The 54,450-nt window shown below is 60.9% G+C and carries 63 protein-coding genes (2 of these 63 running past the window's edge); 39 read left to right on the top strand and 24 right to left on the bottom strand.

The annotated features are described in order from the left end of the window. The 3 genes from ASE94_RS19175 to ASE94_RS19165 all read right to left on the bottom strand — a co-directional run. Positions 1–82: the beginning of a peptidase inhibitor family I36 protein gene (locus ASE94_RS19175; protein ID WP_156352228.1), read on the bottom strand. Its footprint begins 515 nt before the window's first position; only the first 82 of its 597 coding nucleotides appear in the window; the start codon lies at positions 80–82; its stop codon lies beyond the left edge, outside the window. Positions 83–161: 79 nt separating this feature from the next. Next, positions 162–539, bottom strand: coding sequence for an acyl-CoA thioesterase (locus ASE94_RS19170; protein WP_244484205.1), 378 nt, complete (start codon positions 537–539; stop codon positions 162–164). An 11-nt stretch (positions 540–550) separates the two neighbouring features. Next, positions 551–1,147: a thymidine kinase gene (locus ASE94_RS19165; RefSeq protein WP_062631659.1), complete on the bottom strand. Its 597-nt coding sequence runs from the start codon at positions 1,145–1,147 to the stop codon at positions 551–553. Positions 1,148–1,497: 350 nt separating this feature from the next. On the opposite strand from ASE94_RS19165, the gene ASE94_RS19160 reads away from it, so the two are divergent. Beyond that, positions 1,498–1,884 carry a DUF2147 domain-containing protein gene (locus tag ASE94_RS19160; protein ID WP_061910629.1) on the top strand — a complete coding sequence of 129 codons (387 nt, stop codon included), beginning with the start codon at positions 1,498–1,500 and terminating at the stop codon, positions 1,882–1,884. 35 nt (positions 1,885–1,919) lie between these two features. Here ASE94_RS19160 and ASE94_RS19155 read toward each other — a convergent pair whose 3' ends face one another. From ASE94_RS19155 to ASE94_RS19145, 3 genes are all read right to left on the bottom strand, one after another. Next, the gene (locus tag ASE94_RS19155) at positions 1,920–2,825 is read right to left on the bottom strand and encodes a DMT family transporter (RefSeq protein ID WP_082461325.1); all 906 of its coding nucleotides are present in this window, start codon (positions 2,823–2,825) and stop codon (positions 1,920–1,922) included. A 150-nt stretch (positions 2,826–2,975) separates the two neighbouring features. Next, positions 2,976–4,196 carry an aminotransferase class V-fold PLP-dependent enzyme gene (locus ASE94_RS19150; RefSeq protein WP_200913712.1) on the bottom strand — a complete coding sequence of 407 codons (1,221 nt, stop codon included), beginning with the start codon at positions 4,194–4,196 and terminating at the stop codon, positions 2,976–2,978. Between the two features lie 172 nt (positions 4,197–4,368). Then, positions 4,369–5,076, bottom strand: a complete 708-nt coding sequence (locus ASE94_RS19145) for a Spy/CpxP family protein refolding chaperone (protein ID WP_062631657.1) — start codon at positions 5,074–5,076, stop codon at positions 4,369–4,371. A 189-nt stretch (positions 5,077–5,265) separates the two neighbouring features. Here ASE94_RS19145 and ASE94_RS19140 point away from each other — a divergent pair, with 189 nt between their 5' ends. The 8 genes from ASE94_RS19140 to ASE94_RS19105 all read left to right on the top strand — a co-directional run bounded on the left by ASE94_RS19140 (position 5,266) and on the right by ASE94_RS19105 (position 13,290). Next, positions 5,266–5,937 (top strand): YoaK family protein, encoded by a 672-nt coding sequence (locus ASE94_RS19140; RefSeq protein WP_062631656.1) that lies wholly within the window; start codon positions 5,266–5,268, stop codon positions 5,935–5,937. A gap of 62 nt (positions 5,938–5,999) precedes the next feature. Continuing rightward, positions 6,000–6,380 carry a VanZ family protein gene (locus tag ASE94_RS19135; protein ID WP_062631655.1) on the top strand — a complete coding sequence of 127 codons (381 nt, stop codon included), beginning with the start codon at positions 6,000–6,002 and terminating at the stop codon, positions 6,378–6,380. Between the two features lie 93 nt (positions 6,381–6,473). After that, a complete protein-coding gene (locus ASE94_RS19130; protein WP_061910622.1) occupies positions 6,474–6,875 on the top strand; it encodes a hypothetical protein in 402 nt (133 codons plus the stop codon). A gap of 162 nt (positions 6,876–7,037) precedes the next feature. After that, positions 7,038–8,405 (top strand): HD-GYP domain-containing protein, encoded by a 1,368-nt coding sequence (locus ASE94_RS19125; RefSeq protein ID WP_062631654.1) that lies wholly within the window; start codon positions 7,038–7,040, stop codon positions 8,403–8,405. Positions 8,406–8,478: 73 nt separating this feature from the next. Continuing rightward, a complete protein-coding gene (locus tag ASE94_RS19120; protein WP_061910618.1) occupies positions 8,479–8,721 on the top strand; it encodes a DUF2188 domain-containing protein in 243 nt (80 codons plus the stop codon). 125 nt (positions 8,722–8,846) lie between these two features. Then, entirely contained in the window at positions 8,847–11,453 is a 2,607-nt protein-coding gene (gene uvrB, locus ASE94_RS19115) for an excinuclease ABC subunit UvrB (RefSeq protein ID WP_062631653.1), read from the top strand. 84 nt (positions 11,454–11,537) lie between these two features. Further along, complete coding sequence (locus ASE94_RS19110) at positions 11,538–12,185, top strand: hypothetical protein (protein WP_062631652.1); 648 nt, start codon at positions 11,538–11,540, stop codon at positions 12,183–12,185. Then, positions 12,178–13,290: an XRE family transcriptional regulator gene (locus ASE94_RS19105; RefSeq protein WP_082461324.1), complete on the top strand. Its 1,113-nt coding sequence runs from the start codon at positions 12,178–12,180 to the stop codon at positions 13,288–13,290. The genes ASE94_RS19110 and ASE94_RS19105 overlap by 8 nt, the downstream gene beginning before the upstream one ends. A gap of 106 nt (positions 13,291–13,396) precedes the next feature. Here the strand turns inward: ASE94_RS19105 and ASE94_RS19100 are convergent, their stop codons facing one another. Next, positions 13,397–13,801 (bottom strand): endonuclease domain-containing protein, encoded by a 405-nt coding sequence (locus tag ASE94_RS19100; RefSeq protein ID WP_082461323.1) that lies wholly within the window; start codon positions 13,799–13,801, stop codon positions 13,397–13,399. A 282-nt stretch (positions 13,802–14,083) separates the two neighbouring features. Here ASE94_RS19100 and ASE94_RS19095 point away from each other — a divergent pair, with 282 nt between their 5' ends. The 4 genes from ASE94_RS19095 to ASE94_RS19080 all read left to right on the top strand — a co-directional run bounded on the left by ASE94_RS19095 (position 14,084) and on the right by ASE94_RS19080 (position 16,186). After that, on the top strand, positions 14,084–14,368 hold the full coding sequence (locus ASE94_RS19095) for a hypothetical protein (protein ID WP_062631651.1): 285 nt from the start codon (positions 14,084–14,086) through the stop codon (positions 14,366–14,368). Between the two features lie 63 nt (positions 14,369–14,431). Next, complete coding sequence (locus tag ASE94_RS19090) at positions 14,432–14,818, top strand: hypothetical protein (RefSeq protein ID WP_061910605.1); 387 nt, start codon at positions 14,432–14,434, stop codon at positions 14,816–14,818. Between the two features lie 492 nt (positions 14,819–15,310). Beyond that, positions 15,311–15,760 carry a DUF1236 domain-containing protein gene (locus ASE94_RS19085; RefSeq protein ID WP_061910603.1) on the top strand — a complete coding sequence of 150 codons (450 nt, stop codon included), beginning with the start codon at positions 15,311–15,313 and terminating at the stop codon, positions 15,758–15,760. Between the two features lie 135 nt (positions 15,761–15,895). Next, a complete protein-coding gene (locus tag ASE94_RS19080) occupies positions 15,896–16,186 on the top strand; it encodes an SH3 domain-containing protein (RefSeq protein WP_062631650.1) in 291 nt (96 codons plus the stop codon). Positions 16,187–16,189: 3 nt separating this feature from the next. On the opposite strand, the gene hemH is transcribed toward ASE94_RS19080, so the two are convergent. The 3 genes from hemH to ASE94_RS19065 all read right to left on the bottom strand — a co-directional run bounded on the left by hemH (position 16,190) and on the right by ASE94_RS19065 (position 19,914). Next, a complete protein-coding gene (hemH, locus tag ASE94_RS19075) occupies positions 16,190–17,212 on the bottom strand; it encodes a ferrochelatase (protein ID WP_062631649.1) in 1,023 nt (340 codons plus the stop codon). 87 nt (positions 17,213–17,299) lie between these two features. Continuing rightward, entirely contained in the window at positions 17,300–19,003 is a 1,704-nt protein-coding gene (locus ASE94_RS19070; RefSeq protein ID WP_082461322.1) for a DUF1007 family protein, read from the bottom strand. Between the two features lie 14 nt (positions 19,004–19,017). Beyond that, the gene (locus tag ASE94_RS19065; protein WP_062631647.1) at positions 19,018–19,914 is read right to left on the bottom strand and encodes a LysR family transcriptional regulator; all 897 of its coding nucleotides are present in this window, start codon (positions 19,912–19,914) and stop codon (positions 19,018–19,020) included. A 198-nt stretch (positions 19,915–20,112) separates the two neighbouring features. On the opposite strand from ASE94_RS19065, the gene ASE94_RS19060 reads away from it, so the two are divergent. Continuing rightward, entirely contained in the window at positions 20,113–20,535 is a 423-nt protein-coding gene (locus tag ASE94_RS19060; RefSeq protein WP_156352226.1) for a MarR family winged helix-turn-helix transcriptional regulator, read from the top strand. A gap of 176 nt (positions 20,536–20,711) precedes the next feature. Beyond that, entirely contained in the window at positions 20,712–21,197 is a 486-nt protein-coding gene (locus ASE94_RS19055) for an SH3 domain-containing protein (RefSeq protein ID WP_061910591.1), read from the top strand. A gap of 47 nt (positions 21,198–21,244) precedes the next feature. Here the strand turns inward: ASE94_RS19055 and ASE94_RS19050 are convergent, their stop codons facing one another. Continuing rightward, positions 21,245–21,682 carry a hypothetical protein gene (locus tag ASE94_RS19050; RefSeq protein ID WP_061910589.1) on the bottom strand — a complete coding sequence of 146 codons (438 nt, stop codon included), beginning with the start codon at positions 21,680–21,682 and terminating at the stop codon, positions 21,245–21,247. 117 nt (positions 21,683–21,799) lie between these two features. Here ASE94_RS19050 and ASE94_RS19045 point away from each other — a divergent pair, with 117 nt between their 5' ends. Beyond that, complete coding sequence (locus tag ASE94_RS19045; protein ID WP_062631646.1) at positions 21,800–22,195, top strand: DUF2177 family protein; 396 nt, start codon at positions 21,800–21,802, stop codon at positions 22,193–22,195. Between the two features lie 82 nt (positions 22,196–22,277). On the opposite strand, the gene ASE94_RS19040 is transcribed toward ASE94_RS19045, so the two are convergent. Together ASE94_RS19040 and ASE94_RS19035 are read right to left on the bottom strand one after the other, a co-directional pair. After that, the gene (locus ASE94_RS19040; protein WP_062631645.1) at positions 22,278–23,195 is read right to left on the bottom strand and encodes a DMT family transporter; all 918 of its coding nucleotides are present in this window, start codon (positions 23,193–23,195) and stop codon (positions 22,278–22,280) included. Positions 23,196–23,257: 62 nt separating this feature from the next. Next, positions 23,258–23,578, bottom strand: coding sequence for a hypothetical protein (locus tag ASE94_RS19035; RefSeq protein WP_062631831.1), 321 nt, complete (start codon positions 23,576–23,578; stop codon positions 23,258–23,260). 184 nt (positions 23,579–23,762) lie between these two features. Between ASE94_RS19035 and ASE94_RS19030 the strand changes: the two genes are divergently transcribed. From ASE94_RS19030 to ASE94_RS18975, 12 genes are all read left to right on the top strand, one after another. Further along, positions 23,763–24,548, top strand: a complete 786-nt coding sequence (locus ASE94_RS19030) for an SDR family oxidoreductase (RefSeq protein ID WP_062631644.1) — start codon at positions 23,763–23,765, stop codon at positions 24,546–24,548. Between the two features lie 59 nt (positions 24,549–24,607). Continuing rightward, a complete protein-coding gene (uvrC, locus tag ASE94_RS19025; RefSeq protein WP_062631643.1) occupies positions 24,608–26,491 on the top strand; it encodes an excinuclease ABC subunit UvrC in 1,884 nt (627 codons plus the stop codon). 68 nt (positions 26,492–26,559) lie between these two features. Then, positions 26,560–27,090, top strand: a complete 531-nt coding sequence (locus ASE94_RS19020; RefSeq protein ID WP_062631642.1) for a DUF3060 domain-containing protein — start codon at positions 26,560–26,562, stop codon at positions 27,088–27,090. Between the two features lie 108 nt (positions 27,091–27,198). Further along, entirely contained in the window at positions 27,199–27,552 is a 354-nt protein-coding gene (locus ASE94_RS19015) for a YciI family protein (RefSeq protein ID WP_061910575.1), read from the top strand. Between the two features lie 96 nt (positions 27,553–27,648). Then, the gene (locus tag ASE94_RS19010) at positions 27,649–28,152 is read left to right on the top strand and encodes a pyridoxamine 5'-phosphate oxidase family protein (protein WP_061910573.1); all 504 of its coding nucleotides are present in this window, start codon (positions 27,649–27,651) and stop codon (positions 28,150–28,152) included. Positions 28,153–28,266: 114 nt separating this feature from the next. Continuing rightward, positions 28,267–29,268: an ATP-binding cassette domain-containing protein gene (locus tag ASE94_RS19005; RefSeq protein ID WP_062631641.1), complete on the top strand. Its 1,002-nt coding sequence runs from the start codon at positions 28,267–28,269 to the stop codon at positions 29,266–29,268. Further along, entirely contained in the window at positions 29,265–30,062 is a 798-nt protein-coding gene (locus ASE94_RS19000; protein ID WP_062631640.1) for an ABC-2 family transporter protein, read from the top strand. The genes ASE94_RS19005 and ASE94_RS19000 overlap by 4 nt, the downstream gene beginning before the upstream one ends. Positions 30,063–30,066: 4 nt before the next feature. Next, positions 30,067–30,867, top strand: a complete 801-nt coding sequence (locus ASE94_RS18995) for an ABC-2 family transporter protein (RefSeq protein ID WP_062631639.1) — start codon at positions 30,067–30,069, stop codon at positions 30,865–30,867. A 354-nt stretch (positions 30,868–31,221) separates the two neighbouring features. Beyond that, positions 31,222–32,295: a 3-deoxy-7-phosphoheptulonate synthase gene (locus ASE94_RS18990; protein WP_062631638.1), complete on the top strand. Its 1,074-nt coding sequence runs from the start codon at positions 31,222–31,224 to the stop codon at positions 32,293–32,295. 118 nt (positions 32,296–32,413) lie between these two features. Continuing rightward, positions 32,414–32,983, top strand: coding sequence for a CDP-diacylglycerol--glycerol-3-phosphate 3-phosphatidyltransferase (gene pgsA, locus ASE94_RS18985; RefSeq protein WP_062631637.1), 570 nt, complete (start codon positions 32,414–32,416; stop codon positions 32,981–32,983). Further along, a complete protein-coding gene (locus tag ASE94_RS18980; RefSeq protein WP_062631636.1) occupies positions 32,980–33,231 on the top strand; it encodes a MoaD/ThiS family protein in 252 nt (83 codons plus the stop codon). The genes pgsA and ASE94_RS18980 overlap by 4 nt, the downstream gene beginning before the upstream one ends. Position 33,232: 1 nt before the next feature. After that, on the top strand, positions 33,233–33,679 hold the full coding sequence (locus ASE94_RS18975) for a molybdenum cofactor biosynthesis protein MoaE (RefSeq protein ID WP_062631635.1): 447 nt from the start codon (positions 33,233–33,235) through the stop codon (positions 33,677–33,679). A 220-nt stretch (positions 33,680–33,899) separates the two neighbouring features. Here the strand turns inward: ASE94_RS18975 and ASE94_RS18970 are convergent, their stop codons facing one another. Then, positions 33,900–34,790, bottom strand: coding sequence for a branched-chain amino acid aminotransferase (locus ASE94_RS18970; RefSeq protein ID WP_062631634.1), 891 nt, complete (start codon positions 34,788–34,790; stop codon positions 33,900–33,902). A gap of 216 nt (positions 34,791–35,006) precedes the next feature. Between ASE94_RS18970 and ASE94_RS18965 the strand changes: the two genes are divergently transcribed. Next, entirely contained in the window at positions 35,007–35,444 is a 438-nt protein-coding gene (locus ASE94_RS18965; RefSeq protein ID WP_062631830.1) for a MarR family transcriptional regulator, read from the top strand. A gap of 52 nt (positions 35,445–35,496) precedes the next feature. Continuing rightward, on the top strand, positions 35,497–35,970 hold the full coding sequence (locus ASE94_RS18960; protein ID WP_062631633.1) for a hypothetical protein: 474 nt from the start codon (positions 35,497–35,499) through the stop codon (positions 35,968–35,970). A 13-nt stretch (positions 35,971–35,983) separates the two neighbouring features. Here the strand turns inward: ASE94_RS18960 and proC are convergent, their stop codons facing one another. From proC to ASE94_RS18945, 3 genes are all read right to left on the bottom strand, one after another. Beyond that, positions 35,984–36,805, bottom strand: a complete 822-nt coding sequence (proC, locus tag ASE94_RS18955) for a pyrroline-5-carboxylate reductase (protein ID WP_062631632.1) — start codon at positions 36,803–36,805, stop codon at positions 35,984–35,986. Then, positions 36,805–37,305, bottom strand: coding sequence for a YbjN domain-containing protein (locus tag ASE94_RS18950; protein ID WP_061910550.1), 501 nt, complete (start codon positions 37,303–37,305; stop codon positions 36,805–36,807). The genes proC and ASE94_RS18950 overlap by 1 nt, the downstream gene beginning before the upstream one ends. Before the next feature lie 265 nt (positions 37,306–37,570). Continuing rightward, positions 37,571–37,822 carry an accessory factor UbiK family protein gene (locus ASE94_RS18945; protein WP_061910547.1) on the bottom strand — a complete coding sequence of 84 codons (252 nt, stop codon included), beginning with the start codon at positions 37,820–37,822 and terminating at the stop codon, positions 37,571–37,573. A gap of 142 nt (positions 37,823–37,964) precedes the next feature. Between ASE94_RS18945 and ASE94_RS18940 the strand changes: the two genes are divergently transcribed. Continuing rightward, a complete protein-coding gene (locus ASE94_RS18940; RefSeq protein WP_062631829.1) occupies positions 37,965–38,693 on the top strand; it encodes an SDR family oxidoreductase in 729 nt (242 codons plus the stop codon). Here ASE94_RS18940 and ASE94_RS18935 read toward each other — a convergent pair. Next, positions 38,690–39,625, bottom strand: a complete 936-nt coding sequence (locus tag ASE94_RS18935) for a tetratricopeptide repeat protein (RefSeq protein ID WP_156352225.1) — start codon at positions 39,623–39,625, stop codon at positions 38,690–38,692. The genes ASE94_RS18940 and ASE94_RS18935 overlap by 4 nt on opposite strands. Between ASE94_RS18935 and ASE94_RS18930 the strand changes: the two genes are divergently transcribed. The 5 genes from ASE94_RS18930 to ASE94_RS18910 all read left to right on the top strand — a co-directional run bounded on the left by ASE94_RS18930 (position 39,612) and on the right by ASE94_RS18910 (position 43,979). After that, positions 39,612–40,073, top strand: coding sequence for a GNAT family N-acetyltransferase (locus tag ASE94_RS18930; RefSeq protein WP_062631630.1), 462 nt, complete (start codon positions 39,612–39,614; stop codon positions 40,071–40,073). The genes ASE94_RS18935 and ASE94_RS18930 overlap by 14 nt on opposite strands. A 140-nt stretch (positions 40,074–40,213) precedes the next feature. Beyond that, entirely contained in the window at positions 40,214–41,038 is an 825-nt protein-coding gene (gene lgt, locus ASE94_RS18925) for a prolipoprotein diacylglyceryl transferase (RefSeq protein ID WP_062631629.1), read from the top strand. An 11-nt stretch (positions 41,039–41,049) separates the two neighbouring features. Next, positions 41,050–42,129 (top strand): SAM-dependent methyltransferase, encoded by a 1,080-nt coding sequence (locus ASE94_RS18920; protein WP_062631628.1) that lies wholly within the window; start codon positions 41,050–41,052, stop codon positions 42,127–42,129. Continuing rightward, on the top strand, positions 42,126–42,887 hold the full coding sequence (gene pgeF, locus ASE94_RS18915; protein ID WP_062631627.1) for a peptidoglycan editing factor PgeF: 762 nt from the start codon (positions 42,126–42,128) through the stop codon (positions 42,885–42,887). Before ASE94_RS18920 ends, pgeF begins: the two co-directional genes overlap by 4 nt. Positions 42,888–43,046: 159 nt before the next feature. Continuing rightward, positions 43,047–43,979, top strand: coding sequence for a ribose-phosphate pyrophosphokinase (locus tag ASE94_RS18910; RefSeq protein ID WP_062631626.1), 933 nt, complete (start codon positions 43,047–43,049; stop codon positions 43,977–43,979). A 141-nt stretch (positions 43,980–44,120) separates the two neighbouring features. Here ASE94_RS18910 and ASE94_RS18905 read toward each other — a convergent pair whose 3' ends face one another. After that, a complete protein-coding gene (locus ASE94_RS18905) occupies positions 44,121–44,552 on the bottom strand; it encodes a hypothetical protein (RefSeq protein ID WP_062631625.1) in 432 nt (143 codons plus the stop codon). A gap of 244 nt (positions 44,553–44,796) precedes the next feature. Here ASE94_RS18905 and ASE94_RS18900 point away from each other — a divergent pair, with 244 nt between their 5' ends. Then, on the top strand, positions 44,797–45,429 hold the full coding sequence (locus tag ASE94_RS18900) for a 50S ribosomal protein L25/general stress protein Ctc (RefSeq protein WP_062631624.1): 633 nt from the start codon (positions 44,797–44,799) through the stop codon (positions 45,427–45,429). A 164-nt stretch (positions 45,430–45,593) separates the two neighbouring features. Next, a complete protein-coding gene (gene pth / locus ASE94_RS18895) occupies positions 45,594–46,292 on the top strand; it encodes an aminoacyl-tRNA hydrolase (protein ID WP_062631828.1) in 699 nt (232 codons plus the stop codon). 408 nt (positions 46,293–46,700) lie between these two features. Here pth and ASE94_RS18890 read toward each other — a convergent pair whose 3' ends face one another. The 5 genes from ASE94_RS18890 to ASE94_RS18870 all read right to left on the bottom strand — a co-directional run bounded on the left by ASE94_RS18890 (position 46,701) and on the right by ASE94_RS18870 (position 54,079). Continuing rightward, entirely contained in the window at positions 46,701–48,071 is a 1,371-nt protein-coding gene (locus tag ASE94_RS18890; protein ID WP_156352224.1) for an alpha-glucosidase/alpha-galactosidase, read from the bottom strand. A gap of 12 nt (positions 48,072–48,083) precedes the next feature. Beyond that, positions 48,084–49,748 (bottom strand): ABC transporter ATP-binding protein, encoded by a 1,665-nt coding sequence (locus ASE94_RS18885; protein WP_061910525.1) that lies wholly within the window; start codon positions 49,746–49,748, stop codon positions 48,084–48,086. Between the two features lie 10 nt (positions 49,749–49,758). Next, positions 49,759–50,892: an ABC transporter permease gene (locus ASE94_RS18880; RefSeq protein WP_062631622.1), complete on the bottom strand. Its 1,134-nt coding sequence runs from the start codon at positions 50,890–50,892 to the stop codon at positions 49,759–49,761. 62 nt (positions 50,893–50,954) lie between these two features. Then, positions 50,955–51,968: an ABC transporter permease gene (locus ASE94_RS18875; protein WP_062631621.1), complete on the bottom strand. Its 1,014-nt coding sequence runs from the start codon at positions 51,966–51,968 to the stop codon at positions 50,955–50,957. 80 nt (positions 51,969–52,048) lie between these two features. Further along, complete coding sequence (locus ASE94_RS18870) at positions 52,049–54,079, bottom strand: ABC transporter substrate-binding protein (RefSeq protein WP_062631620.1); 2,031 nt, start codon at positions 54,077–54,079, stop codon at positions 52,049–52,051. A gap of 215 nt (positions 54,080–54,294) precedes the next feature. On the opposite strand from ASE94_RS18870, the gene ASE94_RS18865 reads away from it, so the two are divergent. After that, positions 54,295–54,450, top strand: partial view of a helix-turn-helix domain-containing protein gene (locus ASE94_RS18865; protein WP_162236121.1) — the start only. 759 nt of this gene lie beyond the right edge of the window; only the first 156 of its 915 coding nucleotides appear in the window; the start codon lies at positions 54,295–54,297; its stop codon lies off the right edge, out of view.

Below are 54,450 nucleotides of genomic sequence, written 5' to 3'. Positions count from 1 at the left end.
CGAAGGCAGGTTCGGCCTGAGCGCTGGAAACGCTGGCAAAAAGACCGAGTGCAGCAGCGGCAGCGAGAAGAATGGCTTTCATGGTGTGGCTCCCCACGAGCAAGGCGATGTCGTGCTGCCTTTTTGGCGCGGCGTGGCTGAACGGAGGCTGAATGCAGAATTCAGGCGGGCGGGATCGGACGCTTTTGCCCATTGTCGTCGAGCGACACATAAACAAACCGACCCTCGGTCACCTTCTTGCGGTCGTCGAGCCTGTTGCGCCGCACCCAGGCTTCGAGCGCTATGGTGATCGACGTATTCCCGATCCGCTCTATGCTCGTATAGACGCAGAGCACGTCGCCGACCTTCACGGGCGCGATGAAGGTCATCGCCTCGACCGCCACGGTCACGACGCGCCCCTTGACCCGCTCGACCGCCGCAATAGCGCCAGCGATGTCCATCTGGCTCATCACCCAGCCGCCGAAAATATCGCCTGCCGCATTGGTGTCGGCCGGCATCGCCATAGTGCGAATGGTCAATTGGCCCAGCGGTTCGTTCATTGCGTCATCCATCATCGCGGTCCTTTCACCGGCCAGCGTCCCACGGCTTCTTCCCAATGCTTGCGGCAGAGCGAGAGATAGACCGATTTTTCGATCGATACCTGATCGCCATCGGTCAGCACCCGTCCATCCATGCTTTGCCGCACGACCATAGTCGCCTTGGCGCCGCATGTGCAGATGGTGCGGATTTCCCGCATCACGTCGGCGACGGCAAGCAGCTCCATCGAGCCGGGAAAGAGTTTGCCCTGGAAATCGGTCCGCAGCCCAAAACACATCACCGGAATGCGTAACCGGTCGGCAACGCGCGCCAATTGCCAGACCTGGTCGCGCTCGAGAAACTGCGACTCATCGACGAAAACGCAATCGACCTTCGACTCTTCGTGGAGGTCCTTGATCGATTGGTAGAGATCGTCTCCCGCCGAATAGAGTTCGGCCGGCTCGCTGATGCCGATGCGCGACGAAATCAGCCCGACCCCGTCCTCGACATAAAGCGCCGAGGTAAAAAGCAGCGGCCGCATGCCGCGCTCGCGATAATTGTAGGCAGCCTGCAGCAGCAAGGTGGATTTGCCGGCATTCATCGCGGCATAGGAAAAATAGAGTTTGGCCATCGTCCGCCCCAAAAAGCTGCGAACCACTCTGGCAATCCGCCGAGGCGCGTTCGAGCCCTTTTTGGCGCAGCCTGCAGGCCGGCGCGAGGACTATTCCCAATGGTCCACAAAAAAGGGCCGCCCGAAGGCGGCCAAAGCAACGATGCGGTGAGGTCGAAGACCTCGGGGGAACGCCCGCCGGGCTATGGGAAGGCGGGCGGCGCATCCGGCGATGCATGGGATGCCTCCGGAGCATGTTCACCGTAGGCCTTCTGCGTGACATCCCGATGAACCGCTTTCGGTGTTGCGAACCGTTCAGCCGCCATTCACCTCTGCGCCCGCAAACTCTGCCTCAGTTGCCGGAGAACATCATGCCCCGCTTGTCTGCCCTTTTGCCACTCGCCCTCGCCGCCTTCGTCGCCACCCCGGCCCTTGCCTCACCCAATGGCGTTTGGGAATTGGATAGCAAGGACACTCGCTTCAAGTTCGAACTCTGCGGCGACGGCAACCAGCTCTGCGGCCAGCTCGTCTGGCTCAGCGACGTCGACTACAACGAGCAGTATAAGCCCTATCTCAACAAGCCCATGGCCAACCGCCTGCGCCCGTCCGGCAGCAATGCCTGGAAGGGCAATCTCAAACTCTTCGGCTTCAACATGTCTGGCACCATCACCCAGCACAGCGAAGACCACATGACCCTTCAGGGTTGCGCAGTCCTCGTGGTCTGCAAGAGCTACGAGATGTATCGCGTTAGCCAGTAACTAAGGGTGTGTAGGGATTTAGGTCAGGGCGGAGCCTAGTTGGTGGCCAGGACCTCGGGCAATTGCCGGCGCGCCAACAGCGCCGGCACGGCTTCTACCAGAACAATTGCTGCAAACAGCAGCGCCGCCCCGGCATAGCCCACAGCCGGCAATCGATCGCCGAGCACCACTGCCCCACCCAGCGCGGCAAACAGACTTTCCGCCGAAAGAATGATCGCCGCATTGGCCGGCGGCACATATTGCTGCCCCACCGCCTGCAGCGTAAATCCCACAGCCGTCGACAGCACCGCAGCATAGGCGAGCTGCACCCACACACCCGAAATCTGCGCCAGCGTCGGCGCCTCGGTCGGCACGGCAATGGCCAGCGCCACGACACCCGCCACGAGGAAACTGATCGCCGAAACGAAGATCGGCAGCCCCGTCTCCTTGGCGATATGCCCCAGCGAGAGCACATGCATCGCCCAGAACACGGCACTGAGCACGATCAGCCAGTCGCCCTGGTTGAAGGCCGAAATCCCACCGCCATTGAGGAAATAAATCCCCACAAGCGCCATCGGCACCCCGACATAAACAATCGGATGCGGCCGCACCCGCAGAAACACCAGGCCGATCAGCGGCACGAAGAACACATAAAGCCCGGTCAGAAACCCGGCATTGGTCGCCGTCGTCGAGGCCAGCCCCGCCTGCTGCAGGCACGAGCCCATGAAAAACGCAAAGCACAGCACGCCGATCAGCAGCCAGTTGTTCCGCGTCAACGTCACCTTCCGCCGCTTCCACTCTCCCAGCGCCAACGGCAGCACCAATAGCCCACCGAGAATATAGCGCACCCCGGCAAAACTCAGCGGCCCCATCGTCCCCATGGCCGACTTCTGCGCCACAAAGGCAAAACCCCAAAACATGGTGCAAAGCAGCAAAAGCAAAGCTGCAAGTGGACGCGACATTTTTTGTAACTCGTTTTTTAGTTTAGGCCCGGAGCCCGTCACGAACTCGATTGTCACCCCGGCGAAAGCCGGGGCCTAACCCAAGATCTCAAGATGGATCCCGGCTCAAGGCCGGGATGACATCCGACGTTGTGAGAAGTGAATCAGTCTCTACAATTCCGCGTCTAGTGCCTTGATGAGACTCTGGATTTCCTCTTCGCTCGTGTAGTGCACGAACGACAATCGCAGCACCCCATGGTGCGGATCGATCCCCAGCGCCTCCATAAGCCGCCAAGCATAAAAATTCCCGCCCGAGGCCATCACGCCATGCTTGGCGAGGCGCTTCGCCACCTCGATCCCCGGCTCGCGATGCCGCAGCGCAACCGTCGGCGCCCGCAGCTCCGCATCATCTGGCCCCACCAGCGAAACATCGTTCCGCCCCTTGAGATAATCGAGCAGCGGCCGCGCCAGTTCGATCTCCTGCGCCCGCATCGCCTTATGCGCCCGCCGGAATGGATTGCCCTCGCCCCCGGCAATCTCGGCAACCTGCTCGAGATAATCCGGGATCCCCGCGCAAGCCGCGATCTGTGCATGATCCGGCCCGGCCGGCGTCAACCGATAGCGCGGCTTGGCATCGTTGAAAAAGTGCCCCTGGTTCGGCAGCGCCATCGCCAGTTCCGGCCGCACCGCCATCACCCCCTGATGCGGCCCATAGGTCTTGTAGGCCGAGAACAAATAGATATCCGCGCCCAACTCAGCCAGATCCGGCAGGCCATGCGGCGCATAGCTGACGCCATCGATCGCCACCACAGCCCCAACCGCATGCGCGCGCTTGGCGACTTCCCTCACCGGATTGATCTCACCCACCACATTGGAACAATGCGGCGCCGCGACGAGCTTCACCTTCTCATCGAGCACGGCGTCGAGCGCGCCGAGCGCCAGCCGCCCGGTCCGCGGATCGACGCTCCACTCGCGCACCTCGATGCCCTTCTGCGCCAACCGCCGCCATGCGCCGGTATTGGCCTCGTGATCCTGATTGGTCACGACAACAGCATCACCCGGCTTTAGCCAGCCCCCAAAAGCATTGCCCAGCACATAGCTGTTCGCCGAGCTCGATGGACCAAAGTGGATCCAGTCCGCCGTCACATTCAGCGCCGCCGCGATCCGCTCGTAGCTCAGGTTCATCGCCTCGCCCGCCTCGATCGAAGCGGGATAAACGCCATAGGGCTGCACCTTGGTCGCCCGATAAAAATGCTCCAGCCGATCGAGCACTACCTTGGCCGTATAGGACCCACCGGCATTCTCGAAAAACGCCTGCCCCTTTAGGCTCGGCTCGGCAAAGGCGGGAAAAAGCGCACGAATGCGGGCGGTGTCGAGTGGCAGCTGAATCATGGTCAATCCATCAAAGGCTGATCGATTGGTAGTCGAGCCGCACTCAACCAGCAACGAAAAACCCCGGCCGTTGAGGGCCGGGGTCCGCGGACGCGATGGACTTCGGGGGCAAATCGCGCCGCTCATCGGCTCCGCACCGAAGGATGCGCGGAGCCGGAAAAGCGTTTGCTGCTTAGGTCTGCGGCAGAGCTTCTGTCGGTGCTTCGGCAGGAGCGGCAGGCTGATCAGGCGCACCCATCTGGCCCGGACGACCATGCTGACCCTTGCCGTTCGGCCCGCCATGCTGGCCAGGGCGGCCCTGCGGACCAAAGCCGGGTTCGCCACGCTGCGGCGTAAGCTGGGCCTGCTGCTCGGCGGTCAGGCTATCGAAGAAAGCCTTCGCCGACGGCTGCACGGCTTCGAGCGCTGCAAGCTGCGCCTTTTCCATCGCAATGCGATTGTCGAGCCGTTCGGTGAACGTCGGCGGCGTCGGTGCAGTCGCAGTCGTGCCTTCGGCAGGCGGGGTCGGACGCAGACCCTCGGTAGCCGTCGTAAAGGTCTCAGCCGCCGCCAGCGCGTCGGTCTTGAAGGTCTCGAGCAGCGTCTTCTGCTCAGCGGTCAGGTCGATACGGTGGCTGAGGCGCACGATGGCAATTTCGATGCCTTCGCCGCCACGGCCAAAGTCGAGAAACCCTTCGCCACCACCACGGCGCGGTCCGCCGTCATGCGGACGATGGCCGGGGCCACCCATCGGACCATTGGCATCGGGCGGCATCGGTGCATCGGCCGTCGGCGGCTGCGGAGCGGCTGGAGCCGTCTGCGCCATGGCTGGTGCAATGGCACCCAGGCCGATCACTGCGGTCACGGCAGCAACGATGGCTTTTTTAGAAATCGAGGTCATGGTTTTTTCCTTGCATGGGAAACCGGTCGAACCGGAATGACACCAACCTACAGGCACCGGGCTGGCCCTGAGGTTGCGAGGGCATGAACTCTTGGCAAGGTCGGTAATGTTAGCCGCGCTCGCCGCTTGCAAAGCCCGGAAATCCTCGTAATTTCAGCGATCACAAATTGAACCGGCGGCCAAATTTCCGTGCTTATCCATGAAGGCGATCAGCGAACGCCTGCAATCGACGTCAAGCTGGCGGTGCTTCTGGCCGGTATCGCCGGCGCGCTCAACGCCTCAGGTTTTCAAGCCGCCGGCTTCTTCTCCGCCAACATGACCGGCAATGTCTCCGCCCTCTCCGATCAGATCGGCCTCGGCCGCTTCGGCCTGACGGGCATCTTCCTTGCCCTCATCGTCGCCTTTATTACCGGCGCCTTCTGCTCCGGCCTTCTCATCGAAACCGGCCGCCGCCACGCCATTCGCGGCATCTATGCCTATTCCATCCTTCTCGAAGCCGCCCTGCTCGCCGTCCTCGCCGTCGCCGATCTCACTATCCCGAGCTTCGGCCCCGGCCTCCTCACCGGCCTCAGCTTCATCATGGGCCTCCAAAACGCCGCGACGACGCGGATCAGCGATGCCCGCGTCCGCACCACTCATGTCTCCGGCATGGCCACCGATATCGGCCTCGCCCTCGCCTCGCTCACCTATGGCAACGGTCCCCAGCGCCTTAAACTCCATCTCAGCACCCTCGCCGCTTTTCTCTTGGGCGGCATTGCCGGCGTCGTCATCTATCTCGCCATAGGCGGCTGGCTTTTCCTCCTTACGGCGCTCCTTCTCCTGGTCATCGTCCTCCCCGAGGTCCGCCGCGCCCGCGCATGACGGGCACCTGCCATGCCGCCCCGCCACTGGCCAGCTCCGCCTCCGGCGCGTATGACAGTTTTATGACCAGAACCATTCTGCAGGCCCTCGCCTGGCTCGCCCTCATCGGTATCGCCATTGCCACGCTCTCGCCCATCGGCCTGCGCCCGCGCCTGCCCATGCTCCCGGTCGATATCGAGCGCTCCGCAGCCTTTGTGGTTGTCGGCCTGCTCTTCGCACTCGCCTATCCGCGCAAGATCTGGCTCGCTTTGCTGATCGTCATCGTCGGCGTTTTCGGTCTCGAATGGCTGCAGGAGCTTCGCCCAGATCGCCACGGCCGCTTCGCCGATGCCATGGTCAAATCCGTGGGCGCGCTGATTGGTCTCTCCGCCGGTTGGGTCCTTTTCCGCATCGCTGAAACCATCTTCCCATCCCTGTCCTCGGACACGCCTCGCACGCGTTAACAATCTGGTAAGACGCCCGGAAAACCGGTATTCTCAGGCCGCCTGCGGACATTGGGGACTAGCATGCTCCGCCGGCTTTCAGGGGGAACATCAATGCCAAAAATCTCGCATCTCTTCTTTCGGGCCGGAATTCTCTTTTTGATCACGGGCATAGGCCTCGGCCTCGCCATGTCGATCAGCCAGAACCATGACGTCATCGGCGCCCACGCCCATATCAATCTGCTCGGCTGGGTCACGAGCGCCATCTTCGGCGGCTATTACGCGCTCAATCCTGCCAAGGCCGAAGGCCGCCTGCCGCAGATCCATTTCTGGGTCTATACGGCCGGCGTCGCCATGATGAGCGTTGCGCTCTATCTGCTCCTCAAAGGCAATACCGGCGTCGAAGCCTTCGTCGCCATCGGCTCGCTGCTGACGGCCGCCGGCGTCCTCATCGGCGCCTATGTCTTTTTCACGCCCGCGCCAAACGCCGCCACCCGCATGCAGCCTGCCGAATAACACCACCGCGCAAACGCCGTCGCCACCCGGCTTGTCCGGGTGGTCCATCCAGCGTCAAATGGATCGCGCCCGCGAAGCACTTGCTTGCAATTGCGCAATCATACTCGGCGTTTGCCTTAAGGATTATCCCTTATCCTGCCTCCGTCAGACAGGCGGGGCAGCATGCAGGACGTCGTTTATCTATCCGAAGTCGTCGGCGCGCTCAGCTATGCGCTCGATATTACCGAGGGCCAGCCGGTCGGTCACAGTCTTCGCTGCTGCTGGATCGGCATGCATATCGGCATGCGGCTTGATCTCTCCGAAGAAGAGCTCTCCGACCTCTATTATACCCTTCTGCTCAAGGATATCGGCTGCAGTTCCAACGCTGCCCGCATCTGCAAGCTCTATCTGGCCGACGATCTTAACTTCAAGAATTCTTACAAGAGCGTCGACACCAAGCTCCCGGAAATCCTGCGGTTTCTGATCTCCAACACCGCCCGCAAATCCGGTTTCGTCGAACGCCTGCAAACCATGATCAATGTTGCCCGTAACGGTGGCGAGATCGCCCGCGAGCTCATCGAAACCCGCTGCCAGCGCGGCGCCGATATCGCGCGAAGCATGCGCTTCTCCGAAACCGTCTGCCAGGGCATCCTCGATCTCGACGAGCATTGGGATGGCACGGGCCAACCTTTGCGCCGCACCGGCAACGAAATCTCCCTTTTCGCCCGCATCGCCCTGTTATCGCAGGTGGTCGATGTGTTCTTCATGCGCGGTGGCGCCGAAGCCGCCGTCGCCGAGGTCAGCAATCGCGCCGGCCGCTGGTTCGAGCCAGGCCTTGTGGCCATCATCCAGGACCTCGCATCCGACGCCAAATTCTGGCAGGTCCTCCTCGCCAACGATCTCGATCATTGTGTCGCCTCGCTCGAGCCGCGCGCGCGCATGCGCGAAGTCGACGAAGACTATCTCGACGACATCGCTGCTGGCTTCGCCCAGGTCGTCGACGCCAAAAGCCCCTTCACTGCCGGCCATTCCGATCGCGTCTCGATCTTCGCCGATCTTATCGCCGAAGAACTCGGCTACGCCCCCGACCGCCGCCGCTGGCTCAAGCGCGCCGCGCTTCTCCACGATATCGGTAAGCTCGGCGTTTCCAATTCCGTCCTCGACAAAAATGGACGTCCCGACGAAGACGAGTGGGTCCAGATCCGCCAGCACCCCGAACTCGGCCGCGTCATCCTCTCCAAAATCTCCGCCTTCCGCACCATGGCCCGCATCGCCGGGGACCACCACGAACGCCTCGACGGCAAAGGCTATCCTCACGGCATTTCCGAGGCCTCGATCGACCTCGACACCCGCATCGTCACCGTCGCCGACATCTTCGACGCCCTGACCGCCGACCGCCCCTACCGCAAAGCCATGTCCGTCACCGACGCCTTCGCCATCATGCAAAAAGACCTCGGCACCGCCATAGACCCCACCATCTTCGCCGCCCTCCAACGCGGCTTCGTCCACATCGAAGACATCACCAACCCAGAGGAAAATCGCGCGGCCTGATAAGCGCGATGATCTTGTGTGGCAAACGGAGCCCTCCGCGCCCTCTCCGCGTTATCTGGGTACGGAGGACCCCATGACCCAAAACCACTACATCGTCTGCGAACGCGACGGCGCCTGGCAGCATACCAATCGCGGCAGCATTTCTGCACCATTCAAGACCCGCGAAGCGGCGATCGAGTCCGCCATCGACGAGGCGCGCGAATCCGGACAATTCGACGCCGAAGTCATCGTGCAGGATCCCGAGACCCAATCGCGTACCGTCTGGCGCCACGGCGAGGCCGGCCAGGCTTCCTCGCCCGCCCCCGATCCACAATAGCGCGTTTGCTTGCCTTTGGCCGCGTGCTAGAAGTCGTGATCATCTCCCCTGCTGACATTGCCTGACAGGACACCCATCTAGTGGTTTCCCTGCCCGTCCCGTCCTGCTGAAGAAGAGCCCGCGCCATGGCCCCCAAATCCACTCGCCCCGGCAAAGCCGAATTTTCCATCGACGAGTTCTTCGCCGAGATCGAAAAGGCCGAGGACATCCAGGCCAGCAAGCCGCTCTATGCCGAGCGGATGAAGAACAAGCGTGCGCTCGACCGCGCCGAGGCGGCCGAAAGAGAGTCCGCAACGCCCAAAACGCCGCTCGAAAAGCGCCGCACCACCAAGTCGAGCCACGACACCGCCACGGGCATGGCGAAGAAGTCGGGGAAGACCAAGATCAATTCCGTCGATCGCGTCGATTTCGACGGCATGGGCGAAGCGCCGCAAGCCGGCTTCAACCACATGCCCAGCAAAGCCGTCACCGCGCGCGAAATCTCCCGCGCCGCCGCTGCCGATCCCGAAGCGCAAGCCAAACTCCGGGAAGCCCTCGACGCCTCGGTCAAAAAGAACAAGGCGAAAAAAGGCGAGTCCCTCGAAAACGCCACCACCGTAGGCATCACCGCCACGGTGAAAGCCCTCGAGCAGATCATTCTCCATGGCCGCAAGGAAGTGGAAGGCTCCTCACCCTGGGTGCCCCATCGCCCCGAGCGCCCGGCAAAACTCGAAGGCGGCAAGGCCTTCAAGCTCGTCACCGACTACGTCCCCGCCGGCGACCAGCCCACCGCCATTGCCGACATCGTCGAAGGCATTTCCAACGGCGAGACCGATCAGGTCCTCCTCGGCGTCACCGGCTCGGGCAAGACGTTTACCGTCGCCCAGACCATCCAGCGCACCCAGCGCCCCGCGCTGATCCTCGCGCCAAACAAAACCCTCGCCGCCCAGCTCTATGGCGAGTTCAAGCACTTCTTCCCGGAAAACGCCGTCGAATATTTCGTGTCCTATTACGACTACTACCAGCCGGAAGCCTACGTTCCGCGCACGGACACCTATATCGAGAAGGAATCCACCATCAACGAGCAGATCGACCGCATGCGCCACTCGGCGACGCGGGCGCTGATGGAGCGCGACGACGTCATCATCGTCGCCTCGGTCTCGTGCATTTACGGCATCGGCTCGGTGGAAGGCTATTCCGCCATGATCATCGACGTGCACCAGGGCGAGAGCATCGACCAGCGCGAAATGCTGCAAAAGCTCGTCGCCCTGCAATACAAGCGCAACGAGCAGAGCTTTACCCGCGGCTCCTTCCGCGTCCGCGGCGACACCGTCGAAATTTTTCCGTCCCACTATGAAGACGCCGCCTGGCGCGTCTCCCTCTTCGGCAACCAGATCGAGAGGATTGTCGAATTCGATCCGCTGACCGGCAAGACCATTGGCGAGCGCAAGTTCATCCGCATCTATGCGAACTCGCACCACGTCACCCCCCGCGCCACCACCACCGGCGCGATCAAGCTGATCCGTTCCGAACTCGCCGCGCGCCTGCAGGAACTCAACGGCGCCGGCCGCTTCCTCGAAGCCCAGCGCCTCGAACAGCGCACCCTCTTCGATCTTGAAATGATGGAAGCCACCGGTTCCTGCGCCGGCATCGAAAACTATTCGCGCTACTTCTCCGGCCGCCGCCCCGGCGAGCCGCCGCCGACGCTGTTCGAATACCTGCCCGACAACGCCCTCGTTTTCGTCGACGAATCCCACGTCACCATCGGCCAGCTCGGCGCCATGTATCGCGGCGACCTTCGCCGCAAGGCGACCCTCGCCGAATACGGCTTCCGCCTGCCAAGCTGCATGGACAACCGCCCCCTCCGCTTCGAGGAGTGGAACGCCATGCGCCCGCAATCGGTCTATGTCTCGGCCACCCCCGGCTCATGGGAAATGGAGCAGGCCGGCGGCGTCTTTGCCGAACAGGTCATCCGCCCCACCGGCCTCATCGATCCCCCGGTCGAAATCCGCCCCGCCACCCATCAGGTGGACGACGTCATCGACGAGATCCGCCAGACCATCAAGCGCGGCTATCGCACCCTCTGCACGGTCCTCACCAAGAAGATGGCCGAAGACCTCACCGAATATATGCACGAGCAGGGCATTCGTGTCCGCTACATGCATTCCGACGTCGACACCATCGAGCGCATAGAGATCATCAGGGATCTCCGCCTCGGCGCCTTCGACGTGCTGATCGGCATCAACCTCCTCCGCGAAGGCCTCGACATCCCCGAATGCGGCCTCGTCGCCATTCTCGACGCCGACAAGGAAGGTTTCCTCCGCTCCGAAACCTCCCTCATCCAGACCATCGGCCGCGCCGCCCGCAACGTCGATGGCCGCGTCGTCCTCTATGCCGATAAAGAAACCGGCTCCATGGAACGCGCCCTCGCCGAAACCAACCGGCGTCGTGAGAAACAGATCGCCTACAACCTCGAACACGGCATCACGCCACAAAGTGTGAAGGCCCGCATCAACGACATCGTCGACAGCGTCTACGAACAAGACCACGTCACTGTCAGCATCGGCAAAGGCAAGGACGGCAAAGAAAAGGTCGTCACCGGCGACAATCTCGCGACAGTCATCAAAGACATTGAACGCGAAATGCGCGAAGCCGCAACGAACCTTGAGTTCGAAAAGGCGGCGAGATTGCGCGACGAGGTCAAGCGACTGCGGGAAATGGAGTTGGACACGTTGTCGGGCGAGGTGGATTAGTCCGACAAGAGCCCTCAGCCGAATTGCTCACTTCCGCTTTTTGTGCCACAAATGCGGAAGGAAAAACGGAAGTGAGCGATTCGCATGGCCAGCCCTTGCACAGTAGTGATCGACCCAATTAGTGTTGAGCAACGTCTTGGTGAGCTGGGCCTAACACCAGCTATCCTTGCGGATGTAGCGAAGCACTACGCCAGGACAGTACTTGGTATGTCGCCTGACCATCCCTCATGGTGCACCGGTATTGCCCCGGCTGGTGAAGCCGTTTACGCACTCCGTCAGCTAACTCGTCCCCTCGGATGGACGCGCGAGGAGTTAAGAGGCTTCGCGTTAACCATTCATCCTAAGGGTCTGTTAGCGGTAAATGTCGCAAAGGGTGATCTTAATACTGGTAATCCAGAGCATGAGCCGACCAGTCACTCTGAAAAGGGTGTTTGCACGGTTGAAGCTCTCGCCGAAAACCAGATCCCGTTCGATTTTCTTGAAGATGCAATTTTGGAAAGTGACCCGGATTCAAGAGCGACTTGGTACTTGCTGATGCGGGTGACAGAGAAAACCGTAAAGTATGAATTCTCGCTTCCGGTTGGCCTATCTGCCGACAGACACATATCCAAATGGGCGGAGAGGCTCATCTTTTCGGACATTAGCATTGAAGATATTGGGAAATTCTCTTCTGACGATCAAGCGGACAACGCAGTAGATATTAGGCCAATTATTACAAGAAAAAATGGATAAAAAGAAATTTAGCCCCGACAGACTGATTTGGGCAAGAAAAAGAAAAGGCCTAAATCAGTCATCTCTGGCTAAAATTCTTGAGGTTGATAGCCGGGCTGTCCGTGCATGGGAGGCCGGGGAGTACGAGCCAACTGGTGCAAATTTCGTAGCATTGTGCTCCGCGCTAGATGTACCAGAGCAGTTTTTTACGCTTCCTGCGATGACGGGTCCTGAACCAGAGCAGGCCAGTTTCAGGTCTCTTTCAAAAATGTCAGCAACTAAGCGAGATATTGCGCTCGCCAAAGGCGCTTTCGCTTTTGAATTCGCATCTTGGTTGGAACGCAGGTTCAATCTCCCTGAGCAAGATATTCCTGATCTTGGGCGCGGTATTGACCCAGAAACCGCAGCTATCGCCTTGAGGGAGTATTGGGGACTTGGCCAACGCCCCATAACAAATATGGTGCATCTCCTTGAAGCAAAGGGAGTGCGGGTCTTTTCACTCTCCATTGATGCAAAGGAGGTTGATGCATTCAACGTATGGGATGGCGCTATCCCATTTGTTTTTCTAAATACAAAAAAGACGGCGGCGCACAGCCGCTTTGACGCTGCTCATGAACTAGGTCATCTAGTGTTGCACCGGCACGGAGAATATAGCGGCCAGATCAGTGAAAAAGAGGCAAACGACTTCGCCTCTGCATTCTTGATGCCCAAAAGTGACATCCTGGCCTTGGCTCCCAAATTTCCTACGGTTGCATCGCTGATAAGTTCAAAAAAGCGATGGGGCGTCTCGGTTGCCGCCTTAACAGTGAGGCTTCATCGAGTGGGAATGCTGTCAGACTGGCAGTACAGGACCCTTTTCAAACAAATCTCTCAGGTGGGGCTACGCACGAAGGAGATAGATGATGAGGTACGAGAAAAGTCCAGTATATTAGAATACTGCCTACAAGATCTAATGCGAGATGGAAAAACAGTTTCGCATATTTCTCAAGAATTAAACTTCTCTGAGACAATTATAAAAGATCTTATTTTTGATCTCGCGATAGTTTCTATAGAAGGTAGCGCGACAAATCCAACCCCAAACAGATCAGGTTCTCCCCGACTTGTAGTAGACAACACAAGACGTTGAAGATTTCTGTTCGAGCGATCGAATTTGTTTTAGATTCGAATTCTCCAAAAACTCGATACCGCCCTCCCCCTCCAGGGGGAGGCTAGGTGGGGGTCCTGAACCCAGCCTAAGAAAAAGACCCCCCACCCGGCCTCCCCCTGTCAGGGGGAGGAGAAGCAAGGGCGGCGTCCGGCTCGCCCAAAACCCCACGCAGCACTTCAAACACCCCGTCGTCGCTGCCCAGCACATCCTCATTGGTAAAGCGCAGCACCGAATAACCGAGCCGGCGCAGATACGCCGTCCGAACGCTATCGCGCGCCATGCCCTCTTCGGAATAGTGGCTGTCGCCGTCGATCTCGACGACCAGCTTCTCCCGCTTGCAGACGAAATCAACCACAAATGGCCCGATCGGCGCCTGCCGCCGAAAGTGCCAACCGGCATCGCGCCATGGCTCCAGCAAGACCCAAAACCGCCGCTCGGCCGGCGTTTGGTCCCGGCGCAGTTTTCGCGCGAAGGTGGTTTGGTCGTCCATGTGTGTCCCCGGCAGAGAGGATAGCGGCGAGGTCGGATTGGAGAGATTGGGAGTTTTACTGAGGCTACCCCCACCTAACCTCCCCCTGGCAGGGGGAGGACGCAGCGGTTCTTGCCGCAATATCCGGGCCACCACCGGCCGATCCCTCCCCTTCCTAAGGGGAGGCTAGGTGGGGATCAAAAATGCCGAGACAATCGGAATCACCCGGTTCCATTACGCCCTTACACCACCTACGCCAAACAACGCATTGCCTCCCGCCCGGCCCTGCGCCACCCTGTCCTCATGACCACCCTCTCCAACGACGGCCCGCCGCTCGACGATGACGACTCCCATATCCCGCCCTGGGGCAAAAACGGCATCGGCCGTTATTTCGAATGGGCCCATGCAAAGAAGCGTGCCTTCGACGTGCCCTTCGACATCGCAAAACTTCGCGCCCAGCGCGCCGCCCTGATCGGCCTGACCTACGAGGAATATGTGAGCGAAATCCTCGAACGCGGCCGCTATCTCAATGCCGGCGACACGATCCGCATCGCCGAGATCATCGCCAAGCGTCCGGTGCGATACTAGCCCCACTTATCCCCCACGCCCGCGCCGCCCCTATTCTCGTCTCTCCAGCAAGGAGAGACCGACATGAGCCGCACCCCCTATCTCAGCCAGCGCCGCATCTGCGCCTATAATCGCCTGCAGGTCGATGTGATCGCGATGACCTATATCGTGCGCTTCCATAAGCCTAAGGGTCCGATCGGCGAGCACACGAGAGAGGCCTGCAATTCCATGATCCAGCAGGCGTTCAAGCTCTTTCGCCGCGAAGCCGGCATGCCGCATTTCCGCGTGCTCATCCCCGACGAGCCCTTTACCCTGGCCGATCTCGCCATTCTCGTGACGCGCCTGACGGCCGCCGGCATCATGTTCGAGGATCGCTATGCCCACTATAAGGCCAATGGCAAATTCCATAAATCGTTTCGCGTCCTTGCGCCGGCTCTCGATGCCGATGGCTTTCCCTCCAAGCACACCTGAGCCTGGGGTCCGCTCAATCCACGCCCGCAACAAGGCCGCCGCGCCCGCCAGGCGGCCAAAAAATCCAAATATCTAAAAATCTATCCCCGGCCCCAAAAGCCTGCCCCATACTGCAGCCATCCCGTCAGTTACGCGGTCCCGACGCAGGGCCGGATGGGAGGCCGGTGGATGGGGGCGCCTGTCCGGGCGGGGAGTTGAAATACGGCAGCCGCGACTGAAATAACGTTCGCGCCTGAATCCGGACCCGCTGCAAACTCCGGAGCCGTAACGGGCGGCCCTTGGACCGTTCTACCATAGTCAGAAAGGCCCAATGGCCGCCCGTTATCGTAAGCGAAACCGCGACGCCGCAAGGCCGGGCGGCATTTTCTGCTGGGCGCCTCTCTGTGGCCCCTGCGCCACGCGCAAAAAGCACATTCGTTCGGAACCGGAACCTTCGCGAGGGCTCGCCAGTTGTCAGCCCATTGCCAAAGGCGAAAGCCAACGGAGACTAAAATGAAGAAGCTTTTTATTGCCCTTATGGCCTCGACCCTCGTCCTGGCCCCAGCCATTTCCCAGGCGCAGATCATCAAGGATCCCAATGAGCAGGCCGCGGGCGGCGCGGTCGTCGGCGGAGCTGCCGGTGCTACCACGGGCGCCATTGTTGGCGGCCTGATCTTTGGGCCCATCGGCGCAGCCATTGGCGGCTTTACCGGCGCGACCATTGGCGCAGCGGGCGGCGTTGAAGCCAGCTCGGTCGATTATGTCCGCATGCACCCGACCGATCCCGTCGTGATCGATGGCTCCATCGATGTCGGCTATGCCGTCCCCGAAGCCATCGTCATCCACCCGATCGAAGGCGATCCGACGCACGGTTATTTCTACACCAATGACCGCGTCTACTTCGTCGACCTCAGCAATCGCGCTGTCGTCTACTCGCCCGGCCTCGTCGTAGCCGCGCAGTAATTACTGTCGCCGCGCAGTAAGCGTCGGATTTTTCTGAAAGCGGCCGCCTCCGGGCGGTCGTTTTCCTTTTTGGGCCAGCCGCCTTGTCTAGGCCACGCCGCTGCGGCAAGAACAGGCAAACCCAAGGATTGCCCCATGCGCGCCCTGCTCGTCCCCGCCCTTCTGGCCCTCGCCGTCACCCCCGCCCTCGCCGAACCAACCGCCCGCGTCAAAGGCGGTAACATCGCCGTTCGCACCGGCTCCGGCATGGAATACGGCATCGTCGGCCGCATCCCCGACGGCACCGAAGTCACCCTCGATTATTGCACCCGCAACGATCGCTGGTGTTTCGTCACCGACACCGGCTGGGTCGACGCCTCCTGGCTCGTCGGCTGGTCCGCCAAGATCCGCGCCACCCCGCCCGATTTCAGCGGCCCAGGCTGGTAGCTATTACAACCACCCGCTCAGCTCACGGCGAACCATGGATTCAATCATGTCCATGCCGCCAGGGCTGTCGTTGAGGCATGGGATATAGGCATAGTTTTCCCCGCCCGCCTCCATGAAGGTATCCTTGCCCCCCATGGCGATCTCTTCGAGCGTCTCGATACAGTCCGCCGAAAACGCCGGCGCCAGGATCGCGACTTTCTTGATCCCCTTGCCCGGCAGCGCCTCGAGCGTCTTGTCGGTATAGGGCTGCAGCCATTCCGTCGGCCCAAACCGGCTCTGGAACGTGACCATCAGCTTCTCCTTGGGCCAGCCGAGATATTCCCGCACCAGCCGCGTCGTCTTGTAACACTGGCAATGGTACGGATCGCCTTTCTTGAGATATTCGACCGGCATACCGTGATAGCTGGTGATCACGAGATCAGGCTCGAAATCGAGCTTGGCCACCCCGTCGCGGATCGAATTGCCGAGCGTTTCGATATACTTGGCGTCCTCGAAGTAAGCCGGTGTCGTCCGCACAGCCGGCTGCCACCGCATCTGCTTGAGCGCATCGAACGCCTTGTCATTCGCCGTCGCCGTCGTCGTCGCCGAATAATGTGGATAGAGCGGCACGAGCAGAATCTTTTGGCACCCTGCCGCCTGCATTTTCTCAAGCACGCTCTTCGTCGAAGGATTGCCATAGCGCATGGCATAGTCGACCATTACGCCATCGCCCGACATACGCGCCGCCAGCGCCTCGGTCTGGGCCCGCGTGATAACCCGCAGCGGGCTCTCATTGCGCTCTTTGTCCCAAATCTGCGCATAGGCATGGCCGGCCTTTTGCGGCCGGAAATTGAGAATGATGAGGTTGAGGATCGGCCACCAGATCAACCGATTGGTATCGATCACGCGCCGGTCGGATAGAAACTCTTTGAGATAGCGCCGCACGCTCCAGAAATCGGTCGCGTCAGGCGTGCCGAGATTGAGCAGCAGCACGCCCACCTTTTGCTGCGGAACGGGCGGGTGATCTTTAGGCAGGTGGTCGGACATTTTGGGGGCCGGTCGTGGAATGAGTCCAGATTTTGGCCGCACCATAGCCGCTTCTCGCCCTACCGCAAGGCGGCACTGGGTCGCGCTCTAAAGGCTCGCCATCAGGAGGAGAACACCAAACATCAGCACGAAAGCCGCGCCCGCCAATTCGGCCCACCAGACGATGCGCTGTGCCAAGACGCTCTCGCTACCACCAAGCCGGCTCACGAGCCCCTTTGCGCCAACGGCCAGCGACGCCAGCACCGCAACGGTGATCGCCGTACCCAGCCCCATCAGCAAGACGGAAACGACGCCTGCCAGCAGCACACCCTGCGACAGCGCAAAGACCATCACCACCAATGCGCCGGAGCACGGTCGCAAGCCTACTGCGAGCACAACCCCCAGCTTTTCGCGCCAATTACCCTTAAGATCAGCCGGCGCCACGGCATGGTGCATATGATGGTGGTGCTCGTGGTCATGCCCGTGGTGATCATCATGACTATGCCCATGATCATGGTCATGCCCCTGATGATGGTGATCATGGTCGTGGTCATGATGCTCATGCGCGTGCCCATCATGATCATGCCAGATATCGCGGCGCACCGGTTTCGGCTCTGGATTATGGTGGTGGTGATGCCCCCAGCCAAGAATCTTGCGCAGCAGCAGCCATACACCAAGCAGCGCGACCATCGCGTAGCTGAGGATTTCGACCCAATAGGCCGCGTCGCCAAGCGCTGTACTCGTCAGCCGCAACACGCCGGCCAGCAACAAAACAAAGACGATGGCCACCACGGATTGCAGCAGCGCCGACACCGCACTGAGCGCAATCCCCTGCCGCAACTGACGCTCATTGGCGAGCACATAGGACGAGATAACCACCTTGCCATGTCCCGGGCCCGCCGAGTGGAACACGCCATAAAGGAAGCTCAGTCCGCCAAGCAGCCAGAAGGTCGTCCAATCGCTGCGCATGCGGTCGAGCGCCCCGGTCATCGCGGCGTAGAAATTGCGCTGCTCCTGCTGGATCCAGCCGAAAAAACCGGTGCGCGGCAGATTGAGCCCACGCTCCGGCGGCGGGCCACCAAAAGGCGCCGTCGGCCGCGCCTCGGCCACGTGCTGCGTCGCCTCCAGCGCTGTCGTCGGCGCCGGTGCAGGACCACATGCAATGACGATCATCCCCTGCGTGCCGCGCATCGCGGCCGCCAGGTCTGGCGGCAATTCGAGAACATCCGGACCCAGCGCATAGAGCCGGTCCTCGGTCGCTTTGTCCATCGGCGCCGGCGGCACCAGCCGCGTCGAACAACTTGCCGGTGCATTCACCAACTGCACCGCCGAAGCATCGGCAAAGCTGATCGCCACATAATATTCGGCGTCAAAGATGCCGAGCTCGAACTTCGATCCTGGCGCGACGGGCTCGGTGGCATTGATCGAATAATCGAGCGTCACCCGATTGTTTTCATAGCGCATCCGCTGGTCGCCGGCCGGTGTGAACGCCATGCCATCCCCGGCATAAGTGTAGAAATCGTACTGCGCGAGCCCGTTCATGTTGTCGTCGGCAAGCGGCTGCATCTCTTCAGTGCTGACCGTGCCATCGCCATTGGTGTCGAGCCCCTGCACCATCCAAACGGAAAAGGCAGTGTCGAATGTCCAGTGGTGCCGCAGCGCCGCAATGCGCCCGGCGTCGTCAAAGACAACGTCGACCTTTGCATCGATGAAAATATGAGGATGCGCGAAGGTGGGCTGAGCCAGCCCAAGAACCGCAAGCAAGAACACCGCAAGGCGCAAGGCCTGGGCTCGGATAGCAGCAAGAGTCACGCCAGCAGAATCCGTCAGTTGATCGGGTGAGTGGCGAACCAGTCCACCAGATGGTCGATCAGCGCCCGCACCTTGCCCGCCAGATGCCGCCGATGCGGATAGACGGCCTGCAGCGTCTGCCCCGTGGGCAAAAAGCCGGGCAGCACCGGCACGAGCTCACCACTCGTCACCAGCGGATCAGCGAGGTACGAAGGCAATACGACGAATCCAAGGCCCATCGCCGCCGCCTTGCGCGCCGCCAAAGGCGAATTGACGCGCAGCGGCCCGTTGACCGGCACCGAGATGGTCTTGCCGTCCTCGACGAATCGCCAGTTCGATTGCCCCTGCAGATTGACGTCGATAATGCACGGCAAATGCCGCAAATCCTCAGGGTGCTTGGGCGCACCAACCGCCTGCAGCAGCGATGGCGCCGCACCGACAACCACATGCATATCGGCGATCTTGCGCGCGATCAGCGAGGAATCCGCCAGCGTCGAAATCCGCAATGCCACATCGATCCCTTCATCGACGAGATCGACATAGCGATCCTCCAGCCGGAGATCGAGCGACACTTTTGGGTACTTCTTGAGATATTCGAAGATCGCGGGCGCCAGCGTCGACTCGCCGAAATTACGCGGTGCTGAGACCCGCAACATGCCGCGCGGCTCTGCCGTCTGGTCGGTAATTGTCGCGTCGAGATCGTCCAGTTGCTGCAGCAGTGACGAGGCTTCACGATAATATGCTTCGCCCGCTTCGGTGAGGCTAAGCTTTCGCGTCGTGCGATTCATCAACCGAACGCCGAGATAATCTTCGAGATCGGTGACATATTTGCTGAGCAGAGCCTTGGAGCGCCCGTGGAGCCGCGCGGCCGAAGAAAAACCGCCTGAGTCGAAGACCTGCACGAATGCACGAATGCGGGCCAGATCCTGCATATTTGGTCCCTCGCTGCTCGCACGCCGCGGCGCGCCGCCCTATGCCAAGACAAGCGCGATTGCATCGCTCAGCCCTGCAAATCGACGCATAACTCATCTGCGCTGAGTGAACAATAACGGGTCTTGGTCGTTGCCTGATTAACGATAGGATAGAAGCATCATCGACGCGTAACTGGAGTTCGGACTATTTTCCCGCTTATGTCCAAACCTTCACCCAGCTCCGTGCTCTACCGGCTCATCGCCGCCGGCCAATTGGCACACAAAGCGCTGCTCGTGCCGCTCAAGGAACGCGGTCTCGAGCCGGGTGATGACGCCGTGCTGTTCGAGCTTGGTCGCTCCGGCACGACGGAACAGGCCCTTGCCGATGAACTTGGCCTCTCCCTCGAATCCCTCAACCCTCGCCTCAGCCGCCTCATCGAGCGCGACTTGATCGATCGGCGTGCGGTCGGCCCGGAGCTGGTTCCCGGCGTTGCGCTTACCGAGCGCGGCATTCGCATCCGCAATAGTCTCGCCGATCATTGGGCCCAGCTCGAAGAAGCGCTTCTCGGCGAACTCAAGCCCAAGCAACGCAAGAAGTTCGGCCAGATCCTCAAGCGTTTTACCGATCTGCTGCAATTTTAACGCGGACACCCTGTCCGCGAGCAACGCCGCGCCATTTCGCGCATTTCTCCAATCAACGCACCGTGAAACGTCTGGGCTCTCTGAAGTCTAAAGGCTTTGTTCAGTCTGGGTTCATCCACAATGCGCTTAATTAGTCCCAGGCAAACAAAGCCAACGACAGGGAAAGGAGAACTCCCATGGCCTTCAATCGCAAGCTCATAGCCTCCACGCTCGCAACCCTGGCAGTACTGGCAACCACCGCTGCGGCTTCGGCCGCTCCTGCAGTCGCAACCAGCAATGTCAACGTCCGCTCCGGTCCGGGTACCGGTTATGGTGTCGTCGATGCATTGCGCCGCGGCGAACGTGTGGACGTCCAATATTGTCGCGGTAGCTGGTGCTACATCGAAAAGCGCGGCCCAGATGGTTGGGTCTCGGCAAACTATCTCTCGACCGGCGGCGGTGGCGGCTGGAATGGTGGATGGGATGGCGGCTATGAGCCACCTCCGCCACCGCGTCCTCCCCACTGGAACCAGCCGCGCCCGCCGCACTGGAACCCCGGCCCACCGCCGCGTCCGCCACACTGGAATCCGCGTCCGCCGCGTCCTAACTACCCCTACCCGAGCAATCCGGGCGCCAGCTTCTGCTACAATGGCCCCAATGGCTACTTCTGCGTCGGCCAATAACCGACCCTGACATGATCAAAGGCACCGGGCTTCGGCTCGGTGCTTTTTTATTCGACGATCAACCGCTCGACATCGATCCCGTGCCGCTCCAGCGGCGCCCGCGCCCTGCGCGCCAGAAACTCATTCAGACCATAGGCCGCAATCGCGCCGACCAACATGGCAATTCCAAAGCCGCGCCATCCGTCATGGCTCGCAATCGCAATGGCGGAAAAAAGCGTTACCCCGCCAACACCAAGCAGAAACCAGGTCCGCTTCTCACTCGCCACCCGATAGTTCCGCGCTCCGGCATGCAGTAGATCGCGCAACTCGCTATCGCTCATCGCCACGAGATCTGCATTGCGTCGCTCTCGCCTGATGGTTTCGATATAGGCGTCGACACGGCGCAAGGTCAGCGCATCGCGCTCCCGCGTCACCTTCTTGCGAGTGAGCAAAGTCCAGCCACCGCCGATCAACAGCAGGATCAAGGCAATTTGGAGCAATCCCATAGTCCGTCCCCTCGGGTGCGCAGGTATCCTCGACACATGCCCCTTCACATGGGCTACTGCAAGTGATCCAGAACGCAATGCGCCCCGTTTCCTGAATAGTTTTAGGGGAGGCTTGCCTTGACCAAATATCTCATTCTCTACGGCGCCATTGCCATCGTGTTTTTCCCGCTCGACTTCATCTGGCTTTCGACCATGGGCAAGAATTTTTACATGCCCGAACTCGGCGGCCTGATGCGCGAGCAGCCCAATCTCGTTATCGCCGGGTTGTTCTACCTCGCCTACATCGTCGGCATCGTCGCTCTCGTTGCCGCGCCAGCCGATGGCGATGTGGTCAAAGCTCTCGTCCTCGGCGCCATCCTGGGCTTCGTCGCCTATGGCACCTATGATTTGACCAATCTCTCGACCATTCAGGGCTTTTCGCCCAAGGTCGCCATGGTCGACATGGCCTGGGGCACAACCCTGACCGCCGTCAGCTCCGCCGCCGGTGTCTGGATTTCGAGATTTTTCGCCTGATCTGATCGGCTTCCTGCACCCACACACAAGATGTCGCCCCGGCCTTGAGCCGGGGCCCATCCTGAGGTTTTGTGGCGCCGCCCTAGGCCTCTCCCACCGGCGCCACCACCACGGCCGGAATCTTCTTCTTCCGCTCCCGCGCCATGACAACCAACCCGGCAATCACGATATTCCCCGCGCCCATCAGCGAAACCGGATCGATCCAGTGCCCGAACACAACGACACTGAGCACGATCGCCCAGGGCAGCGAGAAGTAGTTGAACGGCTGCAAGACGCTCGCCGGCGCCATGCCCAGCGCATAGACCATCACGCCATGTCCCGCGCAGGTGGTTATCATCACGAGCACCACCATGAGCAGCGCCTGCCACTCCATCGGCTGCCAGAAGAAAACGCCGACCATGCTCGAGAGAACCAAGCCCACGCAGGACGCATAGGCAAGGCTGGTTCCCGCGCCATCAGCCTTCGACACCTGCCGCGTCAAAACAATGTAGATGGCGTAAAACGAGGCCGACGCCAGCGCGAAGACGACGCCCCAGGTCATCGGTACCCCGCCCGGCCGCAGGATCACGAATGCGCCCACCAAACCGGCACCCACGGCCGCAAACCGGAAAATCCCGACCTTCTCGCCAAGGATCGGAATGGCAAAAACCGTCACCAAAAGCGGATAGACGATCACGATCGCCTGCAGCTCTCCGAGCGGCACCGTCTGCAGCGCGATCGCAAAACACCAGATATCGGCCATCAACAGCACGCCACGCAAAATCTGTCGCTTCGGCATGGCAGAACGGAAGGCCTGTCGAATCGGCCCTTGTCGCGCCACCATCACCAGCGCAAACAGGGCGAAGCCCCAATAGCGCATCATGGTGATCTGGAACGGGGAGTAATCTTGCACGAGAAGCTTGGACACCGCATCCTGCACGCCGAAAACGGCAATGGTGGTGAGCGTCAAGGCAATGGCGCGCCCGAGATTGTCGGGGCTCTGGTCGGTGGGGGAGGACATAGTCACATCGAAGGCAGGAAAAAACGCCCCACAAATCGCAAAGCGTGCGGGGCGCGTTCAAGCTATCGCATGGCCCTACCCTTGACCATGAAAGACTTCACCGTGCCCACCATCGCCGTTAGCGCGCCGCCGATGATCAAGGCTACCGCACCCTGCCCGGCAAGCGCTCCCAAATCCATGGCGCTGGTCGCCGATGAAGCGCCAAGAAGCGTGTCAAAATTGGGCAAAAGTCCCGTCAGAAACGTGCCTAATACGCCCCCGATTGCACCAACTATGCTATCGCCCACCGGTCCAAGGCTGAGCGATCGCGCCAATTGCCCCAAGACACTCCCGCCAGCACCACCGGCGATAAGCTGCACCACTATGGGTACTAGAACGTCCATTTTAGTCCCCTCTCTCATGTGCGGATTTCCCGTCCGCATAACCCAGGTTAACCCCGCGCCTGACGCGGCGAAAGGGCAAGCTGCTGCCGTAGTCTGACAAATCTTTCCAATACCGACAGCACCTTGGCTGTCGCGTCAGCCACATATGTTAAAGGGGGTCGCGAAGGCGGCCTGTTGATCTCCGATGTCCCAGCAACCGCATATTTTCCCCGACACGCCTGGCGTAGCGCTCATCACCGGCGCCAATGACCGCATCGGCGCCACCGTCGCCAGGGCGCTGGCCAAACAGGGCCATGCCGTTGTTATCCATTATCGCTCCGGCGCCGACGGCGCTGGAAAAGTCGCTGCGCAAATCACCGCAACGGGCGGGCGCGCCACGACCGTGCAGGCTGACCTCTCGAATCGCAAAAGCCGCGCCGTTCTGATCGCCGAGGCGGCCAAGTCCTTCGGCCCCCTCACCATTCTGATCAACAATGCCTCGGTGTTCGATCCCGACAGTGCCCAGGATGTGAACGAGGAACTCTGGGACCAGCACTTTTCGGTCCATGCCGAGGCCCCCATATTCCTTTCACGCGACTTCGCCGCGCAATTGCCCGATGGCGTCGAGGGAAACATCATCAACATGATCGACGAACGGGTGCTGCACCCAAGCCCGGCCTATTTCAGCTACACGCTTTCAAAATCCGTGCTGTGGACCGCAACGCGAACCATGGCTCAATCCCTGGCGCCCGCCATTCGCGTCAATGCCATCGGCCCCGGGCCTGTCCTGCCCCACAAAGGCCAGAGCGATCAGGATTTTGCCGACAGTGTGAAATCCTTGCCGCTCAAGCGCCACGCAGACCCCGACGCCATTGCCCAGGGCGTCCTCGCCATTCTCACCATGCCCGCGTTCACCGGCCAGATGCTGGCCCTCGATGGCGGCAAACATCTTGACTACCCCGCCCGACGCGGTCCAACCCCTAGGGCCTGACCACCGACAAGGAGTTGGAGCGCCCAACGCGGCTCCAATCACGAAAACCGCTTTAGACCATGACAGATACGCCTAGCCCACAACCTGCCGGCCCGGAGGTCATCCGCGCCTTCGTCCGCACCCTGCCCTCCGCCCCGGGCGTCTACCGCATGGTCGATGCCAATGGCGAGGTCATCTATGTAGGCAAGGCGCGCTCGCTCAAGTCGCGGGTCACCAACTACACTCGTCCCGAGGGCCTGCCCGTGCGCATCCAGCGCATGATCGCTGCCACGGTCAGCATGGAATTCGTCCGCACCGAGACCGAAGCCGAAGCGCTCCTTCTTGAAGCCAATCTTGTCAAGCGTCTGAAGCCGCGTTTCAATGTCCTCCTCCGCGATGACAAGAGCTTCCCCTACATCCTGATCGCCACCGATCACGAAGCGCCCGAACTTACCAAGCACCGCGGTAGCCGCCGTCGTCCTGGCCACTACTTTGGCCCCTTCGCGTCCGCTGTCGCCGTCAGCCGCACCATTGCGAGCCTCCAGAAGGCCTTCCTCCTCCGCAATTGCTCGGATAGCTTTTACGCAGCCCGCACAAGGCCTTGCCTGCAATATCAGATCAAACGCTGCGCCGGCCCCTGCACCCGCGAAACCAGCCTTGAGGCCTATGGCGAACTGGTCGAAGACGCGCGCCTCTTTCTCACCGGCAAATCCCAATCAGTCCGCGACCACCTGCAAAAGGACATGGCATCCGCCGCCGAGAATCTCGATTTCGAGCGCGCCGCCCTGATCCGCGATCGCCTCTCGGCCCTTGCCGTCGTCCAATCACAGGGCGGCGACGCAACCGCGCGCAATGTCGAAGAAGCCGACGTCTTCGCCATCCACCATGAAGGCGGCCAATTCTGCGTCCAAGTCTTCTTCTTCCGCGCTTTCCAGAACTGGGGCAATCACGCCTTCCGCCCCAAGGCAGACGATTCTCTCACCGACGTGGAAGTGCTCGAAGCCTTTATCGGCCAGTTCTACGAAGATCGCACGCCTCCCAGCCTCGTGCTCCTCAGCCACGAGATGGCCGAGCGCGAACTGCTTGAAGAGGCGCTTCGCAGCCGCGCTGGACAAAAAGTCCGCGTCGAAACTCCGCAACGCGGCGAAAAACGCGACCTCGTCAATTACGCGATGCAGAACGCCCGCGAAGCCCTTGGCCGCCAGCTCGCCGAAGGCGCATCCAATCGCACCCTTCTCGAAGGCGTCGCCAATTGCTTTGGGCTAGACAATCCCCCGCGCCGCATCGAAGTCTACGATAACTCCCACATCTCCGGCACCAACATGGTCGGCGCCATGGTGGTGGCAGGCGAAGAAGGGTTTTCCAAAAAGCACTATCGCACCTTCAACATCAAATCCGACATCGCCGCCGGCGATGACTTCGGCATGATGCGCGAGGTCCTGACCCGCCGCTTCGCCCGTCTCGCCGCCGAGAGCGAAACCGATGCCGAGGACGAACAGACCGGCATGCCCGATTGGCCCGATATCGTCTTCATCGATGGCGGCGCCGGCCAGCTCAATGCCGTGCGACAGGTCATTGCCGAACTGAACCTGCCCAAGGAAGTCACCTTCATCGGCATCGCCAAGGGCGAAGAGCGTGACGCTGGCCGCGAAAAATTCTTCATGGAAGGCAAGGACGCCTTCATGCTGCCGCACCGCGATCCCGTCCTCTATTACGTTCAGCGCCTCCGCGACGAAGCCCACAGGTTCGCCATCGGCACCCACCGCGCCAAACGCAAGAAAGAGCAGATTTCCAATCCGCTCGACGAGATTGAAGGCATTGGCCCAACGCGAAAACGCGCGCTCCTAAACCACTTTGGCTCCGCCAAGGCTGTCGCCCGCGCCAGCCTCATGGACCTTGCAGCGGTCCCAACTATTTCAAGCGCAATGGCGCAGCTCATTTACGATCACTTCAATCGAACGTGATCTTGCCCAATTGAGGCCGAACTCTGCCTGCAGTTTCCGCGCATCTTGAACGGTCAGTGGAATCTGCCATGCGTCTCATCCTGTCGATTGCCCTTCTCGCCGCCCTCCCCGTTTCCGCCTTCGCTCAGGTGAGCGATACGGCCAAACCGGAGGAAGTCGTCATCGAAGGCGTCGGCTTGACGCGCACCGTTCCCTGCGATGGCCTCGATGTTGGCATCTATGGCGCAGATAACCAGATCGACCTGACCGGCACCTGCGGCCAGGTCGTCGTCCACGGCGATGGCCACACGGTCCATGTCGAAGACGCCGCCACCATCGCCATCTCCGGCATCGGCCACACGGTCAACGCCGATAAGGTCTCGACCCTCTCGATCGACACCACGGAAAATACCGTCAATGCGACGATCGAAGCAGCCGACGATGCGGCCAAGGTCTCCATCAATGGCGCCGAACAGACCGCCAACCTCACCCTAAAATCCAAGACGACGATCGACGTCCAGGGCACCGAACAGGTCGTCAATTGGGATCTCGGCGAAGGCGCGCCGGAACCGCGGATCGACATTGGCGGTATCGACAACGCGGTCAATCGCATCGAATAGACCAGTGCCGGGCCCGTCCCGGCACTTTCTTTTCCGCCCCGTTAGATTTTTTGTCGAAGTGCGCCTCCTCGGTTCGTCTTATTGTCAGAACCCAAACAGGAGCGTCCGATGAAATTCCTCACCATGGTCAAGACCCTCAACCCCGAAACCGCCAGCCAGCCGCCCGCCGCCCTGATGCAGGCAATCGTGCAACTCGGCATGGAAGCTGGCGCGAAGATGATCGAAACCGGCGGCATGTCGCTCGCCGGCACCGTCACGACGCGCCAGGGTCAAATGGTCACCGATGGCCCCTTTGCCGAAGCCAAGGAAATGGTCGGCGGCTATGCCGTTTATGAGCTCGAGACCGACGCCGAGATGGTCGACTGGACCGAGCGTTTTGTCGAACTGCACCGCAAGCACTGGCCGGAATGGGACGGCGAAGTCACCGTCCTGCAGCTGCAACAGTTCAATATGGCCGGATGATAATGCCCCCAAAGCGATGTGATCGCTTAGTCTTTCACATCGCGGCAACTTCCCGCCTGTCTGGCCGTTCGTCTTCCAACTCATAGGAGCCGAACCATGACCGAAGAAAACAACCACACCCTCCCGGCCGGCGAAGCCATCGACCGCATCTGGGAGCTGGCCGAGAAAATCGACATCTGCATGTTCACCACCTGGGACGGCAAGCAACAGCGCAGCCGCCCGATGTCCGCCCGTGTGCGCCGCGAAGAACATGCCATCTACTTCCTGACCGATCTCGAAGGCCATAAGCTCACCGAGATCGAGAAGTATCCGCACGTCTCCCTCGCCTGGGCTGACAACGGTGGCCACAAATATGCTGTCATCGCCGGCGAAGCCGAAGTGCTCAACGACCGCGCCAAGATCGCCGAGCTCTGGGAAAAATTCGACAAGGCCTGGTGGGACGACGAAAACGATCCTCAGATCCGCCTCCTCAAGGTGACGCCGGACGACGGCGAAGTCTGGGATAGCCCGAACATGGTCGTCGCCACCGCCAAGATGCTCGTTGCGGCCGCCACCGGCGCCAAGCCCGACATGGGCGCCAACGCCAAGGTCGATCTCTAGGCTTCGGTAATCCCGCACCAAGGCCCGCGTCGCATAGACGCGGGCCTTTTCACATAACCTATTCTCCAGCCCCGAGAATCGTCTAGCCTCGCCCCGCCTCTGGGGAGGGGAACCATGGCTATCATCTCGGCCTCGTCAGTCGAAAAAATCTTCCGCCAGCCCAAGCGTCAGTCGGGTTTCGGTGGCGCCATTCGCGGCCTCTTTTCGCGCGACTTCACCGAAATCCGCGCCGTCGACGGCATCTCTTTCACGATTCAGCCGGGCGAAGCCGTCGGCTATCTCGGCCCCAACGGCGCTGGCAAATCCACCATGATCAAGATGATGACCGGTATCCTGGTCCCATCTTCTGGCACGGTCCAAGTCCTCGGCCGCGAACCCCATACCAACCGCATCACCAATGCCGCCGAGATCGGCGTCGTCTTCGGCCAGCGCAGCCAACTCTGGTGGGATCTCCCCGTCCGCGACAGCTTTGACCTCAACCGCCACATCTACGACATCCCCACCGCCCGTTTCGCCGATAACCTAGCCCGCCTCACGACCATGCTCGACATGGCGAGCTATATCGATCGCCCCGTCCGCCAGCTGAGCCTCGGTCAGCGCATGCGCGCCGAAATCGCCATGGCGCTGCTGCACGATCCCAAAATCCTGTTCCTCGACGAACCCACGATCGGCCTCGACGTCGTTGCCAAAGACGTGGTTAGAAAATTCCTCGCCGAGGTCAATCGCGACCGCGGCACCACTATCATCCTCACTACCCACGACCTCGTCGACATCGAGGAAATCTGCCCGCGCCTCATCATGGTCGACGACGGCAAACTGCTGTTCGACGGCGAGCTCAAACACCTCCGCCAAACCCTCGGCTCCCGCCGCCGCCTGAAACTGGAATTCGGCACCGATCCCGGCCCGATCACGCTCAAAAAAGCGCAACTTGTAACCGACGACGGCGCGGCAAAACACTTCCTGCTCGAAAACGAGCAAACGTCCATTCTCGACGTCCTCACCGAACTTGGCTCTGGCCACGACCTCATCGACATCAAACTCGAAGAGCCCAATATCGAGGAGGTGATCCGCACCTTCTACCAGAACAAGCCCGCGCTCGCCGGAGCCCGGCCATGAAGGCCGCCGCCTATCCCGCCTTTGCGCTGACCGCCTTCCAGTCCCGCCTTGTCTACCGCAATCAGGTCTGGGCCAGCGCCTTTGGCGATCTCGTCAGCATTTTTGCGCGCATCGCCATCTGGACCGCCGCCTTCGCCGGGGCAACCCAGGTGGACGGTATCACCCTGCCCGAAATGGTCACTTACGCGCTGCTCTCGGGTCCTCTGCTCTACTGGGAATATTCCCGCGTCCTCTACGATGTCGGCGACGCCGTCCGCACTGGAGACGTCGCGGTCTTTCTCCTGAAGCCGCTGCACTATCCCAGCTATCTCCTCTCGACCCATTTTGGCCATTTCGCCTTCGAATGCGTCGCTATTGTCGTGCCCGTGGCCCTCATCGTCGGCTTCACCGTCGGCCTCCTGCCGCCCGCGAGCCTCTTCCACGGACTGATGTTTTTCCCTTATTGGGCCGTGTCCTGGCTGATCCTCTTCACCCTCGCCTGGCTCTGCGGCCTCCTCGCCTTCTGGCTCCTCACCGCTTTCTCGCTCGAGTGGCTTCTCATGGCGATCATGTCGCTGTGCTCCGGCGCCATCATCCCCTTGTGGTTCTTGCCGACGCCCCTTGCCACCATCTTCGGCTACCTCCCCTTCGCCTGGATCAGCTACTATCCAGCCGCCGTCTATCTCGGAAAACTCGATCCCACCGCCACCTGGCTCCATCTCGGCATCGGCCTCCTCTGGCTCGGCCTGCTGACCGCTGCCGTTCTCGCCCTTTGGGGTAAGGCACGCACCCGCCTCGTCGTGCAGGGAGGCTGAAGAAATGTCCCGCTCCCTCGCCGTCGTCCCGCATCTCGTCCGCATGTATGTGCGCACCCGCATGGAATATCGCGGTGCCATGCTCCTCGCCTGGGTCGCCCAGGCCCTTAGCTACGCCGCCACTTACACGGCCATCGCCCTTCTTCTGCTCCGCTTCGGCAATCTCGGCGGGTGGACCTGGAGCGAAATGGCTTTGCTCCTCTCATTTCACCTCCTCGCCTATTCTGTCGGCGCTTCGCTGAGCTTCACCCAATTCCGCGACATCGAAGAAAAGGTTCGCCTCGGCACCTTCGACGCCGTCCTCATCAAGCCGGTCAGCCCCTGGGTCTACCTCGTCTTTTCCGGCCTCAATATCGGCTATGTCGGCCACATCCTTCTCGCCGTCGGCCTCATGGCCTGGGCCGTCACGCAAGTGGGCGTCAACTGGTCAATCCTCACCGCGCTCTACTTCCTCGCGGGCCTCCTCAGCGCCGCCATGGTCACCGCCGCCATCATGACCATGATCGGCGCCACAGCCCTCGTCTGGGTCCGCTCAAAACACCTGTTCTCGATCTTCTTCGGCTTTTGGGAATTGGCCCGCTACCCACTCAACATCTTCCCTGTCCCGCTCCAGATCCTGATGCTGACCATCGCCCCGCTCGGCTTCCTAGCCTTCGTCCCGGTCGCGGTAACCCTGGGCAAGCCCGTCCCCGTCCTCGGCGACTGGGCCGGACTGGCGTCCCTCCTCGCTGGCCCGCTCGCCGTCCTCCTCGGCGCCCTCCACTGGCGCCACTGCATCCAAAACTACCAAGGCGCTGGCGGATAGCTTGCTCCTTTGCCTCCCCCATCGTCATTGCCCGGCTTGTCCGGGCAATCCATCTCACCTCCGCATGGACCACCGGGACAAGCCCGGTGGTGACGACGATGCGGAGCCCGCGAAAGGCCATACGCACACCTCCTAAAGTCGGGACTCGACAAGCCCCGACTCCTCGGCTAGCTTCCTCGCCATGATCAACGCAGCGACCTTTTATTGGTATTTTAGCTATCCGCTCCCGGCGGAGGCTATCGCGCGCGTGTCCTGATCCCGACAAGACCAGACCCAAATCGCAAGCCAGCCGCCCGACTTCCGAGGCGGCTTTTTTCTTGGCCCCTCGACTTCAAAACCGAGAGACCGAAGAAAATGCTCAAATCGACCGACGACCTTCGCATCACCGAAATAAAACCGCTGACCACGCCCATCGAGGTCATGCGCCAGCATCCGCGCACCGACGCCGCTACCCGCACCGTCCTCGCCGCCCGCCACGATTTCCATAATATTCTGACAGGCCAGGATGATCGCCTCGCCGTCATCGTCGGCCCCTGCTCGATACACGATCCCAAGGCCGCTATTGACTACGCCAAGCGCCTCGTCGCCCTGCGCGGAATCCTCGGCGATCGCCTCGAAATCATCATGCGCGTCTACTTCGAAAAGCCGCGCACCACGGTCGGCTGGAAGGGCCTGATCAACGACCCCGATCTCGACGGCAGCTTCAACATCACGCAGGGCCTCCACACCGCCCGCACCCTGCTGCTCGACGTGGCCAATCTAGGCCTCCCCGCCGCCTGCGAATTCCTCGACATGACGACCCCGCAATACATTGCCGACCTCGTCTCCTGGGCCGCCATCGGCGCTCGCACCACCGAGTCGCAAATCCACCGCGAACTGGCCTCCGGCCTCTCTTGCCCCGTCGGCTTCAAGAACGGCACAGATGGCAACGTGAAGATCGCGCTTGACGCGGTGCTGTCAGCCAGCCAGCCTCACCATTTCCTGGCGGTCACTAAGGATGGCCGTTCCGCAATCGCCGCCACGACGGGCAATGAGGACTGCCACATAATCCTCCGCGGCGGCAAAACCACCAATTACGACGCCCAGAGCGTCGAGGCCGCGGCCCAGGCCGCAGTCAAGGCTAGTCTCAACCCGGCCATCATGATCGACGCCAGCCACGCCAATTCCTCCAAGAACCCGGAAAACCAGCCCTTGGTCCTCGCCGATATCGGCGCCCAACTCGCCGCCGGCGACAAGCGCATTATCGGCGTCATGATAGAGTCAAATCTCGTCGCCGGCCGCCAAGACCTCATCCCAGGCCAAGACCTCGTCTACGGCCAATCCATCACCGATGGCTGCATCGATTGGGACACGACCGTCACCACGCTCAACGCCCTCGCCGAAGCCGTCGAAAAGCGCCGGGCGGTGAACAATCAGGCCGTCGCTTAATCCACTCCATGCACCGAACTACAACTCCCCCTTAATGGGGGAGGTTGGGAGGGGGTGAACGGCGATCTCCACTTCAACCACCCTTGACCCCCCGCCCCCATTCCTGTTCTCTCGCCCCATGGCCAGAAACCCGCTTACGCTCGTCCCGAACATCATCACCATTGCCCGCATCGCTGCGATCATCCCGATCGTCTGGTTAGTGATGGATGGCGACATCACCTTGCGCATCATTGCGCTGGTTCTCTTTGTGATTGCTGCCGCCAGCGACTGGGTCGATGGCTATCTCGCTCGTGCATGGGATCAGTATTCCGATCTCGGGCGTATGCTTGACCCCATCGCCGACAAACTCCTCGTCGGCATCCTGATCTCCGCCCTCGCATGGGACGGCAGCTTTTCCGGCTGGGACATGATCCCCGTCGTCGCCATCCTCTTCCGCGAATTCTTCATCTCAGGCCTGCGTGAATTCCTCGGCAACACCTCCGTCGTCCTGCCCGTCAGCAAGCTCGCCAAGTGGAAAACCACCATCCAGCTCGTTGCCCTCGCCGTCGTCCTCTTCGAGCGCATCGTGCCCGGCTTTGGTCTCATCTCCGACATTCTGCTTTGGGCGGCCGGCGCCATTACGCTCTGGACAGGCTGGAACTATCTCCGCGCCTCCTGGCCCCATCTCGTGGGCACGACGGCGAAATGAAAATCCTCTATTTCGCCTGGCTCCGCGAGCGCCTCAACCGCCCGAGCGACGACGTCACGCCGCCGGCTGATGTCGTTACCCTCGAAGATCTCGTCACTTGGCTCCGCGCCAATGACGAAAGCCTTGATCTCGCCATGGCCAATCCCAAGCAGTTCAAGATCTCCAAGAACGCCCGCATCGTTCCCTGGAACACGCCGATCGATGGCGCCGAGGAAGTGGCTATCCTGCCGCCGATGACCGGCGGCTGAGATGATCATCATCTCCAACGCCCCCTTCGACCCCGGCGCACTACTCAGTCAGTTCCTGGCCAACCACCCCGAAGCCGGCGCCGCCGTCACCTTCACGGGCATGGTCCGCTCCCTCCCCGATCGCCCGATCACGGCGCTCATCCTCGAGTGCTATCCCGACCTCGCCCAGAACGAGATCGCCGCCATCCGCGCCAATGCCATCGCCCGCTTCAACCTCATCGACGCCGCAATCCTCCACCGCTACGGCCGCCTCGTCCCCGGCGAACCCATCATGCAAGTCATGACCCTCGCCCCCCACCGCCAAGCCGCCTTCGACGGCGCCCAATACCTCATGGACTACCTAAAAACCGACGCCCCCTTCTGGAAACAGGAAGAAATGGCAACGGGCACGGAATGGGTAGAGGCGAAAGCAACTGACGACGTGGCACGGGATCGCTGGAGGAGGTAGCCACCCTCACCCGTCTCGCGCTGCGCGCGATCCACGCTCTCCCGAGGGGGAGAGGAATAGAGGGGGCCACCTCTGATTCTTCTCCCCCTCGGGAAGAAGGTGGCGCGCAGCTCACCGAATTCGCATTTGCGAATTCGGTAGGGATGAGGGGATACCCCCACACGCGAAACAAAAAAGCCGGACATCCCTGCCCGGCTTCTTCAAACTCAATTCAGCGAAACTACTCCGCTGCCGCCCGCTTCGGCTGAACTGCTGCCGAATAGGCGTCGATCAGAGTCCGGCAACCTTCGCCCGGGGTGAACTTATAGTCCCCAATCAGCGAAACCGGTGTCACTTCAGCAGCGGTCCCCGTCAGGAAGCACTCGTCGAATTGCGATAGCTCTTCCGGCATGATGTGCCTTTCGGTAACGGTAAAACCGTTTTCCTTGGCCAGCGCGATCAGCGTCTGGCGGGTGATGCCGTTGAGGAAGCAATCCGGCGTCGGCGTCGTAATGTCCTTACCCCTAATGAAGAACACGTTGGCGCCCGTGGCCTCAGCCACATAGCCGCGATAGTCCAGCATCAGTGCGTCGGCATAGCCATTGGCCATGGCGGCGTCCTTGGAGAGCGTGCAGATCATATATAGACCCGCCGCCTTGGCCGAAGACGGGATCGTCTCAGGCGACGGGCGCTTCCACTTGCTCCACTCGAGCCGGATCCCCTTGAGCTTTTCCTCGGTCGAGAAATAGCTCGGCCACACCCAGGCAGCGATCGCCACATGCACCTTGTTGTTCCGCGCTGGCACCGAAAGCTCTTCCGAGCCGCGCCAGGCGACAGGACGCAGATAAGCGTCAACGAGGCCATTCTTGTCGAGCACGAGGCGCTTCGCCGCTTCGATCTCGTCGACCGAATAGGGGAAGGGCATATCGAGCGTTGCCGCCGAACGGATCAAACGCTCGGTATGCTCGCGCGATTTGAAGATTTCGCCACCATAGGCGCGTTCACCTTCGAATACCGAGCTGGCATAATGAAGCCCGTGCGTCAGCACGTGAATCTTCGCGTCCTTCCACGGTTTGAGTTCGCCATCGAACCAGATCCAGCCATCACGCTGGTCCATGGGCACGCCTGCCATGATCCTCTCCACAGTCTTTGTTTTTGCCGTTCTTACACGAACCGCACGTTTCTCTAATCATGCCCCAAGGGCCATGCCCTTGGCAAACCACAATGTCTTTGGGATAAGACGAAACGCCGATGTGATGGAGAGACAATGGCAGAGGCCCAAAAAAATGTCAACAAAGCTGACATAAATTCTGCTGCGATCGCGCAGTCGGTGCTGCCGCTCGATATCATGGGCCTGTTCTTTTTTGCCTATCGGGATTTTACCGGCGACGCCGATGCCCTGCTCGAGCGGCAAGGTTTCGGCCGCGCGCATCATCGGGTGCTCTATTTCGTCAATGTACGCCCCGGCATGCCAGTCGCGGACTTGCTCGACATCCTGAAAATCACCAAGCAAAGCCTGGCTCGCGTCCTCCGCCAGCTCATCGACAATGGCTATATCGAGCAAAAGACCGGCCACTCCGATCGGCGTCAGCGCCTGCTTTTTGCCACCGACAAGGGCCGCATGCTGTTCGCCACCCTATCGGCCACTCAGGCCAGCCGCATCGATGAAGCCATCGCCGCCCTGCCGCCCGAAGGCGCGCACATGGTGCGTCAGTTCCTCGTAAGCATGGTCGAGCCAACCGATCGCTCTGTCCTCGAACGGCTCAACCTGACGGTCAATCTGTAAAAAAGCCGATTGCCGAACAAATGCTCATCCCGCACGCTGACACCAACTGAACTTGGAGCGTGCGGAGCGTAGAATTCTCGACCTGATCCACTATCTCTCGGAAGCGCGACGCCTGGAGCAGCAAGGCGAGGTCATCGAAGCAATCTGGTGCTACGATACGATCCTCAAGGATCCATTTGTCGGGCAAGACCCGCCTACCCTTCAGGCCGCCGGGCTTGGGCTCGGCCAAATATTGATTTCGGAAGTTCAAATCAGCGATGACAAAGATCGCATCGGCCGGCTGCTCAACCGCGCCATTCAGGCCCTCGGCCTAGCCCACAGATCCGATCAGAACGATCCGCAAATCGCACTCGTCCTCGCCGAAGCTCATGGCGAGCGTTTCCGCCACAAAAATCAGTCGGCAGACGTGCTCGCCGTCAATCTGCTGCTCGATCGGATAGGCACCCCACCCGAGCTGCAGGATCGCATCGCCACGCTTCGATCCCGTATTACGAGACCGCCAACTGCCCTTTCAAGGCAGGGTTAAGCAGCAACTGCTATCAGCCCTGCCCCAGTTCCTCGCTGCGCTTCCGCGCGGCCGTAACAGCCCGGTCCATCACCGGCCCCAGCCCATCAGCGCCCATCAACACCTCGAGCGCCGCCGCAGTAGTGCCATTGGGCGAGGTCACATTCTGGCGCAAGACGCTGGCCGGCGCCGGATCGATCTCCAGCAAACCCGCAGCGCCAATCACCGTCTGCCGCGCCAGCGTCATGGCTACATGCTCTTCGAGCCCCTGCGCCACGCCTGCCGCAGCCAGTGCCTCGACGAGATTGAACACATAAGCCGGCCCCGAACCCGAAACCGCCGTCACGGCGTCGAGATCCCCCTCGGCATCAAACCAGACGACGAGCCCCGCCGCCGATAGCAGCGCTTCCGCCGCCGACCGTCCCGCCGCATCGACGCCCGCTCCGGCAACGACGCCAGTAACGCCCTTGCCGATCTGCGCCGGGGTATTAGGCATGCTGCGCACCACCCGATCCGTGCCCGTGCCCGACGCCAGCCGATCCAGCGAAATCCCCGCGGCGATCGACAGCACCAGCGTATGCGTGCCAATCACAGGCTTCAGGTCATCCATCACCGCCGAGATCACCTGCGGTTTCACCGCCAGCACCAGCACAGTGGGCTGCAGCCCAAGCGCCGCTTCGTTGATCACAAGGTCATAATCGGCCGCAAAAGCCTTGGCCTCGTCGCTCGCCCGCGGATCGACCAGCACCAGATTGGTCGGCGGCAATCCGGCATCGAGCCAGCCCGAAGCCAGCGCCATGCCCATCTTGCCCACGCCAACCAGCATGACCGGCCCAATGGATCGCAAATCGGTCATCACGCCTCGCCCACGGTTTCAAACATCACATGGCTCAGCGCATCGGCGGCCGATTTTCCGGCCCAGACGACAAACTGAAACGCCTGATAATAGAGATCGCAGCTATCGGTCGCCGAGCGCAACAGCGCCTCGCATTGCTGCGGCGACACATCGGCCCCGCCGGTAAGAAGATGCGAATTGCGGAAGAGCACAACGCCTTCCTTGTTCCAGATATCGAAGTGCCCAATCCAGAGTTGCTCATTGATCAGGCTGATCAATTGGCGGATTTCGCTGCGCCGCCCTTCGGGCACCTTCAGATCGAAGGCGCAGGCGATATGCAGGCTTTCGAGGTCTTCCATCCAGTTGAACGAGACGTGATAGTCGCTCCAGCCCCCGCGCACCGAGATCGAAATCTCGTCCGCGTCCTGGCGCTCAAAATTCCAGTCGTTGATCGATGCGATGTGCTCGACCAGGTCCACCGGGTGGGACGAACGATCGGGCTCGTGGGCAATCAATGACATGGGCCGGTTCCGTGCTGGCATGGCGCTCTGGGACACGACAACCGCCGTCACCCCTCCACTGCAGACCCAATCTCACGCGTCCTCCTGCGTTCGAATCGTCCACATCACAAACCGTACACTGCAGTTCCGATTCCAGCAGTTCAACTGACGCCCAAGCGCCCAATCTCTTGTGGAAGACGGTAACCTCTCGTTAACCCGAGAGATCCAAGCCAGCGCATCTGTTGTGAAGCGCTGGCGAAATTTGGCCGATTGAGTGAGGCGGCCGTTAGACGGTCTTTGCAGCCTTGAGCGCCGCAATCTCTTGACGCAGCGCGTCGATTTCTTCGCCCTGGACCTGCACCAGCTCACGCAGCGCATCAAAGTCCTCGCGCTTGACCAATTCCATATCGGCCACGATCCGCTGCGCCTGCGACTTGGCAACGGTCTCGACTTCGCGCCGCACGCCGTCGGCGACACCCGCCGCTTCGTTCATGATCCGGCCAAGACCGTCAAAAATCCTGTTATTGCTCTGGCTCACGATAATCCCATTATCTGCAATTGCGTTTGCCCACCTATGTAGGCCACCCCCGCCGCATTGACCAGTGCAACCATTGGCCGCGCCTCCCCATGAACCGAACCGCCCATCCACGCGTACCTGCTGGGCAAAGGGAGAAATGGCAATGAGCGACACCATCATCATCGTCGGCGGCGCGGGCGGCATTGGCTCGGCTCTCGCGAAAAAGTCCGCCGCTCGCGGGTTGGTTCCGCACTTGATTGGTCGCAGCCCCGATGCCCTCGCGGCCCTTGCTGATGAAACCGGCGGCACCTGGGCGAAAGCGGACGTCACGGATACCACGGCCCTGACCTCTGCGATCCAGCAAGCCCCTGGCCCCGTCGCCGGCCTTGCCTATTGCGTCGGCACCATCAATCTGAAGCCGCTAGCCCGGCTCACGATCGAAGATTTCGCCCGAGATTTCGCTATAAGCGCTGCAGGCGCCGCCATGGCGATCCAGGCCGCCCTGCCCGCTCTCAAACAATATGAGGGGACCGCATCTATCGTCCTCTTCTCTTCCGTCGCCGTCTCCCAGGGTTTTAGCGGCCACGCCTCCATCTCCATGGCCAAGGGCGCCGTGGAAGGCCTCACCGTCGCCCTCGCCGCCGAAGTCGCCCCAAAAATCCGCGTCAACGCGGTGGCACCCTCTTTGACAGCCACGCCTCTGGCCGAGTCCCTGACGTCAAACGAAGCCATGGCCAAATCCATCGCCCAGCTTCACTCCCTCCCCCGCCTCGGCACCGCCGAAGACAGCGCCAATGCCGCCGACTTTCTCCTGTCCGACGCGTCGAGCTGGATCACTGGCCAAATCCTCGGCGTCGATGGCGGCCGCTCGACCCTGCGCACCAAGGGCTAGATCCCCGCATCGGCGATGTCGGGGAAGATATTGCGCGTCTCGTCGCGCGCAAATCTGCGCGTTGCCGGGGTACAGTTTGCGTCTGCAAAGGTGATCATATCGGCAAGAATGCGTCGCGCCTCGTCCACACGACCGGCCCGAAAATTGAGCTTGCCGAAGGTAAGCATCGCACTCACCCGCGGCCCCGGATCGTCACCGGGAACACTGAGCTCATAACTACGCGTCCCAAGGGCCAGCGCCTTTTCCATATCTCCCAGCGCCTCGTAACAAGCGCCCATCAGCCCGACCAATCGCCTCAGTTCCGGATTGTCGGCGCCGTAATGCTGCTCAGCATCGGCAAGAAGCGGCTCATAAGCATCGAGCGCACGCCGCGGACCATGCACCGTGTTATTATAGACTCCCAGATTGAGCCGGATGAAAAACGCCTCCCCGATAGGCTGCTGTAGCTTGGCATGCAGCTCAAGCGCCCGCTGAAGATGCATTTCCGTACGCGGCCCGCCCTTCCAGGCCGTCCCGACATCGCCGCACTGCATATGCATGAAATAAAGCGCACGATCATCGATCGCCCGGGTCTCCGCCTGCGCCGCCAGCGCCCTGTCGGCATGCTCGAGACAGATCAACTCGTCCCGTTTCGCCTCCAACACGGCGAGCTCGCGAAACAGCCACGCCTCCGCCGCGCGATCGGGGATCAACGGCTCCAGCGCCAACAGATCATCCCGCATATCCGCACCATGAAAAAGCGCTTCCGGATCGCTCAAAACCTCGAACAGCGGCTGAAATCGTGCTTCAAATTCCGACATACCTGCTCCCGCCTGAAAACATAGAGCATGCAATCGGATGTGTCCTGACTGTGGCGCTGTGCAGCAAAAAGCTAGCCCATCATACTGACACATAAAACAAAAGAGCCGGTCCAGTTCAATGAACGCACTCACGATCCGCCCAGCATGCGGGGAAGACCTCCCCGACCTCCTTTCCCTTTACCAGCACCTCACTCCTGGCGACGCCGTCCCGTCGCTCGAACAAGCCTCAGCCAATCTCGAATGCCTTCGCCTGTACCCCGGCAGCGACATACTGATCGGGATTGTGGACAATCATCTTGCCGTCTCGTGCACACTCATCGTCGTGCCCAACCTTACGCGCGGCGGCAAACCCTATGCGCTGATCGAAAATGTCGTGACCCATGCCGATTTCAGGCGGCGCGGTTTTGGCCAACAAATCTTGGACGCAGCATGCGAAGCCGCGTGGACCACAGGCTGCTACAAAACCATGCTCATGACAGGATCTAACAAGCCGGACGTACTGGACTTCTACCGTCTGGCTGGGTTCGAACAGTCCAAAACCGGCTTCCAGAAACGGCAACTGCCGGCGCGCCAAGGCTAAGGCCATCAACCGGTCTTCGGTCGCTCAACGTCAATAGCGCCGCACCGCCCCTTTCTTCGCCTTCCCCCTTGCGACCCATGCGCGCCAAGGCTACGGCTTTCCCGCCACCCTGCACTGACCCTGCCGGAGAAGGATAGACCTTGCCCTTTCCCAATATCGATCCCATCGCCTTTGCCATCGGCCCCTTCGCGCTCCGTTGGTATGCGCTGGCCTATCTCTTCGGCGTCATCCTCGGCGCCGGCTATGGCTATTTGCTGCTGCGCAACGAGCGGCTCTGGTATCGCGGCACGCCGCCCTTCCCGGCCAAGGATATTTGGGATTTTGCCTTCTGGGCCATGCTGTCGATCGTCATCGGCGGCCGCACGGGCTATGTGCTCTTTTACAATCTGCCCTATTACCTGCAGAACCCGCTCGAGATCATCAATACGCTCGATGGCGGCATGTCCTATCATGGCGGCATGGTCGGCCTCATGCTCGCAGCCATCCTCTTCACGCGCCACAAGGGCGGTTATTGGCTGTCCTCGCTGGACCTGCTCGGCGCCGTCGCCACCATCGGCATTTTCCTCGGCCGCATCGCCAATTTCATTAATGCCGAACTCTATGGCGCGCCGACCGACCTACCCTGGGGCGTCATCTTCCCGACCGATCCGCTGCAGGTGCCGCGCCACCCGAGCCAGCTCTATGAAGCCGCGCTCGAAGGTCTTTTGCTTTTCCTCATCATCCGCGTCGCCACCCACGTTTTTTATGGCCTCCGGAAGCCCGGCCTCGTCGCCGGCATTTTCGCCATCGGCTATGCACTTTCGCGCATCTTCGTCGAGACCATCCGCCTCCCCGATGAGCAGCTCGGATATCTCTATGGCGGCTGGCTCACCATGGGCCAGGTCCTCAGCCTGCCTATCCTTCTTGGTGGCGTCATTCTCGTCGTCTATGCCCTGACCCGGCCGACCAATAAACTGCGTGCTTGAGGAGCCAAAAAATGAATACCCAGCTCCCGCTTGCGCAGCAGATCGATCTACAGATCTCGACCACCGGCCCGATGTCGGTCGCCACCTATATGGGCCTCTGCCTCACTCATCCGACCCAGGGCTATTACAAGGGCACCGATCCCCTTGGTGCCGCCGGCGATTTCATCACAGCCCCCGAAATCTCGCAGATGTTCGGCGAGCTGATCGGCTTCCACCTCGTCAATGTCTGGCAACAGATGGACGAGCCCAAAAGCTTCAACCTCGTCGAACTCGGACCCGGCCGCGGCACGCTCATGGCCGATATCCTCCGCGTCGCCTGCCGAGCCCCCGGTTTCCGCGATGGTCTCAAGCTGAAGCTGTTCGAGACCAACCCGGCCCTGACCGCCCAGCAGCGGAATCGCCTTGAAAGCTACGAGCCGCAATGGCTTGAAAACTTTGAGCAATTCTCCGAGGGGCCGATCCTAGTCGTCGCCAACGAGTTCTTTGATGCGCTGCCGATCCGCCAATTCGTCCGCAAGGCCGATGGCTGGCACGAACGCATGATCGGCCTCGCCGATGGCAAACGCGCCTTCGGCCTCGCACCGACACCCATCTCCAACGACGCGATGCCCACAGCCGTCGCCAATGCCGAAGAAGACAGCCTCTTCGAAGTCTGTTTCGCCGGCAGCGAAGTCATGTCCCGGGTCGCCAAGGCCATCGCCAAGCAAGGCGGCAGTGTCCTTGCCATCGATTATGGCTACGCTCGCACCCAGACCGGCGACACGCTGCAGGGCGTCCGCAACCACGCCTTCGCCGACGTGCTGGAAAACCCCGGCGAAACCGATCTGTCCGCCCATGTCGATTTCGCCGCCCTCGCCGCCGTCGCTCGCGAAGTCGGCCTCGCGGTCCAGCCTCTCGCCACTCAGGGCGAATTCCTCACCCGCCTCGGCATCGCCGAACGCGCCGCCGCCCTTTCCGGCGCCAATCCCGGCTCTGCTCCCGATATCCGCGCCGCTTTGGAACGCCTTACCGCTAGGGATCAGATGGGCGACCTCTTCAAGGTCTTCTGCGCCCACTCCCCCGGCCTCAATCCGCCGGGGTTTACCGCATGATCGAGTTCCACACCGTCCAACCCTTCACCGACACAGACACCGTCCACCACGGCTTCTTCGGCCGCCATGGCGGCGTCTCGACCGGTGAGTTCGCCGGGCTCAATGCCTCTCAATCCACCGGCGACGCGCCCGAGCCCGTGGCCGAAAACCGCCGCCGCATAGCCGATGTGCTCGGCGGCAACACGCTCGTCACTGTCAAACAGGTCCATTCCAACCGCGTCGTCACCGTCGAAGCCGGCGCCCTGCCTGACCCGACCGTCGAAGCCGATGCCCTTGTCACTCGCCGCGGCGATGTTCTCCTCGGCATTCTCACCGCCGATTGCGCCCCGCTCCTCTTCGTTGATCCCCATGCCGGCATCATCGGCGCGGCCCATGCCGGCTGGCGCGGCGCCGTCACCGGCATCCTCACCAATACCGTCACCGCCATGGAGGCCCTTGGCGCCCAGCGCCGCCGCATTCTTCTTGCCATCGGCCCCACTATCTCCGCGGAAAACTACGAAGTCGGCCAAACCTTTAAGGATGATGTCCTGAATCAAAATGCGAATGCCGAATCTGCCTTCATCACCCCGCCCGGCGGCACCCCGCATTTCGATCTGCCTCTCTTCCTCGCCGAAGAGGCGCAAGGGCTCGGCCTCACCGGCATCACCGAAACCGGTCTCTGCACCTATGCCGAGCCCAGCCGTTTCTTCTCCCATCGCTATGCGACGCACCAGCAAACGCGCACCGGCCGCCAGCTTTCCGTCATCGGTCTTGCCTGAAACGAGGTGCGGTTCGCGCCTTAAACATCGCGTGCTGCACTACTCTTAATTTACGCATGTGATCGAACGGGCGTTGCGGTCACAAAAATGACTCGCTAAAGCTGCCCGCGAAACTGGAAGGTCCCCGTCCTTGGGATCGGTTGAGACAGGATCGCGCCCATGAAACTGGTGACCGGCAATTCCAATCGTGCCCTCGCCCAGGCCGTCGCCAGCTACCTCGAATTGCCCCTGACGGATTGCACCGTCAAACGCTTCGCCGACAAGGAGGTCTTTGTCGAGCTCCATGAAAACGTCCGCGGCGAAGACGTCTTCATGCTGCAATCGACCAGCTTTCCCGCCAATGATAACTTGATGGAATTGCTGATCCTCACCGACGCGCTGCGCCGGTCCTCGGCGCGCCGCATCACCGCCGTCCTCCCCTATTTCGGCTATGCCCGCCAGGATCGCCGCGCCGCCGGCCGTACCCCCATCTCGGCCAAGCTCGTGTCAAACCTGATCACCGAAGCAGGCGTCCACCGCGTCATCACGCTCGATCTGCACGCCGCCCAGATCCAGGGCTTTTTCGATATCCCGACCGACAATCTCTATGCCGCGCCGATCATCACGCGCGACATTCTCGACAATTATAAGCTCGAAAACACCATGATCGTCTCGCCTGACGTCGGCGGCGTTGCCCGCGCCCGCGCGGTCGCTCAGCGGCTTGGCACCGATCTCGCCATCGTCGACAAGCGCCGCCCCAAGGCCGGTGTGTCCGAGGTGATGAACATCATCGGTGACGTCTCGGGCCAGGCCTGCATTCTCATCGACGATATCGTCGATTCCGGCGGCACCCTGGTCAACGCCGCCGAGGCCCTCCTCAAGGCCGGTGCCAAGGAAGTCTCGGCCTATATCACCCACGGCGTCCTCTCCGAAGGCGCCGCCGAGCGCATCGCCGCCTCAAAGCTCAAGGAACTGGTCGTCACCGACTCGATCCAGGAAACCGAAGCGACCAAGGCCGCGGCCAACATCCGCCGCATCGCCATCGCCCCCCTCCTCGGCGAAGCCATCGCCCGCACCGCCAGCGAACAGAGCGTCTCGAGCCTCTTCGACTGAGAGGTCGAACCGCTCCAGTGGAGCGATTGGCAGGCGCGTTCCCACACACCGAATGTCACCCCGGCGAAAGCCGGGGCCCATCCCGAGATCTCAAGATGGATCCCCGCCTGCGCGGGGATGCCCCCCAGTGGGCCTAGCGCTCTACTTCAAAACCAACTGAATCGTCCCCGCCTCGAACGCCGCCTTGCAGTCGCTGGCGTCGTGCATGATATCGTCCTCGATCAGCGGCGTTGACGTCATGCCGGCGCCTTTGAACCGCATGTCGTCGCATTCGCCGTCCTTGGCATATTCGCCCTTGTTATCGCCAAATTCCGGGACACCATCTTCCGACACGCCGCGCAGCGAAATCGTGCCCGAGGCATAGGCCTCGCCGCAGTCGGTCGCATCGTTCAGAATGTCGTCGCTCAGCAGAGGCGTCGTCGTCATGCCCTTGCCCTCAAAGCGCGGATCGTCGCACTCGCCGTCATTGGTATATTCGCCGCCGTCGGTCCCGAACGAAAACTTCGGCGCCGCATAGGCCGGAACGGCAAAAACCACGAGCGAGGCAAGAGCAAGGACGACGGCAGGTTTCATGATCGAATCCGGAATGCTGATGACGAAAAAACGAGCACTATCAACACTTGGCGCTATGACGAAAGTGTGACCACGCACTTTCTTGTTCTCGCCCCCGCCGAAAGCCTCCGGAATTCCCGTCTGCTTCCTTGCCGCCGTCCCCCGCTTAAGCTATAGCGCACCCCATGAAGTGCCCGTCACCCCTGGAGGACGGGTGCGTATGCCGTCGCGAAGACGCCATACACCAACCCAATGGATGCTTTCCATGGCTCAGAATAAAGTGCTCAAGGCACATGCGCGCAACGGAGTGGGCAAGGGGGCCGCTCGCGAAGCTCGTCGTCAGGGACTCGTTCCTGCAGTTATCTATGGTGACAAGAAGCCCCCCGTCGCCGTTTCCGTGGCCTATAAGGACGCGCTGAAGTTCATCTATGCCGGTGGCTTCAAGTCGCACATCCTCGACCTCGACGTCGATGGCACGATCCACCAGGTTATCCCGCGTGACTACCAGCTCGACGTCGTCATGGATCAGCCGATCCACATCGACTTCCTGCGCGTGGCCAAGGGCTCGAAGATCAACGTTCAGGTCCCCGTGCACTTCGAAAACGAAGATGCGAGCCCGGGCCTCAAGCGCGGTGGTACGCTCAACATTCTGCACCACACGCTCGATCTGACCGTGCCGTCCGACAACATCCCGGAATTCGTGACCGTTGATCTCACCGGCCTCGAAATCGGCGATACCGTCCACATCTCCAACATCAAGCTGCCCAAGGGCACTGCCGACCACAGCCACGAAGAAGACGTGACCATCGCAACCGTCGTTGCGCCGTCCGCTCTCAAGGCCAGCGGCAGCCTTGATGACGAAGAAACCACCGAAGAAGGCGAAGCATCGGCCGAGTAATCGGCTAGAGCTTTTCCAGAGCATTGAGGGCGGCCTTCGGGTCGCCCTTTTCATTTGCCCCTTTGATGCGTTATGCCCTCTTCGAACATTTTCGGCAAAAGTGGCAACGGTTTTGCCGTTCGGAAACGCGACCACCAAAGACTTGGACCAAGAACGAGCGCGCCATGAAACTCCTCGTCGGCCTGGGCAATCCAGGCAGCCAATATGAAGGCAATCGCCACAATATCGGCTTCATGGCCATCGACGCCATCGCCCGCGCCAATGGCATTTCCGGCTGGAAATCGCAGAATTCCGGCCTCCTCGCCGAAGGCACGATCGGCTCCGAACGCGTGCTCCTGCTCAAGCCCCAGACTTTTATGAACAAGTCCGGCGACAGCGTGCAAAAGGTCGCGAGCTTTTACAAAATCCCGCCCGCCGACATCGTCGTCTTTTATGACGAACTCGACCTCGCGCCCGGGAAAGTCCGCGTCAAGATCGGCGGCGGCAATGGCGGCCACAATGGCCTGCGCTCGATCGATCCCCAGATCGGCCTCGATTACAAGCGCGTCCGCCTCGGCATCGGCCACCCCGGCAAGGAATTCGTCACCCCCCACGTCCTGGGCGATTTCGCCAAGGCCGACAAAGCCTGGCTCGATCCCCTCCTCGACGACATCGCCCGCCACGCGGGAATGCTCCTCGCCGGAGATGACGCCGGCTTCATGAACAAGCTGGCGCTGGCAACCAAGGGCAGCGAAGAGCCAAAGCCTGCTCCCAAAGCCCAAAGCCACATCCGCCAGGCCCGCACCAGCAAGCCCCAAGCCGAAGTCCCCAAATCCGGCCCCATGGCGGATATGCTCAACAAACTGTTTGGCAAGGGGGAGTAGTGGCTACCCTGCCTCGCCCACCCACCGCCCCTCCCCTCGCCCCTTGTGGGAGAGGGACCGACTTTTCGCATCCAGCGAAAAGTCAGGGTGAGGGGTATCCCTCCTCCGCAGAGGAGCGAGTGACACACGCAGCAAAAATACCTCTCATCCGTCGCTGCGCCACCTTCTCCCTCATTGGGAGAAGGTAGGATCGTGGCTCGCCTACTCTGCCCCCCAAAAAAAGCCCCGGCGTTTCCACCGAGGCCCACCATCTCATCACTTGGCAACTAGGTTGCGTGAGCAGTTGAGTCAGAGCGCGTCGAAAATGGTGGTCTTCGAGAACCGGAGCGCAGCGTACGTTCGTACGTGAGCACCGGAAGCGGAGAAGACCGCCATTTGCAGGCCGCTATGGCCAACTGATCGCGCGACCTAAGCCACGCGCTGCTTGCGCGGCCCGCGTGCCCATTCCGGGATCCACGTGCCATGGGCTTCTAGCAGATCATCGACCACGTTCCAGATCTGCTCGAGATCCAGTTCCGCCGCCGTATGCGGATCCATCATCGCGGCATGATAGATGTGCTCGCGGTTTTCCTCGATCAGCGCACGAACCGTCAGCTCCTGCACATTGATATTGGTGCGGATCAGCGCCGTCAGCTGCGGGGGCAATTCGCCGATATAGGTCGGCTGCAGCCCATTGTCGTCGACGAGGCATGGCACTTCCACCGCCGCATTGTGCGGCAGCGAGGTAATGACGCCGTTGTTGCGCAGATTGCCGTAGATCACCGAAGGCTCGCCGGTCCAGACCGAGTTGACGATGGACGAAGCGTATTCCTTGGACTGCTTGACCTCGATCCGGTCAGCCTTCTTGTAGTCTTCCGAAGTCTTCTTCCAGTTCGCGATCTGCTCGACGCAGCGCTTGGGATATTCATCGAGCGGAATGCCGAATTTTTCGATGATGTCTTCGCGGCCTTCCTTGATGAAGTAGGGCGTATATTCCGCAAAGTGCTCGGAGCTTTCGGTCACGAAATAACCGAGCCGCGTCATCATCTCGTAGCGCACCTTGTTCGGGCAGCGCGGGTTCCAGGTCGGCTTGGGCGCGCGGCCTTCACGATAGGCCTTGAAGAGCTCTGGATAGAGATCCTTATACGAGCCATCGGCCTGGCGATGCTCGAACTTGAGGTAGAAGGCCATGTGGTTGATGCCGGCCGAACGATATCGGATTTCCTCATAAGGAATGCCGAGATCATGAGCCAGTTCAGCCGCCGTGCCCTGCACCGAGTGGCAGAGCCCGACCTGCTTGATCGTCGGATATTTTTCCGAGATCGCCCAGGTGTTGATCGCCATCGGGTTCACATATTGCAGCATGATCGCGTCCGGAGCGACCTGCAGCATGTCTTCGCAAATGCTCCACAGATGCGGCACGGTGCGGAGGCCACGCATGATGCCGCCGACGCCGAGCGTATCGGCAATGGTCTGACGCAAGTTGTACTTCTTGGGCACTTCGAAATCGACGACGGTGGAAGGCTCATAGCCACCGATCTGGAAGCAGACGACGACGAAATTGGTGCCGTCGAGCGCCTTGCGCTGGTCCGAGAAGGTCTCGACCGTCGCAGAAACACCAAGCGTGTTGATCAGCTTCTGCGCAATGATCTCGCTCTCTTCAAGCCGCGTCGGATTGATATCCATCAGACGGATCTGCGCGCCGGCCAGCGCTGGACGCTGCAAAATATCGCCCACGATGTTCTTCATGAACACCGATGAGCCGGCACCGATGAAGGTGATTTTCGGATTTGCCATTATAAACTCCAGTCGTCAGGCAGCTATTTCGAATGCGGCCCGCACGAGACGCGCCGTATATTCGGTTTTGGGGTTGATGAGCACTTCATTGACCGGCCCCTGCTCCACGATCTTGCCGTGCTGCATCACCATCACCCGATGGCATAGGGCCCGCACGACCTTGAGGTCATGCGAAATGAAGAGATAGGAGAGGCCTTTCTCGTCCTGCAATTTGCGTAGCAGGTCGATGATCTGGGCCTGAACCGAAAGATCGAGAGCCGATGTCGGCTCGTCGAGGAGAATGAACTCGGGTTCGAGCGCGATTGCACGTGCAATCGCGATACGCTGGCGCTGCCCGCCCGAAAATTCATGCGGAAAACGCGAGAGGATATTGTCCGGCATACCGGCATCGCGCAGCGCCTGCCGCACGCGGTCGACGCGCTCGCGACTATTAGCGCCGATGCCGTTGACCACGAGCCCTTCCTCGATGATCTGGCGGATCGACATGCGCGGGTTGAGCGAAGCAAACGGATCCTGGAACACGATCTGCATCCGGCTCCGCAGCGGCCGCATGGCCTGGCGGTCCTTGCCATCGATCCGTTCGCCATCGAACCAGATCTGCCCGCCCTGATTGCCGATCAACCGCACCAGCGCCTGCCCAAACGTCGTCTTGCCCGAGCCGCTCTCGCCCACGATCCCGAGCGTCTCATGCCGCATCAACTTGATGTCGAGATTGTCGACCGCCTTGAGCTCAAAGAAGTCGGGTTTGAAGAACCCACCGCGCTTAAGGGTAAAGGCTACCTTCACCTGCTTGCCCTCAAGCACGGTGTCATGCGCCCCCTCTTCGAGTGGCAGCGCCGTGCCCTTGGGTTCGGAGGCCAACAGATGCTTGGTATAGGCGTGCTGCGGATTGGCAAACAGCGCCTCGGTCGCATTGTGCTCCTGCACGCGACCGTTCTGCATCACATAGACATATTCTGAAAACTGCCGGACAATCGTCAGGTCATGGGTAATCAGGATCACCGCCATGCCATACTTGTCTTTCAGGTCCTTGATAAGATTGAGGATCTGCGCCTGCACGGTCACGTCGAGCGCGGTCGTCGGCTCGTCCGCAATCAGCACATCGGGCCGGTTCGCGAGCGCCATGGCGATCATCACGCGCTGCCGCTGTCCGCCAGACAGCTGGTGCGGAAAGTTGTTCAGCCGCGCCCGCGGCTCCGGAATCTGCACCTCGGTCAGGAGCGCCTCGGCCCGCTTCATCGCCTCGTCGCGCGAAACCTTATTGTGCAGGTGAATAACCTCACAAAGCTGCTGCCCGATCGTATAAACCGGATTAAGCGAACTCATCGGCTCCTGAAAGATCATGGCAATGTCATTGCCACGGAGCTTGCGCATCTCCTTGTCGCCCATCTTGACGACGTCCTTGCCCGAAAGCGTGATGCGCGTATTGGGGAGGATAGTGGCCCGCTTGGTCAGAAGCTTCATCAGCGTCCGCGCCGTCACCGACTTGCCGGACCCAGATTCCCCCACAAGGGCGATAGTCTCGCCCTTGTGAAGCTGGAACGACACATCGCGCACTGCATGTACCGTGCCGCCTTCCACCTTGAAATCGACACCCACATTGCGCGCGTCGAGGATCAACTCGCGCCCGTGGGTACCAAGGTCATGCCGCTCGCTCGAAACTGGATTGCTGGGGGTCATGACACTGGCCTCAATAGGGGTCGACGGCGTCGCGCAGGCCATCGCCGAGCGCGTTGAACGCAAAGACGGTGATCAGCACGAAGATGACGGGCGAGAGGATCCACGGATAGGAACCGATGACCGAATAGGACGACGTATCTTGCAGCATCAGCCCCCAGGAGATCAGCGGCGGCTTCACGGCAAAGCCGAGGAAACCAAGGAAGCTCTCGAGCAGCACGACGCTTGGAATGGCCAGCGTCACCGCCACGATGATGTGGCTCAGCACATTGGGGAGAATGTGACGCACGACGATCCGTCGATCCGAGGCACCCACCGCAATCGCTGCACGCACATATTCGATCCGCGCGAGCGACAAAGTCTTTGACCGCACCTCGCGACTGAGCTGCGCCCACCCCAAGGCCGCGATCACGCCGATGACGAAGGCAATGAACACATTGGATGGCGCCGTTGCCGGAATAAGCGTCGTCAGCGCCAGATAGAGCGGCAACTGGGGGAACATCAAGATGAACTCAACTACCCGCTGCACCCAGGAATCGAACCGCCCACCAATATAGCCCGACGTAATCCCCACCAGCGTCCCAACGATCGTCGTCAGCGTGACCACCACCAGCGCAATAGTCAGCGTGATCCGTGCCCCGACAAAGCCACGCGCCAGAATATCGCGCCCAAACTTATCGGTGCCGAGGAAATGCACCGTCTTTTCAGGATCGACCGGCCCGAAGAAATGGATATTGGCCGGGATCACCCACAGCAGCCGATATTCATAACCCCGCACAAAGAAGCCAAGCTCGGTCGGGTTGTCATAGTCCGGCCCAACCAGCGGCTGGAAGGTAATGGGATCAAGCTCATCCCCTTCAGCAATCGGAAACACCACCGGAATGAGCGTAAAGCTGCCATCGCCCTTGAAAAAGCTCACGTGATCGGGCGGCGCAAAGCCGATATCGGCAGCTTTCGGGTCCTGCGGCGCGAAGAAATCGGCAAAGATCGTGACGACGATCAGGAGCACAACCAGCACAAGGCCGATCATGCCGATCGTCGAGCGCCGGAACCGCCGCCAGACGAGCGCCAGATAGCCCTCGTCGCTGGTGCTGCTCCATCGCGAATTGACCTCAGGCGTATCCGCTTCCTCCGCGGGCGTCGGCATGGGGCCGGCGGCATCGGGCGGTAGCGGAATGGAGGAGCCGGGATTTGGATCGTGATACCTAGTCAATTGGACTTCTCCCCGCCCAGGCGAATGCGCGGGTCGAGCAGCGCAAGCAACACGTCGGAAATGATATTGCCGATGATGAGCGTGACGGCGAGCACCATGACGAACGTCGCGGTCACCCAGACGTCACCCACACCCATCGAGCCCACGATTGCGGGGCCAACGGTGGCGAGGCCAAAGACGATCGCAACCTCGATTTCACCCGTTAGCATGTAGGGCAGTACGACGCCCTGATAGGCGACCAGGGGATGGAGCGCATTGGGCACGGCATGGCGCATGATCACGGCGCTTTCCGGCAGACCCTTGGCGCGCGCCGTCTCGACATATTGGCTGTTGAGCACGTCGAGCAGATTGGCGCGCATCACGCGCATATTATAGGCGAGCCCACCGATCGTCGCGACAAGCACGACCGGCCACACATGCGCGACGAGGTCGACGAACCGTCCCCAGCCCCAGGGCTGGCCGCCCCAATAGGCCGAGTTGAAACTGCCGATCTCGTTCACCCCGAGCCGGAAGACGAGAACATAGAGAATAATGATCGCGAGAAGAAAGCGCGGGATCGTCATGCCCATGAAGGAAATGAAGCCCAGCACCGTATCGACCCAGGAATATTGACGGGTCGCCGCGAGAATGCCGAGGCTGATGCCGATCACCGAAGCGAGGATATGGCAGGTCAGCGCGAGTAGGATGGTGCGCGGCAGGCGTTCGGCTACCACATCACCCACGGGTTTGTTGTAGTAGAGCGATTGCCCGAAATCGAAGCGGGTCACGACGCCGGTGATCCAGCGGAAATATTGCACGATCAGCGGATCGTTGAGCCCATTGGCAGCGCGATAGGCTTCGGCCATGGCCTGGGCCTGCTCGGCGGTGGCACCGGTGCGGTTGATCGCCATGGTGCGGATATAGTCGCCATAGTCGCCCGGAGGCGCCTGAATGATCAGGAAGGTGACGATGCTCAGCAGAATGAGGATGGGGATGGCCCCCAGAATCCGGAATACGAGGAAGCGCAGCATCACACTCTCTTCTGGCAGAAACTTTTTGGGTCGAAGTCCGGCGGCAGCGTGCCGCCGCCGAACCTGTCATTGGAGAGGGATCAGTTGGAAATCGGTCCGTTACCCACACCCGGCGTATTGGGCAGGGTGTTCGGATGCAGTTCGTTCGTGGTCTGCTTGTCCGCCGGTACATAGAGGCGTTCGCGGATCACGTTGTCTTCGGCCCAGTTGAACTGGAAGATCGGGGCGCCGGCCGGGATATTGGCGAAGCGCTTGTTGATCAAGAGAGCACCCGGATACTGGGTCAGGCCGATGGCATAGAGGTTCTGCGTGTAGATCTGCTGGTAGGTCTTCATCAGGTCAGCGCGTTCCGCATTGTCGGCGCTGGCGATGAACTTGTTGACCGTATCCACCATCTCTTGCTCGAACGGCATCAGGTCGAGCGTGCCGTCAGTGCCGGCGCGGTGCGAGAAGGCCGTACGCGGACCAACCGGGGCAAGCCCAGCCGTACCCTGAACCACCGAGACGAGATCCGAACCATTGCGGAGGATCGCCCAGTCATACTTGCCGCCCTGCTGGTATTCGGCCAGCGAGTTGCCGCTCACAGTGTCGAGGATGACGCGGATCCCAAGGGCTTCCATCTGTGCGAGCACACCTTCGGCAAGGCTCTTGTCGGTGGTGTAGTCGGCATTGACCAGCATGGTGATCTGGACGTCCTGACCACCCGCCGTGCCCGATGGGAAGTTGACGACGCCATTGCCATCGGTGTCTTCGAGGCCGGCCTTGGCCAGGTATTCCTTGGCCTTGTCCATGTCGTAGCCGAAGAAGGCGGTCGAGTCCTTGTCGTAAAAGCTCGTGCCGGCATAAAGGCCGCCCGGATATGGCGTCGTGAACGGCCCCTTGACGAGGGATTCACCGAGGCTCTTGCGGTCGATCGCATAGGTGATCGCCTTGCGGAAATCGATGTTCCGATTGAGCTCGCGCACAGCCTGGCTCAGTTCGTTCGGTTCACCCCAACCATTGCCCGAAAGGTTCGGATAGAGGGTGTAGCCGATGGTGCGGGCGCCGAACTGCAGGCGGGCCGGAGCGGTTTCTTCCGCCGCACGGCGGAGCGATTCCACGAAGTTTTCCGGCTGTTCGAGGTTCGAGAAGTCGGCCGTGCCGGCAATGGTCTGCACGTCGCGATCTGCCCAGGTCGAGAGGCGATAGCTGACTTCGTTGAGATAGGGCAGCTGATTGCCGTTCTCGTCGACCTTCCAGTAATAGGGATTGCGGCGCAGCACGATCACGTCGTCCGGACGGTATTCAACCGGTACCCAAGCACCCATAACCGGGAAGTTCAGGAATTCAGGCGGGAAGGCGTTCTTGTATTGGTCGTAGTTGTTTTCCGAATATTTCGGATGCTGCGGCTTGAGGATATGCGCCGGCCCTGGGCAGAACGTGCCATAGGCCATGGCATAGAGGAACTGCGTGGGCTTGGCCTGCTTGAAGGTCCATTTGACGGTCGCATCGTCGATCTTTTCGAGCGTCGTGCCTTCGCCAAAGCTTTCCGGGGTCGCGCCACCTGTCGGGGCGACATTGGTGTCGAGAACGTTGTCTTCCCAATAGAACATGACGTCGTCGGCGCCGAAGGGCTCGCCGTCAGACCACTTCGCACCCTCGATCAGGTGCATGGTCAGTTCGTGGCCATCTTCGGACCATTCCCAGCTCTTGGCCAGGTTTGGCAACGGCTCAAGTTCGTCGGCCTTCACCTGGAACAGCGGACCGGTACGCGTCAGACATTCGTACATGCCGATGTCGATGCCGCCCCAACCCTGGGTCGCGCCACCGATATAGTTCCAGCCGTCAGGACGGCCGCCAATGACGTGGCGCATCGTGTCGCCATAAACGCCCATGCCGTCTGGCATGTTGGGAGTCTTGAAAACCAGTGGTTCCTTGGGCAGGCGCTCGGCGACCGGCGGCAGCTTGCCGGCATCGACGAATGCCTTGACGAAGTCCGGCTCATGATATTCCGGCAGCGCCTTGTATTCCTGGATATCAGAACCGCTCACGAATACCGGTTCGCTCTGTGCGGCGAATTCCGGCGGATCTGGTGGCGTGGTCCACTCGGTCTGAGCGAAAACGGCGGACATGGAAACGGACAGCAAGAGTCCTGCCCCGCCAAGGGCATAGATAGGCTTTCTCAATAGAACCTCCCTTCGCAACGGGCTAGCGCGTGATGCGTCGAGTCAGTTTCTCCTCGCTGACTCTGGTCCCGTGCACGATCTCAACCTACGACTTGCCAGCGATGATGCAATCCGGAATGATAGAGACTTATTCCGGTTTTCTAAGAAGCCCGCTGATTAGTATGACAGTTGTTTTGTCCCAAATGCGCCCCCGCGAGAAGGCGCCCCGCCCGACCCCGCGTCCGGACCGCAGCTTTTATGCTTCGGGCAAGGCTTTTGGCCGCTTCGGCATCCGCGCCTTTCCGCCCCAGATTATGTCCGCGCCCCATAGTCATGGG

The sequence above is a fragment of the Devosia sp. Leaf64 genome, from assembly GCF_001421945.1.
GTDB lineage: Bacteria > Pseudomonadota > Alphaproteobacteria > Rhizobiales > Devosiaceae > Devosia.
The sequence above is the reverse complement of the archived record's forward strand: the minus strand, read 5'-3'. Positions and strand labels throughout refer to the sequence as shown.

Excerpts from the sequence above, each read along its gene's own strand:
- ASE94_RS19110 (WP_062631652.1), top strand. The coding sequence starts at position 11,538 with ATGGCCAGCCCTTGCACAGTAGTGATCGACCCAATTAGTGTTGAGCAA.
- ASE94_RS19165 (WP_062631659.1), bottom strand. The coding sequence starts at position 1,147 with ATGGCCAAACTCTATTTTTCCTATGCCGCGATGAATGCCGGCAAATCC.
- ASE94_RS19065 (WP_062631647.1), bottom strand. The coding sequence starts at position 19,914 with ATGCAGGATCTGGCCCGCATTCGTGCATTCGTGCAGGTCTTCGACTCA.
- ASE94_RS19050 (WP_061910589.1), bottom strand. The coding sequence starts at position 21,682 with ATGGGATTGCTCCAAATTGCCTTGATCCTGCTGTTGATCGGCGGTGGC.
- ASE94_RS19095 (WP_062631651.1), top strand. The coding sequence starts at position 14,084 with ATGACCACCCTCTCCAACGACGGCCCGCCGCTCGACGATGACGACTCC.
- ASE94_RS18950 (WP_061910550.1), bottom strand. The coding sequence starts at position 37,305 with ATGTCATTGATTGCCCACGAGCCCGATCGTTCGTCCCACCCGGTGGAC.
- ASE94_RS18870 (WP_062631620.1), bottom strand. The coding sequence starts at position 54,079 with ATGTCCGCCGTTTTCGCTCAGACCGAGTGGACCACGCCACCAGATCCG.
- ASE94_RS19085 (WP_061910603.1), top strand. The coding sequence starts at position 15,311 with ATGAAGAAGCTTTTTATTGCCCTTATGGCCTCGACCCTCGTCCTGGCC.
- ASE94_RS18910 (WP_062631626.1), top strand. The coding sequence starts at position 43,047 with ATGAAACTGGTGACCGGCAATTCCAATCGTGCCCTCGCCCAGGCCGTC.
- ASE94_RS18975 (WP_062631635.1), top strand. The coding sequence starts at position 33,233 with ATGATCATCATCTCCAACGCCCCCTTCGACCCCGGCGCACTACTCAGT.
- ASE94_RS19105 (WP_082461324.1), top strand. The coding sequence starts at position 12,178 with ATGGATAAAAAGAAATTTAGCCCCGACAGACTGATTTGGGCAAGAAAA.
- ASE94_RS18980 (WP_062631636.1), top strand. The coding sequence starts at position 32,980 with ATGAAAATCCTCTATTTCGCCTGGCTCCGCGAGCGCCTCAACCGCCCG.
- ASE94_RS19135 (WP_062631655.1), top strand. The coding sequence starts at position 6,000 with ATGACCAGAACCATTCTGCAGGCCCTCGCCTGGCTCGCCCTCATCGGT.
- pth (WP_062631828.1), top strand. The coding sequence starts at position 45,594 with ATGAAACTCCTCGTCGGCCTGGGCAATCCAGGCAGCCAATATGAAGGC.
- ASE94_RS18965 (WP_062631830.1), top strand. The coding sequence starts at position 35,007 with ATGGGCCTGTTCTTTTTTGCCTATCGGGATTTTACCGGCGACGCCGAT.
- ASE94_RS19000 (WP_062631640.1), top strand. The coding sequence starts at position 29,265 with ATGAAGGCCGCCGCCTATCCCGCCTTTGCGCTGACCGCCTTCCAGTCC.
- ASE94_RS19155 (WP_082461325.1), bottom strand. The coding sequence starts at position 2,825 with ATGTCGCGTCCACTTGCAGCTTTGCTTTTGCTGCTTTGCACCATGTTT.
- ASE94_RS19020 (WP_062631642.1), top strand. The coding sequence starts at position 26,560 with ATGCGTCTCATCCTGTCGATTGCCCTTCTCGCCGCCCTCCCCGTTTCC.
- proC (WP_062631632.1), bottom strand. The coding sequence starts at position 36,805 with ATGACCGATTTGCGATCCATTGGGCCGGTCATGCTGGTTGGCGTGGGC.
- ASE94_RS19170 (WP_244484205.1), bottom strand. The coding sequence starts at position 539 with ATGAACGAACCGCTGGGCCAATTGACCATTCGCACTATGGCGATGCCG.
- uvrC (WP_062631643.1), top strand. The coding sequence starts at position 24,608 with ATGACAGATACGCCTAGCCCACAACCTGCCGGCCCGGAGGTCATCCGC.
- ASE94_RS19015 (WP_061910575.1), top strand. The coding sequence starts at position 27,199 with ATGAAATTCCTCACCATGGTCAAGACCCTCAACCCCGAAACCGCCAGC.
- ASE94_RS19040 (WP_062631645.1), bottom strand. The coding sequence starts at position 23,195 with ATGTCCTCCCCCACCGACCAGAGCCCCGACAATCTCGGGCGCGCCATT.
- pgsA (WP_062631637.1), top strand. The coding sequence starts at position 32,414 with ATGGCCAGAAACCCGCTTACGCTCGTCCCGAACATCATCACCATTGCC.
- ASE94_RS19035 (WP_062631831.1), bottom strand. The coding sequence starts at position 23,578 with ATGGACGTTCTAGTACCCATAGTGGTGCAGCTTATCGCCGGTGGTGCT.
- uvrB (WP_062631653.1), top strand. The coding sequence starts at position 8,847 with ATGGCCCCCAAATCCACTCGCCCCGGCAAAGCCGAATTTTCCATCGAC.
- ASE94_RS18900 (WP_062631624.1), top strand. The coding sequence starts at position 44,797 with ATGGCTCAGAATAAAGTGCTCAAGGCACATGCGCGCAACGGAGTGGGC.
- ASE94_RS19130 (WP_061910622.1), top strand. The coding sequence starts at position 6,474 with ATGCCAAAAATCTCGCATCTCTTCTTTCGGGCCGGAATTCTCTTTTTG.
- ASE94_RS19090 (WP_061910605.1), top strand. The coding sequence starts at position 14,432 with ATGAGCCGCACCCCCTATCTCAGCCAGCGCCGCATCTGCGCCTATAAT.
- ASE94_RS19150 (WP_200913712.1), bottom strand. The coding sequence starts at position 4,196 with ATGATTCAGCTGCCACTCGACACCGCCCGCATTCGTGCGCTTTTTCCC.
- pgeF (WP_062631627.1), top strand. The coding sequence starts at position 42,126 with ATGATCGAGTTCCACACCGTCCAACCCTTCACCGACACAGACACCGTC.
- ASE94_RS19060 (WP_156352226.1), top strand. The coding sequence starts at position 20,113 with ATGTCCAAACCTTCACCCAGCTCCGTGCTCTACCGGCTCATCGCCGCC.
- ASE94_RS19005 (WP_062631641.1), top strand. The coding sequence starts at position 28,267 with ATGGCTATCATCTCGGCCTCGTCAGTCGAAAAAATCTTCCGCCAGCCC.
- hemH (WP_062631649.1), bottom strand. The coding sequence starts at position 17,212 with ATGTCCGACCACCTGCCTAAAGATCACCCGCCCGTTCCGCAGCAAAAG.
- ASE94_RS18920 (WP_062631628.1), top strand. The coding sequence starts at position 41,050 with ATGAATACCCAGCTCCCGCTTGCGCAGCAGATCGATCTACAGATCTCG.
- ASE94_RS18880 (WP_062631622.1), bottom strand. The coding sequence starts at position 50,892 with ATGCCGACGCCCGCGGAGGAAGCGGATACGCCTGAGGTCAATTCGCGA.
- ASE94_RS18970 (WP_062631634.1), bottom strand. The coding sequence starts at position 34,790 with ATGGCAGGCGTGCCCATGGACCAGCGTGATGGCTGGATCTGGTTCGAT.
- ASE94_RS19120 (WP_061910618.1), top strand. The coding sequence starts at position 8,479 with ATGACCCAAAACCACTACATCGTCTGCGAACGCGACGGCGCCTGGCAG.
- ASE94_RS19160 (WP_061910629.1), top strand. The coding sequence starts at position 1,498 with ATGCCCCGCTTGTCTGCCCTTTTGCCACTCGCCCTCGCCGCCTTCGTC.
- ASE94_RS18905 (WP_062631625.1), bottom strand. The coding sequence starts at position 44,552 with ATGAAACCTGCCGTCGTCCTTGCTCTTGCCTCGCTCGTGGTTTTTGCC.
- ASE94_RS18995 (WP_062631639.1), top strand. The coding sequence starts at position 30,067 with ATGTCCCGCTCCCTCGCCGTCGTCCCGCATCTCGTCCGCATGTATGTG.
- ASE94_RS19055 (WP_061910591.1), top strand. The coding sequence starts at position 20,712 with ATGGCCTTCAATCGCAAGCTCATAGCCTCCACGCTCGCAACCCTGGCA.
- ASE94_RS18885 (WP_061910525.1), bottom strand. The coding sequence starts at position 49,748 with ATGACCCCCAGCAATCCAGTTTCGAGCGAGCGGCATGACCTTGGTACC.
- ASE94_RS19100 (WP_082461323.1), bottom strand. The coding sequence starts at position 13,801 with ATGGACGACCAAACCACCTTCGCGCGAAAACTGCGCCGGGACCAAACG.
- ASE94_RS19145 (WP_062631657.1), bottom strand. The coding sequence starts at position 5,076 with ATGACCTCGATTTCTAAAAAAGCCATCGTTGCTGCCGTGACCGCAGTG.
- ASE94_RS18940 (WP_062631829.1), top strand. The coding sequence starts at position 37,965 with ATGAGCGACACCATCATCATCGTCGGCGGCGCGGGCGGCATTGGCTCG.
- ASE94_RS19125 (WP_062631654.1), top strand. The coding sequence starts at position 7,038 with ATGCAGGACGTCGTTTATCTATCCGAAGTCGTCGGCGCGCTCAGCTAT.
- ASE94_RS19010 (WP_061910573.1), top strand. The coding sequence starts at position 27,649 with ATGACCGAAGAAAACAACCACACCCTCCCGGCCGGCGAAGCCATCGAC.
- ASE94_RS19080 (WP_062631650.1), top strand. The coding sequence starts at position 15,896 with ATGCGCGCCCTGCTCGTCCCCGCCCTTCTGGCCCTCGCCGTCACCCCC.
- ASE94_RS18990 (WP_062631638.1), top strand. The coding sequence starts at position 31,222 with ATGCTCAAATCGACCGACGACCTTCGCATCACCGAAATAAAACCGCTG.
- ASE94_RS19030 (WP_062631644.1), top strand. The coding sequence starts at position 23,763 with ATGTCCCAGCAACCGCATATTTTCCCCGACACGCCTGGCGTAGCGCTC.
- ASE94_RS18875 (WP_062631621.1), bottom strand. The coding sequence starts at position 51,968 with ATGCTGCGCTTCCTCGTATTCCGGATTCTGGGGGCCATCCCCATCCTC.
- ASE94_RS18930 (WP_062631630.1), top strand. The coding sequence starts at position 39,612 with ATGAACGCACTCACGATCCGCCCAGCATGCGGGGAAGACCTCCCCGAC.